50 protein-coding genes and 2 pseudogenes are annotated in these 57,671 nt (G+C 44.8%); 34 read left to right on the forward strand and 18 right to left on the reverse strand.

From position 1 onward, the window contains the following. The first annotated feature begins 17 nt into the window (after positions 1 to 17). The gene (locus L1070_RS10045; protein WP_237125456.1) at positions 18 to 7,262 is read left to right on the forward strand and encodes an Ig-like domain-containing protein; all 7,245 of its coding nucleotides are present in this window, start codon (positions 18 to 20) and stop codon (positions 7,260 to 7,262) included. A gap of 84 nt (positions 7,263 to 7,346) precedes the next feature. On the opposite strand, the gene L1070_RS10050 is transcribed toward L1070_RS10045, so the two are convergent. After that, positions 7,347 to 8,651 (reverse strand): inosine/guanosine kinase, encoded by a 1,305-nt coding sequence (locus L1070_RS10050; protein WP_237125457.1) that lies wholly within the window; start codon positions 8,649 to 8,651, stop codon positions 7,347 to 7,349. 268 nt (positions 8,652 to 8,919) lie between these two features. Here L1070_RS10050 and tadA point away from each other — a divergent pair, with 268 nt between their 5' ends. Next, on the forward strand, positions 8,920 to 9,423 hold the full coding sequence (gene tadA, locus L1070_RS10055) for a tRNA adenosine(34) deaminase TadA (protein WP_237125533.1): 504 nt from the start codon (positions 8,920 to 8,922) through the stop codon (positions 9,421 to 9,423). Here tadA and L1070_RS10060 read toward each other — a convergent pair. Together L1070_RS10060 and mltF are read right to left on the reverse strand one after the other, a co-directional pair. Next, positions 9,414 to 9,572 carry a hypothetical protein gene (locus tag L1070_RS10060; protein ID WP_170829113.1) on the reverse strand — a complete coding sequence of 53 codons (159 nt, stop codon included), beginning with the start codon at positions 9,570 to 9,572 and terminating at the stop codon, positions 9,414 to 9,416. The two genes, tadA and L1070_RS10060, sit on opposite strands and share 10 nt — an antisense overlap. A gap of 92 nt (positions 9,573 to 9,664) precedes the next feature. Next, the gene (gene mltF, locus L1070_RS10065; protein WP_237125458.1) at positions 9,665 to 11,032 is read right to left on the reverse strand and encodes a membrane-bound lytic murein transglycosylase MltF; all 1,368 of its coding nucleotides are present in this window, start codon (positions 11,030 to 11,032) and stop codon (positions 9,665 to 9,667) included. Positions 11,033 to 11,261: 229 nt separating this feature from the next. On the opposite strand from mltF, the gene purL reads away from it, so the two are divergent. From purL to L1070_RS10090, 5 genes and pseudogenes are all read left to right on the forward strand, one after another. Continuing rightward, on the forward strand, positions 11,262 to 15,146 hold the full coding sequence (gene purL / locus L1070_RS10070) for a phosphoribosylformylglycinamidine synthase (protein ID WP_237125459.1): 3,885 nt from the start codon (positions 11,262 to 11,264) through the stop codon (positions 15,144 to 15,146). A gap of 90 nt (positions 15,147 to 15,236) precedes the next feature. Continuing rightward, positions 15,237 to 15,548 carry a cupin gene (locus L1070_RS10075; protein ID WP_237125460.1) on the forward strand — a complete coding sequence of 104 codons (312 nt, stop codon included), beginning with the start codon at positions 15,237 to 15,239 and terminating at the stop codon, positions 15,546 to 15,548. 33 nt (positions 15,549 to 15,581) lie between these two features. Beyond that, a complete protein-coding gene (locus L1070_RS10080; protein ID WP_237125461.1) occupies positions 15,582 to 16,040 on the forward strand; it encodes a hypothetical protein in 459 nt (152 codons plus the stop codon). Between the two features lie 137 nt (positions 16,041 to 16,177). Then, positions 16,178 to 16,425 (forward strand): annotated as a pseudogene (locus L1070_RS10085) (type II toxin-antitoxin system Phd/YefM family antitoxin). Then, a pseudogene (locus L1070_RS10090) lies at positions 16,415 to 16,700 on the forward strand (type II toxin-antitoxin system RelE/ParE family toxin). The pseudogenes L1070_RS10085 and L1070_RS10090 overlap by 11 nt, the downstream one beginning before the upstream one ends. A gap of 132 nt (positions 16,701 to 16,832) precedes the next feature. On the opposite strand, the gene L1070_RS10095 reads toward L1070_RS10090, so the two are convergent. Then, complete coding sequence (locus tag L1070_RS10095; protein WP_237125462.1) at positions 16,833 to 17,357, reverse strand: hypothetical protein; 525 nt, start codon at positions 17,355 to 17,357, stop codon at positions 16,833 to 16,835. 556 nt (positions 17,358 to 17,913) lie between these two features. Continuing rightward, positions 17,914 to 18,414, reverse strand: coding sequence for a lactoylglutathione lyase family protein (locus tag L1070_RS10100; RefSeq protein ID WP_070983936.1), 501 nt, complete (start codon positions 18,412 to 18,414; stop codon positions 17,914 to 17,916). Between the two features lie 94 nt (positions 18,415 to 18,508). On the opposite strand from L1070_RS10100, the gene L1070_RS10105 reads away from it, so the two are divergent. Then, positions 18,509 to 19,273, forward strand: a complete 765-nt coding sequence (locus L1070_RS10105) for a substrate-binding domain-containing protein (RefSeq protein WP_237125463.1) — start codon at positions 18,509 to 18,511, stop codon at positions 19,271 to 19,273. A 6-nt stretch (positions 19,274 to 19,279) separates the two neighbouring features. Here L1070_RS10105 and L1070_RS10110 read toward each other — a convergent pair whose 3' ends face one another. Beyond that, a complete protein-coding gene (locus tag L1070_RS10110; protein ID WP_237125464.1) occupies positions 19,280 to 19,942 on the reverse strand; it encodes a hypothetical protein in 663 nt (220 codons plus the stop codon). A 233-nt stretch (positions 19,943 to 20,175) separates the two neighbouring features. On the opposite strand from L1070_RS10110, the gene L1070_RS10115 reads away from it, so the two are divergent. The 3 genes from L1070_RS10115 to L1070_RS10125 are packed head-to-tail and all read left to right on the forward strand — an operon-like array spanning position 20,176 to position 23,221. After that, positions 20,176 to 22,713 (forward strand): YdbH domain-containing protein, encoded by a 2,538-nt coding sequence (locus tag L1070_RS10115; protein ID WP_237125465.1) that lies wholly within the window; start codon positions 20,176 to 20,178, stop codon positions 22,711 to 22,713. Then, positions 22,710 to 22,889 (forward strand): YnbE family lipoprotein, encoded by a 180-nt coding sequence (locus L1070_RS10120; protein ID WP_070983940.1) that lies wholly within the window; start codon positions 22,710 to 22,712, stop codon positions 22,887 to 22,889. The genes L1070_RS10115 and L1070_RS10120 overlap by 4 nt, the downstream gene beginning before the upstream one ends. An 11-nt stretch (positions 22,890 to 22,900) precedes the next feature. After that, on the forward strand, positions 22,901 to 23,221 hold the full coding sequence (locus L1070_RS10125; RefSeq protein ID WP_070983941.1) for a YdbL family protein: 321 nt from the start codon (positions 22,901 to 22,903) through the stop codon (positions 23,219 to 23,221). 78 nt (positions 23,222 to 23,299) lie between these two features. Here the strand turns inward: L1070_RS10125 and L1070_RS10130 are convergent, their stop codons facing one another. Both L1070_RS10130 and waaA read right to left on the reverse strand, forming a co-directional pair. Beyond that, positions 23,300 to 23,851 (reverse strand): DUF1415 domain-containing protein, encoded by a 552-nt coding sequence (locus tag L1070_RS10130; protein WP_237125466.1) that lies wholly within the window; start codon positions 23,849 to 23,851, stop codon positions 23,300 to 23,302. A 13-nt stretch (positions 23,852 to 23,864) separates the two neighbouring features. Continuing rightward, on the reverse strand, positions 23,865 to 25,127 hold the full coding sequence (waaA, locus tag L1070_RS10135) for a lipid IV(A) 3-deoxy-D-manno-octulosonic acid transferase (RefSeq protein ID WP_237125467.1): 1,263 nt from the start codon (positions 25,125 to 25,127) through the stop codon (positions 23,865 to 23,867). Positions 25,128 to 25,277: 150 nt separating this feature from the next. On the opposite strand from waaA, the gene L1070_RS10140 reads away from it, so the two are divergent. Genes L1070_RS10140 through hldE form a run of 3 tightly spaced genes read left to right on the forward strand, consistent with a single transcriptional unit; the run spans position 25,278 to position 28,830 of the window. Next, the gene (locus tag L1070_RS10140; protein WP_237125468.1) at positions 25,278 to 26,729 is read left to right on the forward strand and encodes a capsule assembly Wzi family protein; all 1,452 of its coding nucleotides are present in this window, start codon (positions 25,278 to 25,280) and stop codon (positions 26,727 to 26,729) included. 53 nt (positions 26,730 to 26,782) lie between these two features. Beyond that, positions 26,783 to 27,373, forward strand: coding sequence for an SIS domain-containing protein (locus L1070_RS10145; protein ID WP_237125469.1), 591 nt, complete (start codon positions 26,783 to 26,785; stop codon positions 27,371 to 27,373). Beyond that, complete coding sequence (gene hldE / locus L1070_RS10150) at positions 27,373 to 28,830, forward strand: bifunctional D-glycero-beta-D-manno-heptose-7-phosphate kinase/D-glycero-beta-D-manno-heptose 1-phosphate adenylyltransferase HldE (protein WP_237125470.1); 1,458 nt, start codon at positions 27,373 to 27,375, stop codon at positions 28,828 to 28,830. The genes L1070_RS10145 and hldE overlap by 1 nt, the downstream gene beginning before the upstream one ends. On the opposite strand, the gene L1070_RS10155 is transcribed toward hldE, so the two are convergent. Continuing rightward, positions 28,827 to 29,603, reverse strand: coding sequence for a 3-deoxy-D-manno-octulosonic acid kinase (locus L1070_RS10155; protein WP_237125471.1), 777 nt, complete (start codon positions 29,601 to 29,603; stop codon positions 28,827 to 28,829). The genes hldE and L1070_RS10155 overlap by 4 nt on opposite strands. Positions 29,604 to 29,668: 65 nt before the next feature. On the opposite strand from L1070_RS10155, the gene L1070_RS10160 reads away from it, so the two are divergent. The 6 genes from L1070_RS10160 to glpG all read left to right on the forward strand — a co-directional run bounded on the left by L1070_RS10160 (position 29,669) and on the right by glpG (position 34,906). Continuing rightward, positions 29,669 to 30,715 carry a glycosyltransferase family 9 protein gene (locus L1070_RS10160; RefSeq protein WP_237125472.1) on the forward strand — a complete coding sequence of 349 codons (1,047 nt, stop codon included), beginning with the start codon at positions 29,669 to 29,671 and terminating at the stop codon, positions 30,713 to 30,715. Then, entirely contained in the window at positions 30,712 to 31,278 is a 567-nt protein-coding gene (gene gmhB / locus L1070_RS10165) for a D-glycero-beta-D-manno-heptose 1,7-bisphosphate 7-phosphatase (protein ID WP_237125473.1), read from the forward strand. The genes L1070_RS10160 and gmhB overlap by 4 nt, the downstream gene beginning before the upstream one ends. A gap of 167 nt (positions 31,279 to 31,445) precedes the next feature. Further along, positions 31,446 to 32,642: a glycine C-acetyltransferase gene (locus L1070_RS10170; RefSeq protein ID WP_070983949.1), complete on the forward strand. Its 1,197-nt coding sequence runs from the start codon at positions 31,446 to 31,448 to the stop codon at positions 32,640 to 32,642. Positions 32,643 to 32,684: 42 nt separating this feature from the next. Further along, entirely contained in the window at positions 32,685 to 33,710 is a 1,026-nt protein-coding gene (gene tdh / locus L1070_RS10175) for an L-threonine 3-dehydrogenase (protein WP_237125474.1), read from the forward strand. Positions 33,711 to 33,776: 66 nt separating this feature from the next. Further along, a complete protein-coding gene (gene glpE, locus L1070_RS10180) occupies positions 33,777 to 34,094 on the forward strand; it encodes a thiosulfate sulfurtransferase GlpE (protein WP_237125475.1) in 318 nt (105 codons plus the stop codon). Beyond that, the gene (glpG, locus tag L1070_RS10185; protein WP_070983952.1) at positions 34,091 to 34,906 is read left to right on the forward strand and encodes a rhomboid family intramembrane serine protease GlpG; all 816 of its coding nucleotides are present in this window, start codon (positions 34,091 to 34,093) and stop codon (positions 34,904 to 34,906) included. Before glpE ends, glpG begins: the two co-directional genes overlap by 4 nt. Here the strand turns inward: glpG and L1070_RS10190 are convergent. Then, entirely contained in the window at positions 34,903 to 35,301 is a 399-nt protein-coding gene (locus L1070_RS10190) for a flagellar basal body-associated protein FliL (protein WP_237125476.1), read from the reverse strand. The two genes, glpG and L1070_RS10190, sit on opposite strands and share 4 nt — an antisense overlap. Before the next feature lie 173 nt (positions 35,302 to 35,474). On the opposite strand from L1070_RS10190, the gene L1070_RS10195 reads away from it, so the two are divergent. Next, on the forward strand, positions 35,475 to 36,026 hold the full coding sequence (locus tag L1070_RS10195) for a chorismate lyase (RefSeq protein WP_237125477.1): 552 nt from the start codon (positions 35,475 to 35,477) through the stop codon (positions 36,024 to 36,026). Further along, positions 36,004 to 36,873 carry a 4-hydroxybenzoate octaprenyltransferase gene (gene ubiA / locus L1070_RS10200; protein WP_237125478.1) on the forward strand — a complete coding sequence of 290 codons (870 nt, stop codon included), beginning with the start codon at positions 36,004 to 36,006 and terminating at the stop codon, positions 36,871 to 36,873. The genes L1070_RS10195 and ubiA overlap by 23 nt, the downstream gene beginning before the upstream one ends. A gap of 58 nt (positions 36,874 to 36,931) precedes the next feature. Here the strand turns inward: ubiA and L1070_RS10205 are convergent, their stop codons facing one another. From L1070_RS10205 to L1070_RS10215, 3 genes are all read right to left on the reverse strand, one after another. Then, positions 36,932 to 37,831 carry a LysR family transcriptional regulator gene (locus tag L1070_RS10205; RefSeq protein ID WP_070983955.1) on the reverse strand — a complete coding sequence of 300 codons (900 nt, stop codon included), beginning with the start codon at positions 37,829 to 37,831 and terminating at the stop codon, positions 36,932 to 36,934. Between the two features lie 112 nt (positions 37,832 to 37,943). Further along, the gene (locus L1070_RS10210) at positions 37,944 to 39,470 is read right to left on the reverse strand and encodes a DUF3369 domain-containing protein (protein WP_070983956.1); all 1,527 of its coding nucleotides are present in this window, start codon (positions 39,468 to 39,470) and stop codon (positions 37,944 to 37,946) included. A 63-nt stretch (positions 39,471 to 39,533) separates the two neighbouring features. After that, on the reverse strand, positions 39,534 to 39,929 hold the full coding sequence (locus L1070_RS10215; protein ID WP_070983957.1) for a DUF2721 domain-containing protein: 396 nt from the start codon (positions 39,927 to 39,929) through the stop codon (positions 39,534 to 39,536). A 36-nt stretch (positions 39,930 to 39,965) separates the two neighbouring features. Here L1070_RS10215 and L1070_RS10220 point away from each other — a divergent pair, with 36 nt between their 5' ends. From L1070_RS10220 to tsaD, 3 genes are all read left to right on the forward strand, one after another. Continuing rightward, a complete protein-coding gene (locus L1070_RS10220) occupies positions 39,966 to 40,298 on the forward strand; it encodes a DUF2007 domain-containing protein (protein WP_070983958.1) in 333 nt (110 codons plus the stop codon). Beyond that, positions 40,282 to 40,872: a YjaG family protein gene (locus L1070_RS10225; protein WP_070983959.1), complete on the forward strand. Its 591-nt coding sequence runs from the start codon at positions 40,282 to 40,284 to the stop codon at positions 40,870 to 40,872. Before L1070_RS10220 ends, L1070_RS10225 begins: the two co-directional genes overlap by 17 nt. 86 nt (positions 40,873 to 40,958) lie before the next feature. Then, the gene (tsaD, locus tag L1070_RS10230; RefSeq protein ID WP_070983960.1) at positions 40,959 to 41,972 is read left to right on the forward strand and encodes a tRNA (adenosine(37)-N6)-threonylcarbamoyltransferase complex transferase subunit TsaD; all 1,014 of its coding nucleotides are present in this window, start codon (positions 40,959 to 40,961) and stop codon (positions 41,970 to 41,972) included. Here tsaD and plsY read toward each other — a convergent pair. Beyond that, positions 41,969 to 42,556 (reverse strand): glycerol-3-phosphate 1-O-acyltransferase PlsY, encoded by a 588-nt coding sequence (gene plsY / locus L1070_RS10235; protein ID WP_139158539.1) that lies wholly within the window; start codon positions 42,554 to 42,556, stop codon positions 41,969 to 41,971. The genes tsaD and plsY overlap by 4 nt on opposite strands. Positions 42,557 to 42,670: 114 nt before the next feature. Between plsY and folB the strand changes: the two genes are divergently transcribed. The 3 genes from folB to L1070_RS10250 are packed head-to-tail and all read left to right on the forward strand — an operon-like array spanning position 42,671 to position 44,315. After that, positions 42,671 to 43,024, forward strand: coding sequence for a dihydroneopterin aldolase (gene folB, locus L1070_RS10240; RefSeq protein ID WP_070983961.1), 354 nt, complete (start codon positions 42,671 to 42,673; stop codon positions 43,022 to 43,024). A 2-nt stretch (positions 43,025 to 43,026) separates the two neighbouring features. Next, positions 43,027 to 43,515 carry a 2-amino-4-hydroxy-6-hydroxymethyldihydropteridine diphosphokinase gene (gene folK / locus L1070_RS10245; RefSeq protein ID WP_237125479.1) on the forward strand — a complete coding sequence of 163 codons (489 nt, stop codon included), beginning with the start codon at positions 43,027 to 43,029 and terminating at the stop codon, positions 43,513 to 43,515. Then, positions 43,512 to 44,315, forward strand: a complete 804-nt coding sequence (locus L1070_RS10250) for an undecaprenyl-diphosphate phosphatase (protein ID WP_070983963.1) — start codon at positions 43,512 to 43,514, stop codon at positions 44,313 to 44,315. Before folK ends, L1070_RS10250 begins: the two co-directional genes overlap by 4 nt. A gap of 44 nt (positions 44,316 to 44,359) precedes the next feature. Here L1070_RS10250 and L1070_RS10255 read toward each other — a convergent pair whose 3' ends face one another. Then, complete coding sequence (locus L1070_RS10255) at positions 44,360 to 45,535, reverse strand: tRNA nucleotidyltransferase (RefSeq protein WP_343221752.1); 1,176 nt, start codon at positions 45,533 to 45,535, stop codon at positions 44,360 to 44,362. A gap of 34 nt (positions 45,536 to 45,569) precedes the next feature. On the opposite strand from L1070_RS10255, the gene L1070_RS10260 reads away from it, so the two are divergent. After that, positions 45,570 to 46,484: an AAA family ATPase gene (locus L1070_RS10260; RefSeq protein WP_070983964.1), complete on the forward strand. Its 915-nt coding sequence runs from the start codon at positions 45,570 to 45,572 to the stop codon at positions 46,482 to 46,484. Between the two features lie 10 nt (positions 46,485 to 46,494). Further along, positions 46,495 to 47,517, forward strand: a complete 1,023-nt coding sequence (locus L1070_RS10265; RefSeq protein WP_237125480.1) for a general secretion pathway protein GspB — start codon at positions 46,495 to 46,497, stop codon at positions 47,515 to 47,517. Positions 47,518 to 47,520: 3 nt separating this feature from the next. On the opposite strand, the gene L1070_RS10270 is transcribed toward L1070_RS10265, so the two are convergent. Continuing rightward, positions 47,521 to 48,753: an HD domain-containing phosphohydrolase gene (locus tag L1070_RS10270; protein WP_237125481.1), complete on the reverse strand. Its 1,233-nt coding sequence runs from the start codon at positions 48,751 to 48,753 to the stop codon at positions 47,521 to 47,523. Between the two features lie 173 nt (positions 48,754 to 48,926). Continuing rightward, positions 48,927 to 52,730 carry a bifunctional proline dehydrogenase/L-glutamate gamma-semialdehyde dehydrogenase PutA gene (gene putA, locus L1070_RS10275; protein ID WP_237125482.1) on the reverse strand — a complete coding sequence of 1,268 codons (3,804 nt, stop codon included), beginning with the start codon at positions 52,728 to 52,730 and terminating at the stop codon, positions 48,927 to 48,929. Between the two features lie 287 nt (positions 52,731 to 53,017). Here putA and L1070_RS10280 point away from each other — a divergent pair, with 287 nt between their 5' ends. Then, positions 53,018 to 53,503 carry a winged helix-turn-helix transcriptional regulator gene (locus L1070_RS10280; RefSeq protein ID WP_070983967.1) on the forward strand — a complete coding sequence of 162 codons (486 nt, stop codon included), beginning with the start codon at positions 53,018 to 53,020 and terminating at the stop codon, positions 53,501 to 53,503. Between the two features lie 39 nt (positions 53,504 to 53,542). Here the strand turns inward: L1070_RS10280 and L1070_RS10285 are convergent, their stop codons facing one another. Then, entirely contained in the window at positions 53,543 to 54,184 is a 642-nt protein-coding gene (locus L1070_RS10285) for a TIGR04211 family SH3 domain-containing protein (protein ID WP_237125483.1), read from the reverse strand. Between the two features lie 165 nt (positions 54,185 to 54,349). Between L1070_RS10285 and L1070_RS10290 the strand changes: the two genes are divergently transcribed. The 3 genes from L1070_RS10290 (at position 54,350) to L1070_RS10300 (ending at position 57,571) form a co-directional block, all read left to right on the forward strand. Further along, entirely contained in the window at positions 54,350 to 55,870 is a 1,521-nt protein-coding gene (locus L1070_RS10290; protein WP_237125484.1) for a CYTH and CHAD domain-containing protein, read from the forward strand. 6 nt (positions 55,871 to 55,876) lie between these two features. After that, entirely contained in the window at positions 55,877 to 56,539 is a 663-nt protein-coding gene (locus tag L1070_RS10295) for an START domain-containing protein (protein ID WP_237125485.1), read from the forward strand. A gap of 105 nt (positions 56,540 to 56,644) precedes the next feature. Continuing rightward, a complete protein-coding gene (locus L1070_RS10300; protein ID WP_237125486.1) occupies positions 56,645 to 57,571 on the forward strand; it encodes a DMT family transporter in 927 nt (308 codons plus the stop codon). The last annotated feature ends 100 nt before the right edge of the window (positions 57,572 to 57,671 follow it).

The following is a 57,671-nucleotide window of genomic DNA, read 5'->3' on the forward strand; positions in this document are numbered from 1 at the left end:
ATGCGAATGACGCGCCGGTGTTTACAAGTCTAAACGGTGGTAACACCTTTACAGAAAATGGCTCAACCATTGTGATAGACAGCGATGTAACGGTCGCTGATACCGAGTTGGATGCACTTAACAGTGGCAACGGTAACTATGATGGTGCCTCACTGACCATTGCTCGTTCAGGTGGTGCAAACACAGAAGATGTATTCAGCAATACAGGGCTACTTGGTACGTTAACCGAGGGCAATACATTTGACTACAATGGCACGTCAATCGGTACTGTTACCACGAATTCATCAGGTACTTTGGTGCTTTCTTTCAATAGCAGTGCAACATCTGCTTTGGTAGATAGTGCACTGCAGACAATCGGTTACACCAATAGCTCAGAAGACCCAAGCTCATCGGTTACGCTTAATTACACCTTTAGTGATGGCACCACAAATAGCACAGGCACCAATCAGGCTACGGTAACTATCAGTGCGGTGAATGATGCACCGACCGATATTGCGCTAACGGCAACCAGCATCGATCAGTCAAGTACAGGGGTATCTGCTACGGTAGCGACGGCCAGTACTACAGATGTAGAAAGTGGCGACAGTCATACGTATAGCCTTGTGAATTCTGGGGCCAGCGACAACGGCACATGTAGTGCCAGCTCGGGCAATGGCAGCTTCCAGTTCTCTGGTAGCACGCTACAAACTCAAGCTTCTACTTCACCAGGTGACTATGTTATTTGTGTGCAAACTAGCGATGGTACAGCAAGTTATCAAGAGTCATTTACTATTATGGTTAATGATGATGTAGCGCCAGATGCGCCTTCAACCCCTGATTTAGACTCTGGATCAGATACAGGTGCGTCGAGCACAGATAATATCACCAGCGACACTACGCCAACCTTTAGCGGTACTGCTGAAAGCGGTGCTACGGTTACTTTATACAGTGACCAAGAAGGAGGCGGAGCTACGTCAATTGGTAGCGCTACGGCTACGGGAGGTAATTGGCAAATTACTACCAGTACCTTAACAGCGGGTGTAACGCACGCCATTTCGGCTAAGGCTACGGACTCTTCGAGTAATGTCAGTAGTAGCTCAAGCTCACTGAGTGTGACGATTGATTCAACAGCGCCATCGGCTCCAAGTACACCTGACTTGGCGGATGCCAGTGACAGCGGCAGTTCTAGCAGTGATAACCTAACCAACGACACAACGGCAACATTTACAGGTACTGGCACAACGGGCGACACCATTACATTGATTTCAGATGTTGATGGTTCGGTAGGAAGTACCGTGGTCAGTGGTGGTACGTGGAGTATTACCAGCTCAACACTTACGTCTGGTGCGCACGCAATTTCAGCGCGCTCGACGGATACTGCTGGCAACAACACAGATAGTGCAAGCTTGAGTGTCACCATAGACGCCACAGCGCCAACGGGAGTCACAGCTAGCATAGATCAAAGCAAAATAGATGCAGATAATGAAGCGGCAATGAGCTTTACATTATCTGGCTTAGAGGGATCTGGTAGCTTCACCTATGAGATTTCTGATGGTACTAACTCCGTTAGCAGCGCAAGTGCTACAACCATTTCTAGCTCATCTGCGCAAGTTACTTCAATTGACGTCACAAACCTTGATGAGGGAACGCTCACACTTTCTGTGACGGTGACTGATACGGCAGGCAACCCAAGCTCAGCGTTTACGGATACCGTAACCAAACAGTATAACGATGTGCCTGTGCTCTCTGGTACGCCCGCAAGTAGTGTGGATGAAGACAGTGCTTACAGCTTTACACCTACATTAACGGATTCAGATTCAGGTGATACGCACACCTTTAGTATTACCAACCAACCTGCTTGGGCAAGTTTTGATACTAGTACGGGGGCGTTGACTGGTACGCCAGATGACAGCCATGTGGGCACGACCTCTAATATCCAAATATCGGTAAGTGACGGCTCAGATTCGGGAAGTCTTAGCGCCTTTAGCGTTGAAGTTGTTAACACCAATGATGCGCCAACAGGGCAAGATACTAGCTATACCATTGATGAGGGAGGCACAGCATCCGCCGATAGTAGTAATGGTTTATTGAGTCTGGCTGATGACGATGATTTAGACTCCAGTGATAGTTTAACCATAGTGAAAGACAGCGACCCTCAATATGGCACGCTTACGCTCAGTAGCGATGGCAGCTTTAGCTACGTGCATGGTGGCAGTGAAAATCACACGGATAGCTTCACTTACCACGTTGAAGACAGCAGCAATGCCAGCTCGCCTGTTTATACTGTGACTATCAATATGAATGCAGTGGAAGATGCGCCTACAGCGGTAAATGACACCCTGACAACGCTTGAAGATACCGCTAATTCGCTCAATGTTCTGTCAAACGACAGCGACCCTGAAGATAATATGGTTGCATCATCGGTGGTTGTGAAAACATCACCGACTCTTGGGCAGGTATCGGTAAGCAATGGCACGATAACGTATACTCCAAATGCGAATGTCAATGGGTCTGACTCATTCACTTACACAGTGAAAGACTCAACCCAAGCTGAATCAAATGAAGCAACAGTGAGCGTTACCATTACGGCGGTAAATGACTCGCCTGTTGCGGCAGACTTTACACCCAATATTGACGAAGATACATCGACGTCAGCTCTTACAATCAGGAGCAGCGCAACGGATGTGGAAGATACCAATCCAACGGGTGATATTACGCTTGAAACACAACCGAGCAAAGGAAGTGCTAGCATTGACCAAACAGCTGGAACACTCACTTACACGCCTGATGCTAATGAAACAGGAACTGATAGCTTCACCTACTCAATCCTTGATAGTGAAGGTGGTCAGTCAAATATCGCGACCATTTCAGTTAACATTGGTGCTGTGAACGATCGCCCCGTTGCGGGAGATGACTCTACGACCACCAACGAAGACACGGCAACAACGTTGGCTATTCTAAACAATGATTCAGATGTTGAAGATAGCGGCTTCGTTGGTGCTGATATTGCGCTGGAAGATCAAGGCAGTGGTGCTGGCGTGTACAGCCTCGCGAATGTTTCGGTTGCTACAGATGGGGTATTAACGATTGCACCGAATCAGGATCAAAATGGGGTGCTTACCTTCACGTACACGGTTGAAGACAGTGACGGTCTACGTTCAGACCCAGCAACCGTTACCGTGAACATTACAGCAGTCAACGATGCACCTGTTGCGGTTGATAACACCGCGCAATTGGCTGAAGATGGCTCTATCGAAATCAACGTGTTGGGTAATGATACTGACGTTGATAGCCAGATTAATAGCTCAAGCGTGACCGTTGTGACTGCTGCGCAAGGAGGAAGTACTCAGGTACAAGCATCAGGCAGTATTCTCTATACGCCGAATGCTAATTTCTTCGGCGGTGACAGCTTTACATACACCGTTCAAGACACCGAGGGGCTGACGTCCAATCAAGCGACAGTGACTATCACCGTGAGTTCTGTGAATGATGCGCCGATTATCTCGGGCACACCAGCTACGACGGTCAATGAGGATGAAGCGTATAGCTTCGTGCCAACGGCCAGCGATGCCGACGGCGATACACTTACCTTTAGCGTCACTAATCTACCTATCTGGGCAAGCTTTGATACCACAACGGGCGAGGTATCTGGCACCCCAGTTGAGGGGCAGCAAGGTACTTACTCTGGTATTGTGGTATCGGTCAGTGATGAGCAAAGCACCACCTCACTTGCCGCGTTCGCAATTGTAGTGAATGCGGTAAATGATGCGCCAGAAATTTCTGGCACGCCTGCCACATCGGTGAATCAAGATGAAGCATATAGCTTTACCCCGCAGGCTACGGATGTCGACTCCCAGACCTTAACGTTTAGCATTGAAAACGTGCCAAGTTGGGCTATTTTTGATACCGCAACGGGGGCATTGACGGGCACTCCTGACATTAATGATGTTGGTGTATACTCTGGCATTATTATTTCTGTCAGCGATGGTGAGCTGCAAGCCAGTCTTGATGCATTTGATATCACAGTCGTCGCTATCAATGCTGCGCCAGTTGCCAACAACATGCAGCGCAGTGTGAATGAAGATGGCACCACCAGCTTTGTTGCGGATGTAAGCGATGCTGATGGCGATGCGCTAACCTTAACACTGCAAGACATACCACAAAATGGTGTCGCCTCAGTGCAAGGTACGGTCTTAACCTATACACCGCTGCCAAACTTCAATGGCACAGATAGCTTTAGCTACCTTGCATCAGATGGCGTGTTGCAATCCGATGTGGCAACAGTGAGCATTAATGTTGTGTCTATTAATGATCTACCGATTGCATTGGATGATGCATTTACCTTCACATCCGTGCCTGCTAATCAATATACACTGCCGGTACTGGATAATGACTCGGACCCAGATGGTGGTGTGCTTAGCATTATCGGTGCAAAAGCATCCTTGGGTAGTGTCAGTATCAATGGCGATACCTTGACTTACCAAGCGGTACCAAATGCACAAGGCCCAATCGTTGTTGATTATGTGATTGAAGACCAAGGCAAAGCGCGTGCCTCAGCCAAAGCCATGGTAACGATTACCAATGCTGGAGGTGGCCAAGCGCCGACTATCACTGCACCAAGTGATGTGACCGTGAACGCAACAGGCTTGTACACCAAAGTAGAATTGGGCACCGCGGTGGCAACTGACTCTCAGGGCAATACGCTTCCAGTATCGTTGTTGAATGGCTTCCCACTATTTGCGCCTGGTCAAAACATTGCGTACTGGCAAGCAGTCGACGGACAAGGGTTGCAAGCTACTGTGAGCCAAAATGTGAATGTGAACCCTCTGGTATCGCTTCAGAAGAATAGTCGCATAGCTGAGGGTAACAAACACAGTGTGGTGGTTTACCTAAATGGTCGTTCTCCAAATTATCCGGTAACAATTCCATACACCGTATCGGGTACATCGGATAGCGCGGATCATGACCTATTATCGGGTGAGGTTGTTATCAACTCTGGTTTCCAAACCAGCATTGAGTTTGAAACATTTGCTGATAGTGACATTGAAGGCAATGAAACCATTGTTATAACCTTAGACAGCAGCCTGAATATCGGCACGCGAGGTTCATCAACGGTGACAATCTCTGAAGCGAATATTGCACCGACACTGAGCACGAAAGTAGTCCAAGAAGCGCAAGAGCGAGAGCTGGTTACTTCAACAGACAATGAAGTGACGATTACGGCAACCGTGGCGGATGCGAACCCTAACGACCAAGTCAGTGTTTCGTGGCAAACCTCTGCTCCGTTATTGAATCTTTCTGTTGTGCCAGAGCTGTTTGTATTTAACCCACTGGATGTCGCGCCGGGTATATACAAAGTGAAAGTTACCGCAACAGACAATGGTACGCCGAATTTATCCACACAGAAAGACGTCTACATTGAGGTCATCGAGTCGCTCGCGCCGCTTGGAGATACGGATTCTGATGGCGATTTAATTCCAGACTCACAAGAAGGGTACACAGACTCTGATGGTGATGGTATTCCTGATTATCAAGATGCGATTTCGGATTGTAATGTGATGCAGGAACGAGCGCTACAAGCCACTCAATATCTGGTTGAAGGTGACCCAGGCGTTTGTTTACGCAAAGGGGCAACAGTTGTACAAAACCAAACAGGTGGTATTGAGCTACTCACTGAAGAGCTACCAAGTGACCCAGATGCGCTAAACATAGGTGGTTTGTTTGATTACATCGCGACTGGTTTGCCGCAAGAGGGCGACACGTATAGTATCGTACTCCCTCAACGTGTGCCCGTACCAGCAGGGTCCGTCTATAGAAAACTAAAAGACGGTCAGTGGCATAACTTTGTAATTGAAGATGGCAACCAAGTATTGAGCGCACAGGGTGAGCCGGGCTTCTGTCCACCACCTGGTGACAACCAGTGGACTGTTGGTTTGATTGAAGGTAGTTGGTGTATTCAGCTTAATATTGTTGACGGTGGACCGAATGACGACGATGGTGTTGCCAACGGCGTAATAGTTGATCCAGGCGGTATCGCAGTGCCTATTACTGACAATACACTACCGATTGCAACCGCAGACTCGGTGGAAATTGTGTCAGGGCAGACCATTATCATTGATGCACTAGGCAACGATAGTGATGCGGATGGAGATATCCTCTCTATCACGGGCGCAACGGTCGACTTTGGTACTGTGGTTGTGCAAGATAATAAATTGCACTATACCCCACCGGCCATGTTTGTTGGTGAAGCCCTGATTCAGTACAGCATTACCGATGGTAATGGCGGAACTTCGCACAGCACCGCGACTGTTTCGATCATCACCAATAAAGCGCCTGTGACGGTGAATGACACCGCGGTATCTAATGGTTCAGCATTGGTTATTGATGTGCTTGCCAATGACAGTGACCCAGAAGGTACAGCGTTACACTTGGTATCGGCAACCGCTGAGCATGGTAGTGTTGTCGTGAATTCGGATAACATGCTGAGTTACACCCCACAATCAGGCTTTAACGGTACAGATACCATCACTTATGTGGTGCGTGATGAGTATGGCGCGACATCGCAAGGTACTGTGACTGTGACCGTTAACAGTCAGCAAACTACAACCATTACGAACAGTTCATCAGGCTCATTTGGAGGGCTACTAGTGTTACTAACTTCAGCAATGTTTATACGCCGCAGAAAGTCTTTATTACCGGCATTTGCAATTGTGAGTACTGCGTGTTTGGTCGGCACGCAGGCACATGCATCGGATTGGAAAATAACCGCTTCGCTCGGTCAGGCAAGTGCAGATGCAAACACGGCACAAGCTGACTTAACGACGTTAAAAGTTGATGACAAAGACACCAGTTGGTCTTTTGGGGCGTTTTATAATGTTGCGCCACATTGGTATGCGGGCGTTAGGTATATCAATCTAGGTGAGGGTAGTGTGAGCTTTACTGGCACGGTCAACGATCCTAGTCAGGTACACAGCGCGCTGGCAGATGTTGCCCCCGTATTGCCAGAGGGGATTGCAATTCAAGCCGATTACGCTAAGAGCTTAGCAAATCACTTTGAAGGTAAAGTCTTTTTCGGTGCTTTCAATTGGGAGTATGAGATTGACAGTATCCGTGACGGCAGTTCATCACAAAGATATGAAGACAGTGGTACAAGTGCCTATCTTGGTGGCGGGCTCTATTACACGGTCTCTAATAACGTTACTGTGGGTTTAGACTATAGCTACTATTTCGTTTCTAAAAACGACATAGATGAAATCGCTTTGAGTCTACAATATCGATTCTAAAATGTGATTGAATAAGAAAGCCCCATTAGGGGCTTTTTTATTTTTGACTCACGCTAACTTAGCGTGGAAGTGGATAAGATTAGCTTACTTATCCCAATAAGATTGTTCTAATGAGTCTTCTCGCTCAGGCAGGCCGCGAGACAGACGAGGAGAGTGCTGAACCAGCACCTCATAGCTTGCTCGGTTAGCATATTTACTGATTTGCGCTAAAGAAGAATAGGTCATAGCCTGTTGTTCATGTTTCGCTGAGTTTGGTACGTTTAATTTATGGTACTCATTGGCCGAGAGGTCATGTAGAACGGCGGCCAAAGCACAGTCGCCAGCGCCATTGGTGTTTTTAATGGTATCTGGGCCACCCATGTACGGAGCAGTGTGGCTATAGGCTCGAATGGGGTTTTTACAATCGGCTTTGCGCATACCACGAGAAAATTCGTAGCGATTAAACTCAGCAATTGCACCCGGTAGCAATGGGTACTCCGTTTCGCGCTTAAAGTCGTCATCGATGTAACCTGCCATAAACAGCCCTCTAGGGCCTGCAGTACAAATTACAAGGTCTACCCAATCCAAAGCTTTGTCTGCGGCAAGTAATGGATCATTAAAGCCTGTGATGGCTTCGCCTTCCTCTTCATTCATCGCGAGAATATCTACATGCTTCTCAACAAACTCGGCCCACCATTGTGGGTCTTGTTCGATCAAAAACTTAGTGCCTAAGGTTAATACCACAGGCACACCAGCTTGGTTTGCATATTTGACCGCCTGCATGGTCGCTTGTGTCATCGTTTCATCTGCGGTGGTACGCATAAGATAAGCACTGATCACAAGCGCAGAAGCATTTTCAATTAAAGATTGAGAGATAGACTCAGGACGTAAATGATTCATCAGTCCTGCGCTAATCGCGAAAGTACGTTCACCACTGTCATCTATGAGCGTAAAACAGCGACCGATAGGGCCATCTACAGGTTGTAGATAATTCAAATCCACTCGGCTTGAGGTGTTACACAAAAACTTATAGGCATAGCTGCCAACTTTGATGTTTTCACTCATTACCCCGAGTAGCACCGAGCGGTCATCAGCTAACACTGAGTAATTGTGCATGGTGTTGCCTATGGTGCCGCCGGCAAACTCGTAATCAATCATATTGTCGCGTTTCAAACGCTCGTAAAGTGCGTTGGTGATGTCACTTTCTATGACTTGCGACATGCCACGTTGCAGACCAAACTCATCTAAAAAGGCTTGGTCAACTTTGGCTTCGATATCAACAACGATCTGGTCGATACCACAGATGTAACTGCGCTTTAAACCGTTATCATTGCCTAACTGGTTGATTAGTGGGTCTTTATCTTCCACTGGAAAATAATGCTTATGCCTACGGCGTCCCGGAAATTTCATGTTTTACCCGTGTGTGTTGAGCTCAGGAAATAAAAAAAGCGGCGAATTATAGCTTAAGTGTAGCCTTCAGGGCCACGTGATTTTGTGATTTTCTAGGATGATTACACTAATATGACGAAAAATAGCCAATTTTTTAGATGGATTTACCTAAAGTGGTTAATTTTTGCGAGTCGCTTGCTCATTCGCTTGATTGAATAAAGCGCGCAGGTTTATCGCATGGGGTGTTCACGATATACTAAGCGCGATATTGTCACTAAATTTAACCTTCATGAACGAGCACGAACAAGATCAATACTGGATGTCACAGGCATTGGCCTATGCGGACAAAGCCGAGCAACAAGATGAAATCCCCGTTGGTGCGGTGGTGGTAAAAGACAACCAGTTAATTGCTGCAGGGTGGAACCAGTCTATTTGTCAGCATGACCCTTCAGCTCATGCAGAAATGCTAGCTATTCGTGAAGCAGGTAAGGTGTTGGAAAACTACCGTTTGGTCGATTGTACGTTGTACGTGACGCTAGAGCCTTGCCCTATGTGCGCTGGATTGTTGGTGCACAGTCGTCTAAAACGAGTAGTGTTCGGTGCCAAAGATGCAAAAACAGGGGCAGCTGGGTCAATCATGAATATCGTCAAAGAACCTAGGCTAAACCATCAGTTAGAGGTTACTGAAGGCATACTTGCAGAACAATGTAGTGAAAAGCTCTCAGCCTTTTTTAAACGTCGCCGTAAAGAAATCAAGGCGGCAAAAAAGCAAAAAAAAGCGGCTCAAGGTTGAGCCGCCATTTCTTCCATTTGCAATAAGGCAAATAATTTTCTTCGTAGTAGCACTTTTTTGTGTGCGTTTTTGAGCATGACACGACGTCTGTTTGGTGAGGTATGTCGTGTATTGCGTTTAAATTGATGAGTTCGACGTCTTTTTAGCATCTGAACCTCCTTATATGTGTGAGAGAAAAGCACGCTGGCAGCATTACAACTATACATTGCAGTTTAATGACACTTCATAATTAGGTTGCAAGCTACTTGCCAGAAGTTACATCGAGCGCATTATTTTCGTCTAACCAGACTAATGCGTCGTAGTAGCGTCGGATGTTGTCAACATACTGTACCGCAACATCTCCGCGTGCATATCCATATTTGGTCTTTCGATAGTAGCGCTTTTTAATTAACAGCGGTAGTCGTTTTTTTACATCGGCCCAACTGTCAGGATCGGCCCCTTGTTGCTGGGTGATGATCCTTGCATCATTCACATGCCCCCATCCAACATTATACGATGCTAATGCAAACCACGTTCTGTCTGGGTAGGCAATTCTTTTCGGAATACGTTTTAATAATTTTGCTAAATAATCGGCACCACCGCGAATGTTTTGCTCAGGTTCGAGTCGATTCGTCACGCCAACTTGCTTTGCTGTAGGTTGCGTCAGCATCATTATGCCACGTACCCCGGTCGGTGATTTGGCTCTAGGGTCCCACATAGATTCTTGATAACTCAATGCTGCAAGCAATCGCCAATCTATATTTCTCGCATATTGTTTAAACCATGCTTGATAGGTGGGTAACACCTCATGTGCAGCCTCAACAAATGCCAGTGCATTAACATAGTTAAATGAAGATATATGGCCGTAATATTTTTCTTCAAGTGTATACAGTACATCAGTTTGCTTTAACTGAGCAAAAAAGGGCAGCAACAGGGCATATAGCGAATCATCGTCGTCATTACGCAGCACCCATGAAATGGGGTCGCCACGGGTAATTGAAAAGCCGATACTCACCGTGGGGTGATAGCGGCGAAACAAGGCGAGTGTATGCGAGTCGGCTATGGTGTAATCTATTTGCTCATCGATAATTGCAAGCAATAGCTCTTCTTCGTCCATGTCGCTGATGGCGAGCCAATCTAAAGATGGATGCTGTTGTTTAAGTGCTTGTAAGGTCAACACGTGGCTAGAACCGGCTAACACCGTAATGGGTTTATCTATGTCTTCGATGCTTCGAGGGCGTGTTCGACCTTGCTTAAATACCAACTTTTGGCTGACCGAACGATAACTTGGACCGAAACGATATAGTTGCGTTCTGTTTGGGTGATAGCTCAAACCAGAGGCGATTAAATCCAAGTCGCCTTTATTTAATCGTGCAAACATCTCTGGCAAGCTGAAAAATGGCACCATTTGTAGTTGTACGCCCAAGTAGTCGGCAAATTCGGCGCTGAGTTCGTATTCGTAGCCTTGCTCACCATTGCGAGCCTGAAAATAATTACCGGGGCCTGCCAAAGTGCCTACGCGGATCACTTGCTTTTGCTTAATCTGTTCAAGCTGGTTTTTTGGCGTCTTTTCGCACCCACACAGGATAGCGAACATAATAATGGCCAGTAGCCACTTAATTGCTTGCATTCGTTCTCCTGATTGGGGGGTAGCCTTGTATTTCACGTTAGCTAACTTTGCTTGCGAACGCAAAATTTATCCGTCGCTGGCGTTTTAATAACGTATAACTATCTGGATTTACATCAAAAAGAGGTATTTTTGCGAGTTTTGGCATTATTAGTGTTAAACCCAGCCAACATTTCTACTATAATAGCGACCCTAAATATCGTTCAATCCCTAACCCCGGATGAAAATACCTATGTTGATCCTACGTGGTGCGCCTGCACTGTCTGATTTTAGAGTTCAAAAAGTCCTTAAAAACTGCGCGGATGCAAACTTACCTGTTTCAGGTGTGTATGCCGAATTTATGCATTTTGTTGATTTAACCGCTGAGCTTAGCGAGGCTGAACTGGTTAAGTTAAACAAGCTATTAAAATATGGTCCAACGATTGCGGAACACGAACCGCAAGGGCAGTTGATTTTAGTCACTCCTCGTCCTGGTACCATTTCTCCTTGGGCATCAAAAGCGACCGATATCGCAAATAACTGTGGTTTGAGTCAGGTTCACCGTGTTGAGCGTGGTATAGCCTATTACGTTGAAGGCGAACTGAATGCTGAGCAACTAGCACAGGTTGCGGCGTTATTACATGATCGCATGACTGAAGCGACGCATAGCCAACTAGAAGACGCAGCTTTACTATTCAAAGTAGATGAACCGCGCCCAATGTCATCGGTTGATATTTTAGGTGGTGGCCGTGAAGCGTTGGTTAACGCAAACATTGAACAAGGTTTTGCGCTTGCAGAAGATGAAATTGACTATCTGGTAGAAAACTTCCAAAAGTTAGGGCGTAACCCGAACGACATCGAATTATTTATGTTTGCCCAAGCAAACTCAGAGCACTGTCGTCACAAAATATTTAATGCAGATTGGACCATTGACGGGCAACAACAGCCAAAGTCACTGTTCAAGATGATTAAAAACACCTATGAAACACACCCTGAAAACGTATTGTCTGCTTATAAAGATAACGCGGCGGTAATGAAAGGCTCTAAAGCGGGTCGTTTCTTCCCAAATCAAGAGGGTGAATATGCCTATCATCAGGAAGACATTGAAATTCTGATGAAGGTTGAAACACACAACCACCCAACGGCGATTGCTCCATTCTCAGGTGCGTCAACGGGCTCTGGTGGTGAAATTCGTGATGAAGGCGCAACGGGCCGTGGTTCTAAGCCTAAAGCGGGCTTGGTTGGCTTTACGGTATCAAACTTACGTATTCCTGGGTTTGAACAGCCGTGGGAAAGCGACTTTGGTAAGCCAGGTCGTATCGTTAATGCGCTGAATATTATGACTGAAGGCCCGCTAGGTGGCGCGGCGTTTAACAACGAGTTTGGTCGTCCAAACCTGCTGGGTTATTTCCGTACCTATGAAGAGAAAGTAAATAGCCACAACGGTGAAGAGGTGCGTGGTTATCACAAGCCAATCATGTTGGCGGGCGGTCTAGGTAATATCCGCAACGAGCATGTGCAAAAAGGTGAGATCCCAGTTGGTGCAAAACTCGTTGTGTTAGGTGGCCCTGCGATGAACATCGGTCTTGGTGGTGGTGCTGCCTCGTCAATGGCATCAGGCCAATCAAACGAAGATTTAGACTTTGCTTCTGTGCAGCGTGAAAACCCTGAAATGGAACGCCGTTGTCAGGAAGTGATCGACAAATGTTGGCAACTAGGTGATGCAAACCCAATCGCGTTCATTCACGATGTGGGCGCCGGTGGTTTATCAAATGCTTTCCCTGAGCTTGTGGATGATGGTGGCCGTGGTGGTAAGTTCCAACTGCGTAACATTCCAAACGATGAGCCGGGCATGGCACCTCATGAGATTTGGTGTAACGAATCTCAAGAGCGTTATGTACTTGCAGTAGCTGCAGAAGATTTTGCACGTTTTGAAGCCATTTGTAAGCGTGAACGTGCGCAATACGCTGTGATTGGTGAAGCAACGCAAGAGCGTCATCTAACGGTTGCTGATAGTCACTTTGATAACAATCCAGTGGATTTACCTTTGGATGTACTTTTGGGTAAAGCACCAAAAATGCACCGTGATGTGACATCACAACGCGCTCAAGGCAGCGCGTTAGATACCCAAAGCATTGATGTGCAAGATGCGGCAAAGCGTTTATTACGCCTACCTGCAATTGCTGAAAAGACGTTCTTGATCACCATCGGCGATAGAACGGTTACAGGTTTAGTTGCACGCGACCAGATGGTTGGCCCTTGGCAGGTGCCAGTTGCAAACTGTGCAGTGACTGCTGCGGCGTTTGACACCTACCACGGTGAAGCAATGTCAATGGGTGAGCGCACCCCTGCGGCGCTGCTCAACTACGGTGCGTCGGCACGTCTTGCGGTGGCTGAGTCTTTGACTAACATTGCGGGCGCAAACATAGGTGGTTTAGAGAACATTAAGCTATCTGCAAACTGGATGGCCGCTGCGGGTCACCCGGGTGAAGACGCGGGTCTTTACGAAGCGGTTAAAGCGGTAGGTGAAGAGCTTTGTCCTGCGCTTGGTTTAACCATCCCAGTGGGTAAAGACTCAATGTCGATGAAAACCACATGGCAAGATAACGGCGAAGAAAAGTCGGTAACGGCACCGTTGTCGCTTATCATCACCGCATTTGGCCGTGTCGAAGACATCCGCAAAACGGTTACCCCACAGCTTCGCACAGATAAAGGCGAAACATCGCTTATCTTGGTTGACTTAGGTGCAGGGCAAAACCGTATGGGCGCATCAAGTCTTGCGCAGGTTTACAAACAATTGGGTGATAAAACGCCAGATGTAGACAGCCCTGAATTGCTAAAAGGCTTCTATGACGCGATGCAAAGCTTAGTCGCTGATGAAAAGCTATTGGCCTACCATGACCGTTCAGACGGTGGTTTATTCACAACCGTTACTGAAATGGCGTTTGCAGGCCACACGGGTGTAACTGTAGAGCTTGATGCCCTTGCAGGCAGCGACATCGAAGTACTTTATAACGAAGAACTTGGTGCGGTTATTCAGGTTCGCAATGAAGATTTAAGCGCAGTCAATGCCGTATTAGCACAACACGGCTTAGCAGCAGTTAGTCACCCAATTGGTACGCTCAACAGCGACGATAGCATCGTATTTAACCGTGCTGGTAACGCAGTATTGAGCAACACACGTACGGAACTACGTACTATCTGGGCTGAAACTACGTACCAGATGCAAGCGCTGCGTGATAACCCTGAGTGTGCAAAACAAGAATTTGATGCCAAGTTCGATGCAAAAGACCCTGGCCTAAATGTAAAACTCAGTTTTGATATCAACGAAGATATCGCTGCGCCTTACATTGCCACAGGCGCTAAGCCTAAGATGGCTATCTTGCGCGAGCAGGGTGTTAACTCTCATCTTGAAATGGCAGCAGCATTTAACCGTGCAGGGTTTGCAGCGGTTGACGTGCATATGAGTGACATTTTGGAAGGGCGTTTAACGCTTGAACAGTTTAAAGGGTTAGTGGCGTGTGGTGGCTTCTCATACGGTGACGTATTGGGTGCTGGTGAGGGCTGGGCGAAGTCTATCCTATTTAACGACATGGCACGTGAGCAGTTTAAAAACTTCTTCGAGCGTCAAGATACCTTCAGTTTAGGTGTATGTAACGGCTGTCAAATGATGTCGACACTCAGAGAGCTTATTCCGGGCACTGAACACTGGCCGCGTTTTGTAACCAACAAATCTGAGCGTTTTGAAGCACGTTTCAGCTTGGTTGAAGTACAAAGCAGCCCGTCGGTATTCTTTGATGGTATGGCAGGCTCTCGTATGCCAATTGCGGTATCACACGGTGAAGGTCATGCCGAATTTGCCAATGCTGGTGCAGTACAAGCGGCGCTTGACTCAGGCACGGTAGCGGTTAAGTTTGTAGACAACTACGGCAACCCGACCACGCAATATCCAAATAACCCGAACGGTTCACCAGAAGGGATCACGGGTATTACCTCAACGGATGGCCGTGCAACGGTGATGATGCCACACCCTGAGCGTGTATTCCGCGCTGTGGCGAACTCTTGGCACCCAGATGAGTGGCAAGAGGACAGCCCATGGATGCGTATGTTCCGTAACGCACGTAAGAACGTGGGTTAATCACTCGATAAGTGTAATAAAAAAGCCGCTGCGTATATCACTACCCAGCGGCTTTTTTGTTTGATACAGCTGATGAAATGAGCCAAAACAATGAAAGTTATTCGCACAAAAGAATTTACAGCGCAACGCGCATGGGGCGCATTGGATATCGCCAATATGAATGGCATCACCACACGCTTACATTGGACCAACGAGCCATACAAGTGGCATATCAATGATGGAGAAGAGGTATTTGTGGTGTTAGATGGCTGTGTTGAGATGCGTTACAAAGAGCAGGGCCAAGAAAAATCCACGTTACTCAACGTTGGTGATATTTTCTACGCAAGTGTAGGGACTGAACACGTGGCCCACCCGCAAGGAGAAGCACGTATTTTAGTGGTTGAGTCTGAGGGGAGTGTATAAATTTAACCATAACGGACACATTCAGGAGGCAAAATGAATTCTACGGGTAATAAGTATCTTGTCACAGCGGCAATCGCCTGTTTTGTTGCTGCGCTGGCACATGTGGGCTGTATTGTATTTGGCGGTGATTGGTATCGATTTTTTGGTGCTGGTGAACAGATGGCGCTAATGGCAGAGCAGGGGCTTTGGTATCCTACTATTGTGACCACAGCCATAGCCTTACTGCTTTCGATTTGGGGGCTTTATGGCTTGTCGGGGGCGGGGGTAATTAAACGCCTACCCTTTACCAAACTAGCGCTGCTGCTGATAGCCTGTGTATTTTTACTTCGTGGCGTTTGTTTTGTGGGACTCATGCCAATGTTCCCAGAAAATAGCCTAACATTCTGGTTAGTAAGCTCAGGTATCTGTGTGTTTATTGGCGGCCTTTTTGCTGTGGGCTATTGGCAGCAATGCTCAGCAGGTCGGTTAGATAAAATAAGCTACAAGGGTTAACAGTACAACCACTTTAAAAGCGTGAGCCACACCTGTTTTAAAGACAAGTTTGTGTGCCTGTCCTTTTCAACTGTAGAAATGCCACGCGTTAGAACCACTCTTAAGCAACTTGTTATACCGCTTAAGAGACCGATTATATGATTACTAGAATTTTAGCCGATGTTGCCGCAAGCATTACTGAGTTGAAAGCTAACCCTATGAAAGTTGCAACGAGTGCCGACGGTGAACCTGTTGCTGTATTGAACCGAAATGAGCCCGCATTTTATGCGTACCTGCTGAAGCGTATGAAATGATGATGGATAGACTCGAAGATCTTGAACTACTAGCTATTGCGAAAGAGCGTGAATCTGAAGAGAGTATTTCGGTAAATATTGATGACCTATAAACTCGACTTTAAAAAGAGCGCACTCAAAGAGTGGAAAACTTGGCTCAGCGCTTCAACAATTTAAGGAAAAGCTAATCGAGCGCTTAGAGAACCCGCATGTTCCGGCTTCAAAACTTTCTGGATCTGACAACATGTATAAAATTAAGCTGCGTCAATCGGGCTACCGTCTCGTCTACAAAGTTGAAGATGATGTCATCATTGTAACCGTATTAGCAGTTGGAAAACGCGAACGTAGTGATGTTTACCGTAAAGCGACGAAAAGGTTAGGTGATTGATTGTGGTATTACGCCGCATTCAGGTGTGATGTGAGCAACGCTATCACCCAACCTAAAGTATTGTGCCATAAACACTAAATTTGAAGTAGAAGCAAAAATACCAAGCGTTGAGAATCCCTCTTAAATTGCTTGTTAGCTTTCATTTTTTGATTGTTCAATTAAGTCACTTCTCCACTCAGACACTAGGTCGGAAAGTGTTTTGTAGCCATACTCTGAGTCAATAACCCCTTGAATTTCATTAATCAGAAACTCACCGTCCATTGAGAATGCTGTTAGAACACGTGTGGTGTAATTATCAGGCCAAGTATCGCTCCACTCATCTCGATGCTTGAAATAATTAGCTGCACAATTAACCAGCTCTATTAACGAATAACCCTGAACTTTTATACGATGACTCTTATATGCTTTCTCTTTGGTTAATTTATTAACCCCCAGACTAGCTCGGATCTCGTTAATATCCCGCAAGCTACCAACACAATAAGCTTGTGCTGAAACCAGCAAAGAGCCATAAAGGACTTCACCGTACTCATTCATCCACAATCCATCGAACCAAGGTTCAGTGCGGTTTCTCTCGAACAGCTTTGCGAGACCAGCTTGGATCGTTTCCTCTACATCGACTAGTGGACCAAAGCCATAGTCAGCCTCTAAAATGTTCATATTACTCCTGAAAGCTAACAGCGTCTTACCGTGAATTTCTGTTAACACTCAATATATCTATTGCCAGAATTATCAAAATACGATGTTTAATACTCTAATTATTAGTCACTTACACATAGCTACAAGGAATTACTATTGTTTAGACTAGTCTATAACCGATAATTTACTTAATTGAAGCTGAATAAAATTACATAACGAGCAAGTAGGTTGGATTAGGTGCGAAGCACCGCCATCCAACGCAAGCGTTACAATGTCGGATGGCGCTACGCTTATCCGACCTACGGGTTACAAACCCACTCACCGTGTCTTTAACATCTGCTGTAAACAAACGCAGCTTAAGCGCTCATAAAAACAAATATAAAAGGCGCTTTAAGCTCGTCCTATTGTTGTTTAGCAAGTAGGTTGGATTAGGTGCGAAGCACCGCCATCCAACGCAAGCGTTACAACGTCGGATGGCGCTACGCTTATCCGACCTACGGGTTACATACCCACTCACCGTGTCTTTAACATCTTTCTATCAATAAACAAACGCAGCTTAAGCTCGCCCTGTTGTTGTTTAGTAAGCCCCTTCGCTATAAATTAGCTCGTAGCTGTGGCTGTATATCTCTAGGATGTTGCCAAAGGGGTCTTCCATATAAATCATGCGGTATGGCTTTTCGCCGGGGTAATAATAACGCGGTTGTGCCATGCGTTTTTTGCCCCCAGCTGCCACGATTCGCTCTGCCAACGCTTCCACATTTGGGTCTTGCACACAAAAGTGAAAGATGCCCGTTTTCCAGTATTCAAAGTTATTTTCGGGGTTGCTTTGGTTGTTAAATTGAAAGAGTTCTACACCAATTCTGTCCCCTGTTGATAGGTGGGCGATACGAAAGTTTTGCCAACCGGCACCAAATACATCGGTACACATTTGCCCAATCGCGCTGTTATCTTCTGTGATTTCTGTGGGCTCCATAATGAGATACCAGCCCAACACTTGCGTGTAAAACTCAACCGCTTTATTTAAATCAGGCACCGAAATACCAATATGAGAAAAGTTCCGTGGATAGGTGTTGTTCATAAATTGCACTCCTAAATAGTGTGAGCGGGCAGGTTACAAACGATAGTTAATTAAGTAAAATTATCATTAACCATAAAAATGAGAATGTTTTGTAATGATTAATCTGACTTGGTTAAATACGGAGCTACTGATAAGAGAGGGTAAGCAGTTTTCTTTGTCGGATGCGGGCCAGCGGCTGTATGAGCAAGGTAAACCCTTGTTAACTGCAATGGTAAACATTGAGCGTGAGGTGACACGGGATGACCCCTACGAAGGGGTTGTGAAGGTGATGTCACCGGGCAGTGTTGGTTTAAAGCTATACCCCAAATTGCTAGCCCTGCAAGCGCGCTACCCACGCTTAAGTATTGATTATCGCTTTGCGCCCAATGCAGATATTCAAAAAGCGGTAGGCGAGTCACAAATAGATTTTGGTTTTATGAGCATCAAGCCAACCTCACCCGATGTACGTGGCGAGTTGCTTGCCAGTGAACCGTTATTGCTGGTGACCCCTGCTGATATGCGCACTGTTTCGTGGCAAGGGCTAACTGAGCTGGGGTTTATCGATCACCCAGATGGGGCGCATCACGCCGATTTGTTGCTCAGTGCCAATTTTCAGCAATTTCAACATAGCGATTTATTACACAGGAAGGGGTTTTCCAATCAAATCAGTCTGATATTGGAGCCTGTCAGTAGAGGTTTAGGCTTTAGTGTATTGCCAGCGTATGCGGTTGAGGCATTTAACGCGGAACATGCCATTAAGGCTCATCACCTCAATGTGGCGGTGAGTGAGCCTATTTATGTTGTGATGCACAGCAAAAAAAGCTTACCAAACCGAGCAAAAACAGCTTTGGATGAAGCGCTTAAGTGGCTCGGTTCGTAAGCGAGGTTATTCCAACCCCTGCGTATCGTAAAACAATGGTTTGAGCGAGCCACAGTTGACGAACTTTAAGGTCAGCTCACTGTGCGGGGGCACGCGCTTTGAAGTGCGAAACTTTTGCATACAGGCGCTGGTCAGATCCACATAAATAAGGTGGTTGAAGCTCGGAGACTGTTGAATTTTATGAATATACATATTGCCATCTTCAGATATCGGGATGGCGTCGTATTCTTGCCATTGCGACGAGGGGGTTAAATCCGTGAGTACGCGGGAGTAAAGCTTTTTACTAAATACAATCGGAAAATTCTCATGCATTTGGCTGCCACCGTCGGCAAAGTGGCCGCTGTAAACATCCGCTTTTACTTCTAACTCCTCACCACGCATTAAGCGTTCAATATTAAACTTTTTAGGTTTAATGGTGACCAGTTCAGCATCTCGCACCAAGCTAAGAAATGCCACCCCTGGGGTTTCAATTTTATATACCACCTGGACATTATTTGGAAATTGATAGCGTGGTAGGTTCAGGGCATAAATTCCCGCGCCCTGATTAATTAAAACCATAGGGTGCTCCCCATAATATGCGGGATTGAGCGGAGGTGGCTCTTGCTCTTCTTTAGCGTGTACACACAAAGTTATCAGAGAAAGTAAGAGGGTCAGTATTGTTTTGTTCATCATCATAGCAAGGATATATGTTGGTGGCGTAGGCCGTTTCGTATTAGAAAATGCACCTGTCGGTGCTTAAGTATTAGGCTAGTATAAAGCATTATTCTTTTATCTGCTTGACTATGTAATACGATATTCCAGACTCATAAGCAGCTACAACTTATTACAATTAGTTTGCCACAGCGGTGGCATTTTCCTTTATTATTAGCACATGAAATTAATGATGTTTGGATTGCAACTATATGATCTTTAGGTGGTTAAAATGGCTGTTCGTGGTGGTGTGTGGCTTACTTTTAAGCCTGTACATTGCACGACAACCATTGAGCACTAAGCTTGCTAACCATTATTTGCAACCATACAACTTGCAATTGAGTTGTTTAGATTGGTCATTCGGCAGTTGGCGTGCAATCCATATTGAATCATTGTGTTTAACCGCAGAGACTTTTGCGGTTAATTTGCGCGATATTAATGCGACACGCTCTGATGTTTATATTTCTCAGCTAGACGCTCGGTTAAAACAGACACAGCAATCACAGCAACCGATGCGTTTTACACCCCTTGCTCTGCCTTTGCCAAACAGACCTTTGCTTCATATCGAGCATATCAGTATTGAAGGCGCTCCGTGGGGTGGACAAATCAACGCTTCTTTAACAGAGCGTAAAGCGAATCACTTTTCGCTGTTGGGGGATGTTATTGCCGATGTACATGTTCAACCCAGTGAAGTTCAGGCCAACGTTGATTTACAAAGCCCTGTGCTGCAAGGACTCTTGCCTGATTTTGTTACCTCGTTTACCGGTGATGCAGATGTGGTATTTCAAGGAGAGCATGCAACGGTAAGTGTCGCGCCAAAACTGGCTGCTAATATTCCCAACCAAGGCTGCCAGTTGCCGCTGCAAAGTACAGGAACAATCCAACTGAATGTGGCGCTCAACAGCCAAAAAGTTATCACCGATGCTTCGGGTTTAACTACTACTTTTACCCCACAGGAGTGCGATACCCTGTTGCCAAAAAATTATAGAGAGCAGTTTGAAGTGCTGGTGGGTGAGCCATGGACGTTGGCTTTGCCTACGCCGATTAATTTTCAGGATGGTCGCATCGAAACACAAGAAGTTCTTTTACGCACTAACGCGCAAAGTAGTGTGTTGGTGTTACAAAAGTTACAAGCACAAATACAGGATAAGCAATTTAAAAGCGAATTAACATTTGCTCACAACACTAAGCTACTCGGGAAGGCGTCACTTGATGGTACATTGCGCTATCAAAATAGCGAATTGTACGTAGATAGCCAGCTAATGTACCAAAGTGAGCATTTACCTTTTGTGGCGTTTGAACACCAAAACAGCCAGCTTGAGGGTAGCGTTAAACTTGTGATGGGGTCTGCTGTTCGCACATTGTCACTGGTGGCTAAGGGCGGTATTGAAAGCGCGTCAGTGAGTGGGGTTGAAATAAGTTCAGGTCAGTTAGATATTGAAGGCGCGCTTGACTTTACTGATACGCTAAGTGGTGAGGCAAGGGCAAAGATAACCGCACCGGAGCTTAAATTTACGGACGGTCATAGCAAGCATAATCGGCTTGAAGTGAATGCAAAACTTAGCGCGGATCAGCAATTGACGTTAGACAGTGAGCTTAACGTAGATAAGGTCACTCACACCGACAAACAGCTGAGCGGGCTTACATCCAAATTTACCGTGAGTAGTGATTTAACACATGGTGAAATCTTCTCTGCGCTCTCGGGGCAAACAAGGTTGGCACAGTTACAGTTACCTAAACTCGCAATAAACGATATTCACATTGATAGCAAGGTACAGCAAAGTCGTGGCGGCGCGTTTGAGCATTATATCCAAGCTGCGGGTATGGAGGGAGTTTTAAAACACCAGTATTCGCCACAAGCGCACCCTTATCAGTTAGTGGTAAGTGCTAAGCCTGTGACTAAGCTACAACCGATATTAGCGCAACTTATCCCTCAGCTTCAGCTGAGTGAAGGGAATGTAAGCATTGTGGCGAATGGGGATTTAAACCTACAAACCGGTGACTTTAAAGCACAGTTCGACGCGGTATCAGCTCTGTATGACACTCATTATATTGATGATATTAATACACAAATTAGTGGTCAGTTTAGTTCAGGTAAGATTAATATAGCGGACTCTAAGGTGACCGTAGGGCAGGTACGCTCAGGTGTGGTGCTCACGAATGTGTCTGCACAGTTGCAAGTAGAGGACAACTTAGCGCAATTACATGACCTAACTGCGCAGGTGTTTGATGGTCAAGTTCACTTAGCGTTGCTTAAGCTATCGAGTGCACCGCAGCAGTTACAGCTCAAGGCTCAGGCGCTTGATTTAGCATTACTCGCGCAAGCAGGAAGAGATGCAGGTGTTGAACTCAGTGGTAGAGTATCAGGGATATTTCCGGTAAGTATTGAAAATGGAACCGTGAGCATTGAGCAGGGCAAACTGTTCAATGCTGGGGTTGGCAATCTCAAGGTTGCACAAAATGCTTCAATTGAAGCACTTAAAACGCAGCAACCAAGCCTTGAGTCGGTCATTGGGGTTTTGGATGACCTCACAATAGATACGCTGAGTAGCGATGTGGTGCTAACCTCCGATGGTTGGTTGACCTTGGGGGTACAGATTGTCGGTGAGAACAAAGCCCAGGCACAGCCTGTGAACTTTAACTACACACACCAAGAGAACATATTTACGCTTTTTAGGGCGTTGCGGCTGAGCGACGAGATAACCCAAAAAGTGGAAGACGCTTTAACTAAACAGGAGCAAAGCCCATGAAATGGACCCTAATACTGGTGAGCTTTTTGTGTCTAAGCGCCTGTACTCACAAGGTACAGGTTGAGACCAAAGAGCCAATCACAATCAATTTGAACGTCAAAGTGGATCATGAGATCCGCGTTAAAGTTGACAAAGAACTTGATGATTTATTCAGCGATGACAGCGAACTATTCTAAGGGAGAGAAACATGAAAGCGAGCAAATTATTAGTGACATTCACAGCCCTTAGTATGGCGTTTTCGGCTTGGGCACTGAGCTTAGACAGCGCGAAAAACCAAGGTCTGGTTGGTGAAACGGCAAGTGGCTACTTAGCTGCGGTTAGCAGCAATGCTCAGGTACAGGCCCTGATAGATGATGTAAACGCCAAGCGTAAAGCCAAGTATCAACAATTGGCGAAGAAAAACGGCATCAGTTTGTCTCAGGTGGAGGCACTGGCGGGTAAAAAAGCCATCGAGAAAACGGCTAAAGGGCACTATGTTAAAGTGAATGGCAGCTGGGTGAAAAAGTAAAGGCTCACTAACGGGGCAAAGCAATGCCCCGTTATCTTCTTTTAAATCATTTGTGTCGTGTTAGCATAACGTCCATTGTTATTTTTTATAGCAATTTCTCAGTAATTGCTGCCAAAAAGCTTCACCTTTTCGTCTTGCCAGACGAATATTGTGCTCGGGAATACTCTCAGGTTCATCGTAACTGTCTAATGCCTCGGCCATGCTTTGTTCACGAATGATATGCAATGTTGGATAGGGCGCTCTATTGGTATAGTTTGCCGCGTCGTCTTCGTCACTGTCGGCAAATACGTAGTCTGGGTGGAAGTTTGCGATTTGATAAGTGCCTTCATAACCTTGTACTGCAATCATGGCATTGGCCAAATCGACTAAATCCAAAAAGTCGTCAAACTCTCCAAAACCTTCAGTAAAAATCAGTAAAGCGGTTTCTTTGCCTGTGTCGTCATTCATGGCTGCACATTCGTCTAACATGTCCATCACAGCATCGTCATGGCTGACAGCCGTTGAAACGCGATAATGAATCGCGTTTTGCTCCACTTCTTGGCGTGCAAACGGGCAAAAGTTAAATTTCACAATGACTGAGCTGACCCAATTTTGCATGATTTGCTGCGGGCTTAAAGAAGATGTTGTCATGGTCGATATCGCTCTAGTTTAGTTGCCTGTTTAATAAGTCTAATGTTTTCTCAACCGCGCCTTGGTTTTGCTTGAGGCACTGTAGCGCCAGTTGGCCTTGCTTTTGACGTTGAGACTCGTCTGTTAATAGCGCACACACGCGCTGTGCTAGTTGTTCTTGACTCGCCACTGTGGTAGCACCTTTTAACGTTAGTAGCTCTGGGTAAATATGTGCAAAGTTATAGGTATGTGGACCACTTAGCACTGGCACTGCGAATGCAGCGGCTTCAAGTGGGTTATGGCCACCGCGTGCTATTAAACTGCCGCCAATATAAGCAATGTCAGCACAGCCAAATAACATCTTAAGCTCACCTAGCGTATCAGCGAGCAGCACCTGACTTTGGCGGTCAAATGTTTGGCTGCGACGACAGTAAGTTAGACCGGAACTGGCGAGTAGGGCTGCAACCTTATCAAATTGCTCGGGGTGACGTGGCGCTATGATCAGTAAGGCGTCGGGATGAGATTGCAATACCTGTTTGTGGGCAGCCAAAACGTGCTCATGTTCATTGGGGTGTGTGGAGCCTGCCACCCAAATTGGGCGGCCAGAAAATTCAGCCTTGAGCTGCTTTGCTGCTTTAATATCTGCGTCATTGGGCTGAATATCAAACTTGATAGAGCCCGTTACTGTAACTTTTTCTTCAGTCAGTCCCAATGCGATAAAGCGCTGTGCATCTTGCTCATTGTGGCTGGCAAGCGCGTCAATCGATGCCATTATCCAGCGGCTTATGTTTGGGAACTTTTGATAGCCGCGAAAAGACTTTTCGGAGAGTCGTGCATTGATAACGCACACGGAACAATTTGCTTGCTTGGCATGGGTGAACACATTTGGCCACAGCTCCGTTTCTAATACAACCAACAACTTGGGCTGAAAACGTTTTATAAATCGCTTGCTGGCAAAGTAAAAGTCGATGGGCAAGTAACATATAGCTATGTCGTGGCCAATACTTTGTGAAATTTGTGCTCGGCCGGTGGGCGTGTTACACGTGACCATCACTGACTCGCTTGGATGGGTCTGGATAAACCTTTTTATCAGCGGCGTAGCGGCGAGGACTTCGCCCACAGAGGCGCAATGAAACACCACAGGTTGCTTTACTACTCGCTGGGTATCATATATGCCCAAACGTTCTGCAAAGTGTTGCTTATAGCCAGTATTTTTCTTACCACGAACAACATATAGATACAGTAAAATAAGCGGGCTCAATAACGCGAGCGTAAGAGAGTAAAGTAAACGGGTCATAGCACCTTGGTAGCGATTTAAAACGCCATTTTAGCCTGTTCAGCGCATATAGTGAAATACTATAACAAAATTACACATTTGAGACCGTGCGAGTAGCACAGTTATTTGCTAACATGCTTTCACTTTTATCCACTTAACAGCTGTTATTTTATGTCGTTAAAACTCTCGTCCTGTGTCGCAGCGTTCGCGCTGGTGTTTTCGTGTTTTAGTTATAGTGCACCAACTGCCTATTTACCTATCTCAAAAGACACGTTATTAGAATATCAGATAGACCGTATGTTTGCGCTGACCAATGGCGTGCCAATGGCAAAGCCCTATCGGATCAGCGAGGTAAATATTGCGCTTCAAAAGCTGCGCAGAATTGACGAACCGCTTTATCGCCATATTCGCGAACGGTTAAAAAAATTCCAAGGACAAGACGAGATCGTCAGACAGGGCGTTAAACTTAGATACGACTCTGGCACACAAGTGAAATTGGCGAACGATAGAGGTAACATTTCGGGTGAATACGCGGAACTGTCACTTGATGGCGTATGGCGTGGTAGCAGCAACTCCTTGTTACAAGTTGGTATGGATTATCGAGTACGCCAAGGGGATTTAGTACCATACAACACATTTTATGCTTTGGCGGGAGACACTTTTCAGCTAAACCTAGGCTACAAGGAGCATTGGTTTTCACCATTTAAGAGCTTTGCACAAGTATACTCGAACAATGCAAAGCCTTCGGCGTCGGTATCGCTGGGTTTGATTGCACCACTTAAAAATTGGTGGAACTTTGACTTTGAGTTGTTTTATTCAGAGCTAGACCGCCAAGAGCAGGGCATCGTCTACCAAGGTCAATTGCACGATGGTTCGCCTAAACTTGCGGGAACCCATTTTAGCATTGAGCCCATTGAAGGCTGGACAATCGGTTTGAACCGTATGATGCAATTTGGTGGTGGCCCACGTGAAGTTGGCACAAGTGATGTACTTAAAGCCTATTTTGACCCCTCTGGGAATGACAACAAAGGGAATGGCTTGAGCCAAGATGATGAGTTGGGAGACCAGTGGGCAACGCTCACCAGCACATTACAAACCAATTTTTATACCCCCATTGAGTGGTATTTTGAATACGGTGGCGAAGATACTAAAAACCACAGCAACGTTCAGTTTGGTAATACTGCAGCAAGCTTTGGGGTGTACCTACCTCAGTTAACTCAGGCTACAACGTTACGCTACGAATATACCAATATGCACAGCTTATGGTACGTGAATGAGATATATCCCACAGCGGGCAACACTAACAAAGGCTTTGTGGTGGGTCATTTTGCAGCGGATCAACGGGTATTTGGTGATGCAGCTCCAAGCAAAGTACATACACTCGAGGCGACGTACAGTAGCGATCACAGCAGTATGTGGCGCCTGAAATATACGCAGATAGATAACCAGAGCGGCTATGTGAATGAGTTTGACCAAGTTGGGGCAGACTACGAACAAGCGCGTGCGCTTGAGCTCAGTAACAGCCAAATTATTGAAGGTCGCCACGTTGAAACCACATTAAGTGTTGGTAAAGATGTATTCGGTGAAAGTTATACTTGGCTGTCGCTCAATGTATACTGGTAAAATACGATTAAGTTTAAGAAGTTATACCCAAAAGCGGTAATATAGGAATGAATATGTCGCAAAATGAACACATTCAACAGAGTTATTTAGCGAGTCTTGAGCGCCATCAGACATTATTTGAAACCATGGCAAATTACCATGAAGAATGCCTAAGACTGTTAGAAGCTTGTCACAGTACTTTGGCCAAAGGCGGCAAGGTGATCTGGTTTGGTAATGGTGGCAGCGCAGCTGACGCTCAGCATTTGGCTGCTGAGTTTGTGGTGCGATATAAACTGGAACGTGGGCCGCTTGCGTCCATTGCGTTGACAACGGATACCTCTATTTTGACCGCACATAGTAATGACTATCACTTTGATACGGTATTTGAGCGACAAGTGCAGGCATTATGTAAACCTGAAGATTTAGTCATTGGTCTGACTACCTCAGGCACCAGCGCCAACATTAATCTTGCTTTGACAGCTGCAAACGAAATTGGCGCGAATACTGTCGCATTGACCGGCCGTGATGGCGGTGAAGTTAAAAATATCGCTAAATTACCCATCATCATTAAAAACGATGAAACAGCGCGTATCCAAGAAGCACACATGTTTATTGGACACTGGCTGTGTGAAGCGGTAGATATGTTGGTAGCGGAGCAACAGTAATGGAGTTTTCTCGTTTACAAAAGCTAAACCAAGCACGGATTTTGGTGGTTGGCGACGTGATGCTGGACCGCTACTGGCATGGTGATACTGGGCGGATTTCACCCGAAGCGCCTGTGCCTGTGGTTAAGGTAAGTAGCTTGGAAGACAAAGCGGGTGGTGCAGCAAACGTTGCGAAGAACATTGCTCATTTGGATGGTCAGGTGGGCTTGTTAGGACTGATTGGTGAAGACGACAATGGCGTATCGCTGACTAGGATCTTAGAAAGCGAGAAGATTGCTTCACAGTTAGTAACGGTCGAAGAATTACCGACCATTGCCAAAATGCGTGTCATCAGCCGCCATCAGCAGGTTGTGCGTTTAGATTTAGAAGAAACGTTCAGTGAACAACACAGCCGTCTATTGCTAGCGCGCTTAGAGCAAGTGCTTGATGATTATGATTTTGTTTTGTTTTCAGATTATAACAAAGGTGCTTTGAGTGCGATTAAAGACATGATCGCATTAGCAAAGGCTGCGGGTAAAACGGTTTTAATTGACCCTAAGTCTAGTGATTTATCGTTGTATCGTGGAGCGGATTATATAACGCCAAACCTCAACGAATTTAAATTAGCCGGTGGCAAGGTTGGTAGCGAGCAAGAATTAACAGACAGCGCGCGACAACTCATTGCCGAGCATGGTATTGGTGCTATGCTCTTAACTCGATCTGAGCAGGGCATGTCACTTATTTGTGCAACGCAGAAGCACGACTTTCCAGCGCAGGTACTCGAAGTGAGCGATGTGACAGGTGCGGGAGATACCGTTATTGCAACGCTGACGACTATGCTAGGCGCGGGAATGGCCCCTAAAGATGCTGTTGAAGTGGCTAATATCGCAGCGGGCATTGCGGTAAGTAAGCTAGGTGCTGCAACCGTATCACCCGAAGAGCTAAGCCGTAAAATGGGGCAGTATCTACGTCAAACCGGTGAGCATTATCAAACCCCGTTTGATGATGTATTCAAACACATTGCATTTGCCAAGCAAAACGGTGAGAAGATAGTATTTACCAATGGTTGCTTCGATATTTTACATGCAGGTCATGTTCGTTATTTAGCTCAAGCCAAAAGCATGGGCGACAGACTTGTGGTTGGCCTGAATAATGATGAGTCAATCACGCGCTTAAAGGGTCCACAAAGACCCATCAACGCGTTAAAAGAGCGCGCTATGGTGTTGAGCGCTTTGGCGTCAGTGGATTGGGTGATCCCATTTGGAAGCGAGGCTGAAAACGACACCCCTGCGAAGCTGATTGAGCAGATAAGCCCAGATATCCTAGTTAAGGGCGGTGACTATAAAGTATCAGAAATTGCAGGAGCCGATCATGTGTTGGCTCAGGGCGGGCAGGTTGAAGTGTTAGCCTTTTTAGATGGCTGTTCAACCTCTGGTATTATAGAAAAAGCCAAGCTTGGTAAAACCGCTAAGTCTTAGCTTTGTAGCGCTTGCCAATAAGATTGCTGTAATAGCAGCCAATCGTCTTGTGTAAAATAAAAGGTCGGCCATTTGCCGGCCTCTTTATTGAATGAGCGCTCCAAACGGCTAAGGTTAGCCTGCTGCCATGTTCTGCTTGGTGTTTTTAACTCGCCTCGGTCAAAGTCAATGAGATAGACTTCATCACACTCATCAAACAAAATATTATTAATATTTAAATCAGCATGATAGACACCAGCTTGATGAAAGCGCGCAACCGTTTGGGCAACTTTTTTCAGCGCTAGATGGTTGGCAGGTTCGGCTCGTAAGCGCTCACAAAGACTCTGCGCGCCCTTTACTGCTTCGGTAATGAGGCTGCCACGATAGACCAGCCCTGTTCGAGATATTTTGGCCGCCACTGGCTTTGAGATAGGTAAGCCGAGCTTTTCAAGCTGACAAAGCAGTGCAAACTCTTGATACACACGGGTGTTTTTTAAACCGGTATATAGGTATTGATCAGATAATAATTTACCGACTAAACCACCACGCCAGTAGTGTTTTAGTACATTAACTTTTTGATGATGCTCAAAAAACCATGCAGTGGAACGACCTTCTTTGGTGGCAACAATGGCATTTTTTGCTTGCCAAAATTGTGCATCAAACCAGTTTAGATCGATTGTATCTTTGTTTATATCTGGCGTTAATAAGTAGTGATTGTTGGTCGTGGTGATCTTCATCGACAGGTTAATTCGGCTAAAAGTTGCTGCAAGTGTAACGTGTTTTTTGTTGACCATAAACTTGCAAAGCAAATTGATTAATTTAAGATCTGGCGCAAATATTTTTGATAAGTAGGAAATTTGTGTCTCAGCCTCCTCGTTCTATTTGTATTCTCAGGCTCTCCGCGATAGGTGATGTATGTCATGCTGTTGCAGCGGTACAAGCCATTCAAGCGCGTTATCCTGATGCTGCGATCACTTGGGTGATAGGCAAAGTAGAAGCAATGTTATTGGCAGACTTACCAGGGGTTGAGTTTGTTGTTTTTGACAAAAAACAGGGTAAAGCGGCTTATCAAAATTTGAAAAGCACCTTTAAGGGGCGCAAATTTGATGTGTTGCTACACATGCAAGTAGCGCTGCGTGCTAACCTTGCCGCTCGATGCATTCCTGCCAAGCTTAAAATTGGTTTTGATAAGGGCCGTAGCAAAGAGCTGCATTCCTTATTTATCAATAAGCGTATTGCGCCACAAAACGAGCCGCATGTGCTGGAAGGCTTTCAGCAGTTTGCTCGCACCATTGGTGTTCAATGCGACACGCCAAGTTGGCATATGCCTGTATCTGCAGATGACGAACGCCAAGCATCGGCTTTGTTGGCACAGTGTAATGATAGAGTCTTGGTGATATCACCTGCGGCTAGTAAAGCGGCGCGCAATTGGTTAAGTGAGCGCTATGCAGCCGTTGCTGAGCATGCGGCTGCACAAGGGTTTTCAGTGGTGATCACCGGTGGACCTACATCCTTAGAGCAAGAGCTGGCCAACGCGATTTGCCAACAGGCACAATGTGATATCACCAACTTAGTGGGCAAAACCCAGTTAAAGGTATTACTGTGTGTTTTAAAACAGGCAAGTTTAGTATTAGCGCCTGATACAGGGCCTGCACATATGGCTGTAACGGTTGGTACGCCAGTCATTGGCTTGTATGCTCATTCAAACCCGAAACGCACTGGGCCTTATCTGTATCAGGACTATGTGGTTGAGGTGTATCATCAAAACTTGCTCAAGCAAAAAGGCAAAACGGCGCAGCAATTACCATGGGGCGTACGCGTGAAAGGGGATGACTTGATGCAGCAAATTCAAACCGAGCAAGTTATTGAAATGTTTGACCATGTAGTAGAGACAGAAAAGCTATGAGCAAGCAGCAAAACAAAGCGATTTTTTTAGACCGAGATGGCGTGATTAATGTTGATCATGCCTATGTTCACAAGGTCGAAGATTTTGAGTTTATTGATGGTGTATTCGAAGCCTGTCAGCAGTTTATTGCCCAAGGTTATATTATCGTTGTGGTGACCAACCAATCAGGCATTGGCCGTGGGTATTATGACCAGCAGCAGTTTGCCACATTGAGTGAGTGGATGTGTGGTGAGTTTGCAAAACATCAAGTCACAATCAGTAAGGTCTATTACTGTCCGCATCACCCTGAAAAAGCACTCCCTGAATTTCAAAAAGAATGTGACTGTCGAAAACCTAGCCCAGGTATGCTCAATGAGGCAATCGCTGAGTTTGATATTGATGTCAGTGAAAGTGTGATGGTCGGTGATAAGCTGTCGGATATTGAAGCTGCCAGAGCCGCGGGAGTTAATCTTGCGATTTTGGTAGAGTCTGGCCAATCCTTCAGTGATGAAGCAAAGCGTCAAGCTGATCATGTGTGTACCTCTTTAAGCCAAGTCCCGGCGTTATTACCGCTTGTCTCATAAGTATTTACTTTAAGACTTAGCACACCATAATCACAACCCGTGCATTTACGGGTTGAACCTTTTACAATAGCAACCCAGTTTGATTGACCCAGTACACGCTTAGGCACTCTCACGTGATGGTAAAATGGCGTGTACATTGGGACCCGTGCAAATAATGGAGACTCCAAATGAGAGCATCGGCCTTTTATAGCCAGCTACAGCAACAGCTTGAAGAAGTAAAAGCTGAAGGTTTGTATAAAAATGAACGCGTGATCACTTCTTCTCAACAAGCGCAAATCGCAGTTGAAAGCGGCGAATCAGTAATTAACTTCTGCGCAAACAACTATTTGGGATTAGCAAATCATCCAAGCCTTATTGCTGCTGCCAAGCAAGGCTTGGACGCGCACGGTTTTGGTGTTGCATCGGTTCGTTTTATTTGTGGTACGCAAAACATTCACAAAACTTTAGAAGCAAAAATCAGTGAGTTTTTGCAAACAGAAGACACTATCTTGTACTCGTCATGTTTTGATGCCAATACGGGTTTGTTTGAAACGATTTTAGGCCCTGATGATGCAATCATCTCAGATGCGCTAAACCATGCCTCTATCATTGATGGTGTTCGCCTATGTAAAGCTAAACGTTTCCGCTATGCTAATAACGATATGGCTGATTTGGAGCAACAGTTGATTGCTGCAACACAAGCAGGTGCTAAAACTAAACTGATTGCTACAGATGGCGTGTTCTCAATGGATGGGGTTATCTGTAATTTGGAAGCGGTATGTGACTTGGCTGACAAATATGATGCATTGGTGATGGTTGATGACTCTCACGCGGTTGGCTTTGTAGGTGAAAATGGACGCGGTACACCTGAATACTGTGGTGTTATGGACCGCGTTGATATCATCACGGGTACCTTAGGCAAAGCGCTTGGTGGCGCTTCAGGTGGTTATACATCAGGTAAAAAAGAAGTGATTGATTGGTTGCGCCAGCGCTCACGTCCGTACTTGTTCTCAAACTCATTGGCACCATCAATTGTCACAGCCTCAATCGCCGTATTAGATATGCTAAAAGAAGGTAAAGAGTTACGTGATACCTTGTGGCGTAATGCCGCGTACTTCCGTGAAAATATGGAAGCGGCTGGTTTCACATGTGCGGGTAAAGATCACGCTATTATTCCTGTGATGTTGGGTGATGCTAAGGTTGCTGCGCAAATGGCTGATAAATTACTGGCAGAGGGCATTTACGTGACTGGCTTCTCATTCCCTGTCGTACCAAAGGGGCAAGCGAGAATTCGTACTCAAATTTCAGCTGCACACACACAAGAGCAGCTTGATAAAGCGATTGCTGCCTTCACTCGTATTGGCAAAGAGTTGGGTATTATTTAATTTTAAAGCGAAGCGGTGGCTTCCTTGTTTTGAGTAACGATTATGAAAGCTTTATCTAAGTTAAAAGCCGAACCAGGGATTTGGATGACGGATGCGCCTAAACCGGAAGTAGGGCACAACGATCTGTTGATTAAAATCCGCAAAACTGCAATTTGTGGCACCGATGTACATATCTACAAGTGGGATGAATGGGCACAAAACACCATTCCAACGCCTATGGTTGTAGGTCATGAATATGTGGGTGAAGTGGTTGATATGGGCCAAGAAGTACGTGGCTTTAACATTGGTGATAGGGTCTCTGGTGAAGGGCATATCACGTGTGGTCACTGTCGTAACTGTCGAGCAGGTCGCGTACATTTATGTCGTAATACGACGGGTGTTGGTGTTAACCGAGAAGGGTCGTTTGCAGAATACTTAGTGATCCCAGCCTTTAACGCGTTCAAGATCCCAGATAACATTTCTGATGAACTGGCTTCAATCTTTGACCCATTTGGTAATGCTGTTCACACTGCTTTGTCGTTTGACTTAGTGGGTGAGGATGTATTAATCACAGGTGCCGGTCCAATCGGTATCATGGCCGCTGCTGTTGCACAGCATGTGGGTGCACGTCATGTGGTGATCACCGATGTGAATGAGTACCGCCTTGAGTTGGCGCGCAAAATGGGCGCAACGCGTGCCGTTAATGTCGCTAACGAAAAGCTTGAAGATGTAATGAAAGAGCTGGGAATGACCGAAGGGTTTGATATCGGCCTAGAAATGTCAGGTGTCCCTGTGGCGTTCAATAGCATGCTCAATAACATGAATCACGGCGGTAAGGTTGCCATGTTAGGTATTCCACCTTCTGATATGGCGGTTGATTGGAACCAAGTTATTTTCAAAGGGTTAGTGATCAAGGGGATTTATGGTCGCGAAATGTTTGAGACTTGGTATAAGATGGCAAGCTTAATTCAATCAGGGTTAAACCTTGAGCCAATTATTACCCATCAATTCCATATCGATGATTTCCAGACTGGTTTTGATACCATGATCTCTGGTCAATCAGGCAAAGTGATCTTAAACTGGGATTAGTAGCCGTATTTTACATATCAAAGGCGACATCGGTCGCCTTTTTGCATTTTATGAGTAGTAAACTTTATGTCAATGAAACACATTTCTGTCGCACAGACCAAACAATTCTTAGAGCGTGATGATGTTGTGATTGCGGATATCCGTGATGAGAACAGTTTTTCGCAAGGGCATATTCCCGGCGCGGAGCACCTATCTAATGCGAATATCGCGCATTTTATGCAAGAAAAAGAGTTTGATCAGCCTATCATCGTGGTCTGTTATCACGGGATCAGCTCTCAAGGTGCCGCGAACTATTTGATTGAGCAAGGCTTTGAAGATGTTTATAGCATGGATGGTGGCTTTACTCAGTGGGCTTCAGAGTTACCGGACTTTATAAGCAAATGATTTTACTAGGGACGCATAATAATCCTCGTGCAGTCCAAGGGGCTGTTGATTATTTCAAAACACAGGGCATATCTGTGAGTTTGCGCTCCAGCGATGGTGTTAATGTTGAAGTGTGGGTCCCAGAAGCCTATCAGGAAAAAGCCGAAACTCTTTGGCAGGATTTTGTTACTAACCCACATGATCGCAAGTATGCAGACGCTTCGTGGCAAAGCGGACAAACCAACTCAGCATTGATCTACAGCGGTAGTGAGCTCAATATTTGGCAGCGCTTTAGTGCTTTGCATTGGTTTTTGAAACTGATTTTTGTATTGTGCTTAATCGTATTCAGCAGCTTTTATTTATTTGATGCGAACGCTATTTTCGCCAATCTACAGTTTAAACCCGACGCGCCATTGAGCTGGATAACGCCCGCGCTGTTACACTTTGGTGCTTTACATCTGGTATTCAACCTCAGTTGGTGGTTGCATCTCGGCCATCAAATAGTTCAGCGTACTGGTGCGCGCTACCTTTTTGTGCTCTTTATAGTCAGTAGTCTCGTTAGCAATTGGGCTCAATTTTTGATGGTCGATAGTCGCTTTGGCGGGTTAAGTGGGGTGGTCTATGCGCTGCTTGGCTTCGCTTGGATTTACAGCGTAAAACACCCAACACAAGAGCCCATTGTTGGTAAACCAATTGTTGGGTTTATGCTGTTATGGATGATTTTTGGCTTTACCGAGCTATTTTTTATCAGCATGGCAAATTGGGCGCATTTGTTTGGCTTGCTCAGTGGTATGTTAATCGCATTCATACAACCTAGGCGAAAAACAGCCTAGTGATATAAATACTTGGTGAATAGTACGTCACGGATAATTTCTTCACCTGTTTCTTCTTTTAATAGGTTTTTAAGTCTATCTGCACAGCGTCGACGAATTTCTTCACGGCCTGTAAGTGACTTGATGGTTTCTTCAGGCTCTTTGCTTAGAATTTGTACTATTGCATCTCTAAGCAAGGGAGTGTGATGCTCAACAACACCTATATTGCCAACATCATCTAGCATCAAATCTACTGTTACGCGCACATAACCAAGTTTTTTATTTGATTGACCAATGTAATTGGTAATGATATCTGGCTCAAAACCAAAGTAGCCTACATTGGAATTCGCTCGTGCTCCAAAGCTGCTCACAGCTAGCATAAGAATTGCGACAAGTAGATAGTAAGGCTTATTCATAACAATTAGAATTCCCATTGGTTCAACGGTATAGTTTGCAAGGCTAAGTGTATACGTAAATGTAATTAATTTACATATTTGAAGTGTATATCCTATTAAAATATCAGTGAACTTTTGCCAAGAGCGGGGGAGTGCTATGATATACGCGAGTTTATTTGATAGCAGATATTGTTTTGTTAATAACCCCATTTACCATTGATTTTGAATGGCATTCCGCACGCGAATGCTCGTACCTGCCTAATCCTGATGCTTCGATGATCTTGAATGAAGGCTCGTTAACTGCATTACTGAAAAGCCAAAGTGACCAATTTAGAGTCGATGTGTTGCGTGAGCAGTGGTTGGCAAGTAATGTTTTACATAAAGACTTACTTGGTGAGCAATGTAGACAGATACAATGTCGTGAGGTGCTACTCGTTTGCGACGATGTAGCTCGGGTTTATGCGCAAAGCTGGATTAGTACACAGGCCTCTGATTTAGGTGTGCGTCAACTCGGATCTCGACCCTTGGGAGAGGTTTTGTTTCAAGATGAATCATGGCAGCGCTCAGAATTAGAAGTTGCGTGCGTTAACAATCTTTCAGGATACGACGCTTTATTGAATGACTTGCAATTACCTCTACAAAGCATGTACGCGAGGCGTCGTGTGTTTACCAACCGAGAGGCCAAGATCATGGTCTGTGAAGTATTTTTACCTAAGGTGAATTATGCAGCTCAACTTGCTAAGTAGGTCGCATTTACCCGCTTATTTTCGGCTGATGAGAACAGATAGGCCGATAGGCACTTTGTTATTACTATGGCCAACTTATTGGGCGTTATGGATAGCAAATGCAGGTGTACCACCGATGCATTTATTGTTGGTATTTAGTTGCGGTGTTTTCATCATGCGCAGCGCTGGTTGTGTGATCAACGATTTTGCTGACCGAAAGGTAGACGGTGCAGTCAAAAGAACCTCAAATCGACCATTAGCCTTGGGGGAAGTACAACCGGGTGAAGCGCTAAGTTTGTTCATCGTACTAATTTTGTGTGCATTTGTGCTGGTACTGACGCTTAACTGGCAGACTATTTTACTGTCTATCGCTGCACTTGTGCTTGCGGCCTGTTATCCGTTTATGAAACGCTACACCCATTTACCTCAAGTTGTTTTGGGAATGGCGTATAGCTTTTCAATTCCAATGGCGTTTATGGCCAGTAACAATACTGTACCTGTGCACGCGTGGTGGTTGTTTTTAGCAAACGTTTTATGGACTGTGGCCTATGACACTATGTATGCCATGGTGGATAGGGATGACGATTTAAAAATAGGCGTTAAATCAACGGCTATTTTATTTGGTTGTTATGATAGGCATTGGATAGCTTTGCTTAATATTGCGTTTGTGTCATTACTTGCTTATGTGGGTATGCAGCTGTCGTTAGCTGGGTACTATTTTGCTGGATTAGTTGTGGCCGTAGCATTATTGGTGAAACTTCAAATAGCCATACACACTCGTGACAGAGACCACTGCTTTAACTCATTTTTGCGCAACAATCGGGTTGGTTTGGTAATATTTGTTGGTATCGCGCTGAGTTATATATAAACCAGAATTTTTAAAAAAAGGATGCCTTAAGCATCCTTTTTCAAAAATATGAAAATATTTATATATTTGATGCGCAAGCTTTGGCTTTCGCTGAGTTTTCTATCAAACCAAGTAAATGTTTGATGTGACCATCTCTGTTAACGTGATGGTTAGTTTGCACAACTAACTGCTCGTGGTTGATATCCTTATTTGTTTTCAAAATCACTAAACTTGGATCCTGTGCGATAGTATTAGCATGCTCAATGCTGGCTATAGCGAAGTGATTCGATTGTTTTAGGCCATCCATGACTTGATCAATGTTACCAATCTTCATACTGCTACTTTTATTAAGCCCATCAACAGCTTCATTGAGCATTGTTTGTACTTGCTTGGATTGTGAAAAACAGCCGAACATAGGGTAATCGTACAGCTCTTCTTTACGTAGTGAGTCTTTACTAGCAAGCGGGTGGTGTTTTGCAACAAACAGAATAAGTTGGTCAGGAAGGTAAATATCACTGACAACATTGCTAGCACTTTGCAAATAGACACTAATATCAATTTCCCCAAGCTGCAACTTACGGGTTAACTCATGCTCGTCTTGCAACTGCATCTCAATTTTAATGTTTGGGTAATCAGCAAGGAACTGACCACATGACATAGGTACAATAGAGCTAGCGTCGTTGGTGTAACCAATGACCAACTTCTGTTGATCTCTACCAAACAGGCTTTGTTTGATAGTTTTCTTGGTCATTTCTAACTCTGACAGCGTTGTTTTACAGTAACTTAAAAACATTTCGCCCTGTTCTGTAAGCCTCACAGAGCGTGTTGAACGCTTAACAAGTTCGCATCCAATTTCATCTTCAAGCGTTTGAATGCTTCTAGTCAAAGCTGATGTACTAATCTTTGTTTGTTCAGCAGCTTGTCTAAAGTGGCGCAAGTTACCTAAAGCGACAAACTGTTCTAGTTGTTCAAATCTCATTCGAAATTCCTTTTAATTTCTACAAGTGACACAACGGTATTGTGTATTTTCCTAATACTAATACAAGTAATGGAAGATTGAAAGTGAAAATTTTACATTCTGCTTACAAAAGTCAATCGGGGTAGCTATCTCTAATTGCAATAAACTGATCTAAGTTGTTTATAAACAGATCAACAAGCTTTGGTTCAAACTGCTTCCCTTTCTCAGATTGTATCAGCGCTAACACTTTTTCTAAAGGCCATGAAGGTTTATAACATCGATCGCTACCTAATGCGTCAAACACATCAGCCAAAGCTGTGATACGGCCAACAATATCGATTTGTTCACCTTTGAGACCTCTGGGGTAGCCAGAACCATCCCACTTTTCATGATGCTGATGCGCTATTGTAGCGCCACATTGTAAAATTTCGTTAGAAGAATGTTGTAAAATTTCGTAACCAGTCTGAGCGTGGGTCTTCATAATTTCCCATTCAGCATCGTTCAGTTTGTCTGGTTTATTTAAAATTTCATCTGGTATGCTGATTTTTCCAATATCGTGTAGTGGCGAAGCGAGCTTGATGATCTCGGCGTAATAATCAGACAAGCCGTACAGTTGCGCCATTAGCATACTGTAGTGAGCGACCCTTTTGACGTGTGAACCAGTCTCTTTAGAGCGACGCTCAACGGCCTCACCAAGAATATAGGAGAGTTCTTTTTGTGAATCTTTTACCGTTTCTCTTAATTTAATATTGTCGTAGGCCAACGCGATGTTGTTGGCAAAAAACTCCAGCAGCTGTCTGTCAGTGCTTTTCATTTGCGAGTCTTTGCCAACATACAGCATGGTTTCACCGCCACCAGCGGAAGGAAAGTAGCCGACGTATTCCGTCTCTGTAGATCGAGATGCCTTGAGGTTATGAGATTCGATGAATAGCTCTTTAACATGGTCGGGTATTACGGATGAATTTGGTTCTACGCCTTCACCTGATGCAGCTAATAGCTTGAAGTGTGAACCTGACTCTTTACGGTTATTAATGGCGGCAGCACAATAAATATCGTTATCACTGAGCCCCATCACGTTAGACACATGTGCCAAAATAGTGGAAGCGAACTCCCTGACACTGTTGCATTTCAAAAAAGAGGATGAAGCATTAATTATTTGTTCTAATCCTCGTTTGTGTTTTTCAATGGTTTGAATGTCTCGATGAGCACGTAATGCTGAGTAGAGTAACGTTTTCAATTTAACTGCGGTTAACTCAGTTTTATTCTTGTAGTCGTTAATATCGTAGTCTCTGATCACAGATTCTTCAGGTGCTTCCCCAGGTTGACCTGTGCGTAGAATAAGCCTCACATCATGATTGGCTAAATCGTTACGAATATATTTTATCAGATCGAGCCCAGCATGGCTGGTCTCCATGACTACATCTACCAAACCTACCGAAATGAGCTGCTCTTTTTCGAGTATTGTTTTGGCTTCTTTTGCAGAATAAGCATGGTGAAAACGTAATGGTTTTTTTTCAAATTCAAAACCAGACAGAACTAGTTTTGTAACTTGGTGAATATCCTCCTCGTCATCAACAATCAGAATGTCCCAGTATTCAGACTTTAATTGTGGGGTCGTTGGTTCTTCAATAGAATCATCAGAGAAAAGAAAACTGCTCACTCGCTGGCCCTTTAATGACTGTTTACTTTGTCAGTATAGTCATTAAAGTCAGCATCTGCTTAATCAAGAAGTTGGCTTTTTCTCGATATTTTGCAATTCTATTTCTATGGCATCACACGAAATATGTATCTCATACAAAGAGATAATCAGTGACACGATGAGGCAGCATAAACTGGTGCCAAACAGAATGATGCCGGTCATCGCGACATCGATGAACAGTGCAAACATTGATAGAGTACACAGTAAAAATGCGACCACGCCCCATACTTGCATGAAGCGAATTAACTTAATGCGTCTTCTCAAGTTATCAATCTGTGCTCGAACTAATGGGCGGATACTGTCACCTTCACGGGCATTTAGCTCCCTGATGAGTTGTGCCAAAACTAAAAATCGATTTGTGTAAGCCAATAAAAGTAGTGATATCGCAGGAAATAAAAGTCCAGGAGTGGTTAGCGTCATTTGAGCCTCTTCAATAATCAAGATTGAGTAATAATTATGACAGATAATAGCTTTAAATGGCGATGCGTATTTACAACAGATAGCCTGCTTGAAGCGCATATCGTAAAAGGTTTGTTAAGCCAAGCTAGAATTGACTCTCGTGTGGATGGTGAACCTTTACTGGGAGGGATTGGTGAAATACCCGCTGATCAGGCAAAATTGAGTTTAATGGTTTATGAGATAAAAGTACGCGCAGCACAAAAAATATTGGTAGACTACGCGCAAAAGCAACTTACCTCAGACTGGCGTTGCAACCATTGTACAGAATTGAACGGACCAGCATTTCAATATTGCTGGCAATGTGGAAAACAAAATGACCAAAGCGAATAATTTCCAGCGCATCAGAGAACTTAACTATTTACAACAGGCTGTGTTAGCAGCGGCTATTATCGAAAGAATGTTGCCTAATTATGGACTATTTAGTGAAGCAACGGGGTTTGGTGATGAATCAGCCCTGAGAAATGCACTGAATGTCTGTTGGGAGAAACTATTGTTACCGAAAAGTAAGATTAGTCTCGAAAAGCAGATAGAAAAAGTTGAACCTAATGTACCTGAACTTGCTGAATTCGATATGTTTGGTACTTATCCCGCAATTGATGCGGCAACCGCATTGTTGGGGTTAATGCATGGTCTGATGGCTAAGGATGAGCAGGAGTTTATCAGTATCGCTAAGATATCTCAGGCGACGGTTGCTCGTTATGTTGAGTTTATATTGCTTAACGAAGACATTGAACCGGACAATAAATTAGTTCGAGATCATCCTGTGATGCAGTACGAGATAGAAGTTTTATCTGAGCTTATTGATTTTGTTGAGAATATGGGACGTATCGGCTCAGATAACGTCAAAGAGCTTAAACAACTCGCTATTGCTGATGGCCAAACGAACATAGGTTTGGCCATTTAAGCGCAAATTCGAGGGGATTCGCTTGCCCTACGAAAGTAGCAGCAGGTAAAATACTCGCCTTTTAATCAAGTCTTGGGAGAATCTGTGTGCGAATTTTAGGCATAGAATCATCGTGTGATGAAACCGGTATTGCGATTTATGATGATGAGCAAGGCCTACTTGCGCACCAACTGTACAGTCAGGTAAAAGTCCATGCAGATTACGGTGGCGTGGTGCCTGAATTGGCATCTCGCGATCATGTGCGTAAAACCATTCCCTTGATTGAAGCCGCTTTTGCACAGGCTGGATGTGGTCCAGAGTCTCTTGACGGTGTAGCGTATACAGCGGGACCAGGCTTAGTTGGTGCATTATTGGTGGGCACGTCAATTGGTCGCTCTTTGGCTTTTGGCTGGAATATTCCAGCTGTCGCTGTTCACCATATGGAAGGTCACTTGTTGGCACCTATGCTTGAAGACGACCGCCCAGAGTTTCCCTTTATTGCGCTGTTGGTATCTGGTGGCCACACTATGATGGTGAAGGTTGAAGGTATTGGTGAATACGAAGTGCTAGGTGAGTCAGTGGATGATGCCGCAGGTGAAGCGTTTGATAAAACGGCAAAACTACTCGGTTTAGATTATCCAGGTGGACCATTACTGGCTAAAATGGCTCAGCAAGGTGTTGCAAAACGCTTTGTGTTTCCAAGACCGATGACCGACAGACCGGGTCTTGATTTTAGTTTCAGTGGCTTGAAAACGGCAGCGGCAAATACCATTCGTTCAGCGGGGGATGATGAGCAAACTAAAGCGGATATCGCCCATGCTTTTCAAACAGCAGTCATCGATACACTGGCCATAAAGTGTAAAAGAGCCTTAAAAGAGACAAACATTAAACGTCTTGTTATCGCCGGCGGCGTGAGTGCTAATATTGAGCTAAGAAACAAACTTGAGCGTGTAATGCAAGGAATGCAGGGGAAGGTGTATTACCCACGTACCGAGTTTTGTACTGACAATGGTGCGATGATTGCGTTTGCTGGGATGCAGCGTTTAAAGGCCAAGCAATATGCACCGCTTGATATGAAAACGCAACCGCGTTGGCCATTGGATAGTTTAAAACCGCTTTAGGTCTTTTTTTGTCCTACTTTGGGCTCCTTACCTTGCAGGAGCCTTTTGATATTCTCTCTATGTCTGAAGATAATCACTATGGTTAGGAAACTCACTGGTAACGTGTAAATTGGTTTAATCCACCAAGTATACAGTGGTGCCAGCGTCACGGCTGTGATGGCAGCCAAGGATGAGTAGCGAGTGATCCATAAAACTACTAGCCAAGTACCGATAAGTAACCCGCCGAGCGATAAGCCTATTGGTAGCAGCGCACCAAATGCAGTTGCAACTGCCTTACCACCATTGAAGTGAAAAAATATTGGATAAATGTGGCCTAAACATGCAGCCACGGCAACAGCGCCAAGCCAAATAGGTTCAATCTGTAAGAAATATGCCCCCCACACTGGGATTGTGCCTTTGAGTATGTCGAATACTAATACCAGCACAGCAGGCAACTTACCACCCAACCGCAGTACATTGGTTGCGCCAGGATTATGTGACCCTGCAAAGCGAGGATCAGGCAAGCCGAACATACGGCAAACCAACACGGCTGACGAAATAGAACCAATTAAATAGGCACACAGACAGATTAAACTAACTAACACGTTTTTCCTTATTTTGTCTTGTGACGTTTTCGGCTATGATCGGCGTTTCTATGCCGACTGTGGATAACTTAATAAGTAGTCACAGAACCCAGTTATGCAATCAGTGGAGTATCAATGGATAAGGTCTATATCTCACAACTACACGTCGAAACTATAATAGGAGTTTACGACTTTGAGAAGGAAAGTAAACAAAGCTTGTACTTTGATATTGAGATGTTGACCGACATTTCGGCTGCAGCCCAAAGTGATGACATAAATTTTGCGCTTGATTATGCCAAAGTCAGTGAGCGGGTGATTGAGCACGCGACAGCTAAACCTGTAGAGCTACTAGAAACTTTGTTAGAGCAACTGGCCGCCATAATCTTGGCCGAATTTAATACTCAACAAGTAACAATAAAAGTGAGTAAACCTGCAGCGGTGCCTGCGGCAAAAACAGTTGGTGTTGAAATCACCAGAGTGAAAAGTTAGTTATGGCACAGATTTATATAAGCCTCGGTTCAAACGTAAATCGTGAACATAATTTAAAGGCGGGCCTTATAGCACTGATAGAGCACTTTCCTCACTATACACATTCTAGCGTTTACGAAAGTGAAGCGGTTGGTTTTAACGGCAGTAACTTTTATAACTCGGTGCTTGGTGCCTCAACAGACCTTTCTTTAGAGCAAGTATACGTGTTGCTCAAACAAATTGAGCTGGATAATGGTCGTACGCGTCAGGATAAAAAGTTTAGCCCACGAACTTTAGACCTAGATTTACTATTTTATGATGATGTGATTTGTGAGCAGCCAGCCCAATTGCCTAGAGATGAAATAACCAAAAATGCCTTTGTGTTGTTGCCGCTCTTTGAAATTGCGCCGGAACATATTCATCCCGTGTGTCAAAGAAGTATTGCCGATATTTGGCAAGCTTATAACAACCCTAATCAAAAATTGTGGAAAGTGGAGTTTTCGTTGCCGTGAGTATTATTGAAATTATCGTTTTGGCGTTAGTTCAAGGATTAACCGAGTTTTTACCTATATCGAGTTCTGCGCATCTTATTTTGCCATCGCAGATCTTAGGCTGGGCTGACCAAGGAACCGCTTTTGATGTGGCGGTACACGTGGGAACGTTACTGGCAGTCGTGATTTATTTTCGTAAAGAAGTTACAGACATTCTGGGTGCATGGTTTAGCTCCTTTGGTACGCAGGGGAAAAGTGATGATAGTCAACTAGGGTGGTGGATTTTGCTTGCGACCATTCCATCGTTAGTTATTGGCTACTTAGTGAAAGACTTTGTTGAGATATACTCACGCAATGCCTGGATCATTGCCACTACTACGGTGGTGTTTGGTTTACTGCTATGGTATGCGGATAAAAGCGCAAAGCAAATTAAGACCATCTATCAACTTAATTGGCTCAGCGCGTTACTGATTGGACTATCTCAGGTGGTTGCGATGATATTTCCTGGCACTTCACGTTCTGGGATCACCATGACTGTCGGCTTGTTGCTTGGACTAAATAAACAAAGCGCAGCACGCTTTTCATTTTTAATGTCTATCCCTGTGATAGCAGCTGCGGGGTCATATTACGTATATAAGCTTTCAAGCGGTGAAGAAATTATTAACTGGAATGCGATTGTGCTCGGGTCAGTATTGTCATTTATTACTGCCTACGCATGTATTCACTTTTTCTTAAAAGTCATTGAACGCATGGGAATGATGCCATTTGTGATCTACCGGTTATTGCTCGGTGGCGCATTGTTTGCTTTCTTGCTCTGGTAATACCTATCGTTTAACCGGGCCCGCATCAAACGATGCGGGCTTTTTTATTTTAATGCCAATGCAATAGCCTCTTCTCTAGCTAATGCTAATTGATGCTTTATTTCTGCTCCCTTAAATCCTTGTTCGATGATACTTTGCGGCGCAACGGCCAGTGCAGCTTGAGCCGCTTGTTTTAGTGTATCGATCACTTGGTTGTTTATCTGCTTGTCTGCTTTGGCAACTTGGCATAACAGCTCAAAACGTTCGGGGCGACGCCAAATGTCTAACCGATTAAACATAGCCAGTGCAGTTTGTGTTGTAACTTGATTGTGTGACAACAGTGATTGATGTTGACAGTAATCTCGTGCACTTTGCGCGTATTTATTAGGGATCTTTAGTTGTTGTTCAATTCCCTGCAACGCATCTAGTGAACTTGGCGCAAGCCACAGGCTAAATTGAATAAGCTTGTAGTTTAGCAAAGTGTCGTCAAGAGATTGGATGGCGCTTGCTAATTGCCTAGCATGTTTTTGGTTCCAGTAAGTGAGCATTGGCATGATTAAGGTCAGCGCACCTAGCTCGTGTAAGATATTACTAAACACATCAATTTGGCCATCACTTAGACTTTTTTCAATCTCCATCCAAACACGCTCTTTGGTAAGTGTTGCCAGCTCTTGGTTTGCCACCATTTTTGCCATTAGCTGTTGGGTTTCAGGTGCGATACTAAACCTAAGGTAGTGGTATCGAGCCCCAAAACGGGCGACCCGTAGCACGCGAAGGGGGTCTTCACTAAATGCCTCGCTGACATGGCGCAAGACACGGTTGGCTATATCTTGCTGCCCACCGTAAGGGTCAATTAAATTGCCTTGCTCATCTTTGGCGATTGCATTGACGGTTAAATCTCGACGGTATAAGTCTTGCTCAAGTGTGATGGAAGGCGAAAAATCACAAATAAACCCACCATAGCCTTGACCTTGTTTACGTTCCGTTCTGGCTAGTGCATATTCTTCTTTGGTTTTTGGATGTAAAAAAACGGGGAAGTCTTTTCCGACTTGGCTATAGCCAAGCGCCAGCATTTGCTCAGGCGTGGCGCCAACCACCACATAATCTCTTTCTGTAATAGGACGTTGTAGTAATTCATCACGTACAGCGCCGCCAACTAAATACACTTGCATCTTAGCCTCAAATAAACAAATTACGCAAAATAAGAAACAGGGTTTTAACTTACCGTGTTTTTTTGCCATTATAGGCACCATCATAACAATAAAGAGACGCATCGTGTATTTACGCTATTTTGGACTAAGCGAAAAACCGTTTTCCATTGCACCTAATCCTGAATATTTATTTCTAAGTGATAGACACAAAGAGGCACTCGCACATTTAACATACGGCTTGGGGGATGCAGGGGGCTTTGTATTGTTAACGGGTGAAGTGGGCACAGGAAAAACCACCGTAACTCGTAGTATGCTAGCACAGTTACCAGAAACAACTCAGGTAGCATTTATTTTAAACCCGGCGCTGTCGGAGATAGAGCTGCTCGCCAGTATTTGTGACGAGTTGAAAATCGACTATCCGGCTGAGCAAGCAAGCTTGAAAGTGTTGACTGATTTAATTAAGGCCAGACTACTTGAGAACCATGCTCTTGGTGGTCACACCATGTTGATCATTGATGAGGCACAGCACCTTGCTGCTGAGGTTTTAGAGCAACTACGTTTGTTGACTAACTTAGAAACTGACCATAAAAAGTTGCTGCAAATTGTGTTGGTAGGCCAGCCCGAGCTGCAACACCTGTTGCAGCGTAATGAGTTGCGCCAGTTGGCACAAAGGATCACCGCTCGCTATCACTTACTGCCGTTAACTCAGTCACAAGTGTATGCGTATATCCAACACCGACTACAAAAGGCTGGCAGTCAAACCATGATTTTTGATCATGATGCGATTGCGTATATGCATAAAGTGACCGCTGGGATCCCTAGACTTTTGAACTTGCTTGCTGATAGGTGTTTGTTGGGCGCTTACTCGGCGCAGCAGCAAGTGGTGGATAAAAAGATTGCGATGCAGGCGGCCAAAGAAGCGTTGCCTCTTAATTTAGTACCTGAAAAGTCCAGACCAGTCCAGCCTAAAGTTTGGTGGTTGTCATCAGCTGCGTTCGCGAGCTTTGCGCTTGGTTTTGTCCTTTCATTCATTTTTTAATTGGTGAGTTATGTCGTATTTAGTTAATGCATTAAAGCAATCACAGCAAGCAGGGCATAGTGAGCAGGATCATTTAGCTTACCAGCACCAAAAACAACTTAAACTCTATCGCACCATGATACTAGGCTTATCAGCGGTGGTGCTTGTCGGTGGCTTTGCTTTTGTAGGCTACCTAAGTGGACACTACCTGCAATCCTCGCTGGCACAACCAGCTGAGCCGGAACTCGCCAAGGTTGAGCAAAGCGCTGAGAAACCAAGTGAAGGTAAAAGTGAGGCTGCTCAAAGGGATGTTGCCAATGCTCCCGTGACGGCTGCAACCCCCCAAATACCCTCATCACAACCGGTAACGGTTAATACCGCTTTACCTGTGCAAGCACAACCTGTGACTCCTGCGATGGTAAATAACGCGGTTATGAACCCACAGGTGCAATATCAATGGATGTCGGTGCAAATAGGAGTGGATGCCAGCGGTCAACCTGTATATAGGCAGCAATTAGTGCCCGTGATGAACCAACAGGTAGTCAATGCGCCACCACAGCAAGCAGCGCCACAGGCTTGGCCACAGTCGCAGGCTTCAGTGCAAGCGCCGTCAACAGTACAAGGTGCGACGGAGGATCTCAGTCAATATAGAGTGTTGGGTAAACCACTGAACCAACCACTAGAGCAAGCCACTCAAGACCCTGAGTTGGCTGGCGTATCAAAAGAGTTGCAAGAGGCGTTCGCGCAAGCGGTAGCTGACACAGAAAATGCCCAGCCACATAACGTTACCGCCAGCAGTAAAGACTCTGCACGGGCAACACCTGTTGAATTGTTACCAGACGCATTGCAGCAGTCACTGCCAACATTGCGTTATCAGGCTCATATTTACGCAACGGACCCAGAAAAGCGCTGGATTAAGCTAAACAATCGGGAGTTATATGAAGGAGATAACATCGGGGCTCTCAAGTTGCTAGAGATCACGCCAGAGCAGGCCTTGTTTAACTTTGATGGTTATGAATTCAGCATGAAAGCAATGCAAGATTGGCTGCCATAGGTGTTATGGCAGCATTGAATGTTTAAAGAACTTCATTAGATTGAGGCTGAACTCCTCAGGTTTAATAGCAGCTTCAATCTCATCTTCAACCCGTTTACTGGATAGGTCTATATCTCGCACCTCAGTATAGTGCATGTTCTTGGCGTGATAAAAAACCTTCACCACAGGTTGTAGCGGTGTCTCCGGGTTACTTTGGCTAATGATTCCAACGCGTTGACTCTTTAACTTAACCAACGTGCCCACAGGAAATACGCCAATACACTGAATAAAAGCATTGAAAAGCGATTCATCATAGTGGTGGGGAACATGCTCGCGCAAGATTTTAAATGCGGCGACGGGAGTTTTACCCGTTTTATAAACGCGATCCGCGGTGATGGCATCATAGCTGTCGACGATTGCGACCATACGTGCATACTGAGAAAGCTCGTCGGCTGCTTTTGCAAATGGGTAGCCGCTGCCATCTAAACGCTCGTGATGAAATCCTGCAATTTCAGTTGCGATTTTACCCAACTTGGCACCGGAAACAATCTCATAACTATAGTGGGCATGTAGTTTCATCTGTTCATATTCATCAGGGCTCAGTGCACCTGGTTTATGTAGAATCTCATCTGGCACCTGAATTTTCCCGATGTCATGTAGCAATGCCCCCGTAGTGACTTGTTCAATAATGTCTCTCTCAAATGAAAGGTGTTTGGCTAAGATACTGACTAAAATCGCCACATTGATTGAGTGCTCTAACAGATACGCGTCTTTTTCTTTGATTTGTGCAATACATGCCAACGCGTCTTGGTTTCTAAATACCGAATCAATCAAACCACTTGCGGTATCCTGAAACGGTGATAAATCTAGCTGCTTGCCTTCTTTTAAATCAGAGAAAGTTTTTTGCTGTAGGGCTTTAGCCTGTTGGTAGAGTTCATTTGCTTTGTCCAGCTCACTCTCTATTGAGGTAGATTTATGCCAAGGGTCACGGGCCTTTTGAGCTGCTTTTTGAGGAGCTAAAACTTGTTCAGGCTCACCACTTACTGACTCTTCAGCTTGAGAGCTTGCTTCTTGGCTTGCGCTGAGTGTCTTATCGGGGTCTATTTCTACTGCCATCACACCCGACTTGAGTAGGTGTTGGATACCATCTTGTGTTTTCACCCAGCCTTGGTTCTTAACTTTTACATGACCAGTCTGCTTGGTCACGCCAACTACGAACATCCCTGGTTTTAACTCACTGATATCTATGGTTTTCACGGTTTTATCTTACAAGTGACAGGTAATTTAAGGTTAGCAAAGAATCCTTCAAATAAAAGCCAAGTAAGAACAAATTATGATGAGATTTTAGGAAAGAGATCTATTAAGTCACAGTATCGCGAAGGAAAAAAAAGCCAGCATACGTGCTGGCTTTTTCATTGTTGATAAGAGATTTATTCTTCGTCTTCAACCAAGGTCATCAGTGAGGTATTACCACCAGAAGCAGTGGTATCAATACTGATTGTCTTTTCAGTAACAAGGCGATTGATTAGCGTGTCATAGTACTCAGCACTGATCACAGGCAGAATTGCACCTGAGCGTGCAGCGAGTTGCTGACTGAAGTAACCTAAACGCGAAGAGCGAGCTGCAACGACCGCACCTGAAAGATGTGGGTGTGCCAAAATAGCCTGTAACTGGTTTGGCTTAGCAACTTGGAATACCCCTTCGGCAATACCTGTCGAGATAAACTTGTCTCTAAATGCTTGTGCTTCTTCGTAGAACAGCTCTGATGCCACGGTAATTACTGTGTTACCCGCAGCAAGTGCTGTGATAATAGAAATCGCCCAGAAGTTAAACGAGGTACTCTTATCCGCATAACATACCACACAACCGCGTGGCTCAAGGTGTAGGGTATTTGATTCACCCGTTGGACCCGGCAATGTTGTAAATGTACGCATACGTTTTTCGAGTCTATTCAACTGCGCACGAGCATCAGCGAGCGTTTTTGCTAAGTCGTCAGCCAACTCATCGATGATCTCAACAGTTGCTATCTTAGCAAGCAACTGACGAACAGCGGATACACGGTCATTTAGTGCGGTGTTGCGCCAAATCTTCTCATCACGCAGCGAGTTACTCATCAGTAAGTCAACCTGCTCTGCAGCGCCAGGGAAATCATGGGTCTCAAGTTCATCAGATGTTAAGTTAGTCATTTGCACGTTCTCTGGTGAGGCTTTCTCTTTCACCAAACGATACAAGTAATTAGGACCACCTGCTTTTGGACCTGTACCAGATAAACCACGGCCACCGAACGGTTGCACACCGACAATGGCACCGATCATGTTGCGGTTAACATACACGTTGCCCGCGCGAGACATTTTAGCTAAATACTGGCAACGCTCTTCAATACGAGAGTGAACGCCCATGGTTAAGCCGTAACCTGTGTTGTTGATCTGGTCAATGACCTTGTCTAAATCGTTTGCTTTGTAGCGTACGATATGAACGATTGGACCAAATACTTCACGCTTAAGCACGGATAAATCAGCAATTTCGTATAAACGTGGTGCAAAGAAGTAAGCACCATTTTCACTGTTATCTGGGATCTTAGATTCAAACAACAATTTACCGTTGCTCTTTAAGTATTCAACGTGTGCTGTTAGGGTATTCAGCGCTTTTTCATCGATTACCGGACCTACGTCAGTCGACAGTAAAGACGGGTCGCCAACATGTAGTTCTTGCAGTGCACCTTTTAACATCGTAATAATGCCATCGGCCACATCATCTTGTATGAACAATACGCGCAGTGCAGAACAACGTTGGCCCGCACTTTGGAAACCTGATGAAATCACATCATCAACTACTTGCTCAGGCAGTGCCGTTGAGTCCACTATCATACAGTTCTGACCGCCCGTTTCAGCAATCAAAGGCACTTGAATATCATTACGTTCAGCAAGAATTTGCGAAATTAACGTACCCGTCTCAGTGGAACCGGTGAACATCACCGCCTGAATACGCTCATCGGGTAGGATATGCTTACCAACTTCGCTACCACGCGCAACAACAGGTTGCACTACATGCTCAGGTAAACCTACCGTGTGCATTAGCTCGATACAACGTAGTGCGACATAGCTAGTTTGCTCAGCTGGCTTGGCAATTACGGTGTTACCAGTGACGATTGCAGCTGCAACCTGACCTAAGAAGATAGCCAGTGGGAAGTTCCAAGGGCTGATACACAAGATCACACCACGTGCTTCAAAACGTTCATCTTGCGCCAGCTCTTCCGCGCGAGCTGCGTAGTAGCGACAGAAATCAACGGCTTCACGTACTTCATCGATACTATCTTGTGCTACTTTACCTGCTTCTTTGATACAGATAGCAACCAGCTCATCATGGTGACGCTCCAGAATGTCAGCGACACGACGTAATAAATCTGCACGCTCTTTTACTGGTGTTTGTGACCAATCTGCAAATGCTTTGTCGGCATTTTCCACCATAGCTCTCATGTCATCACTTTGGTGTACGCGTACCTGACCGACCACTTCTTTGTGGTTGGCTGGGTTGCGAACTGCTAAGTAACCTTCTTTTACTGTGCTTTCGTCGATAAGGTGCTCGTTGAGCCAAGTATCAAGGTTTTCTTTGAATGGCGTAAGCACATTGATATCAGTCAAGTCCAAGCCTTTTGAGTTAGGTCGCTCGTCACCATATAACTCGATTGGTAGCTTGATCTGCTTGTTGAACTTATTACGAAGACCTTGCAGCGTTTCAACAGGATCTGGCAGTAGTGATTCAACTGGTTTAGAGGTATCAACAATGGCATTGACGAATGACGAGTTCGCGCCATTTTCTAGTAATCGACGTACGAGGTAGGCTAGCAAGTCTTCGTGTTGACCAACTGGCGCATAGACACGACACTGAATTTTATCATTTTCAACGATCTGATCGAATAAAGACTCACCCATACCGTGCAGACGCTGGAATTCAAAGCCTTGATTATCGCCCTTAGCAACCTCTAATATCGTTGCTGCGGTGTAGGCGTTATGTGTTGCAAACTGCGGGAAGAGCACATCACGTGCTTCAAGTAATTTAATGGCACATGCTTTGTACGATACATCCGTAGTTGCTTTACGAGTAAACACAGGGAAATGGTTTAAACCATCTTGTTGCGTGGTTTTGATTTCGGTATCCCAGTATGCGCCTTTAACTAGACGTACCATTAAACGACGGCCTACTCGACGAGCAAGATCCGCTAACCATTCAACAACGAAAATAGCGCGCTTTTGATATGCTTGAACTGCCAGACCAAACCCTTGCCAATCGCCTAGTTCATCGTCAGAAAATACGGCTTCAATGATATCCAGAGAAATATCTAGACGGTCTGCTTCTTCAGCATCAACGGTAAAACCAATATCATACTGTTTTGCAGCCAATGCCAGTTCTTTGAGTTTTGGCACGATTTCGCTCATCACACGCTCACGGTGACTAAACTCGTAACGAGGATGAATCGCAGATAGCTTAACTGAGATACCAGGGCTTTTAATTGGGCCTCGGCCATTTGCTGCTTTACCAATTGCATGGATGGCGTTCATGTAGCTTTTGAAGTAACGATCGGCATCAGCCATTGTACGCGCGCCTTCACCTAGCATATCGTATGAATATACGTAGCCTTTTTGCTCTTTTTCAGCAGCACGTTCGATAGCTTCATCAATATCTTGACCCATTACGAACTGCTTACCCATGATCTTCATCGCAAAGTTTACAGACTTGCGGATCACAGGCTCGCCTAAGCGGCCAATGGTTTTTTTCAATACGCCGAACTGTTGTTCTTTGTTCTTATCTGTGTAGTTAACCATTTTACCAGTAACTAACAGGCCCCAGCTTGAGGCATTTACGAATAAAGAATCACTGCTACCTAAATGAGAACTCCAGTCACCTTTGGCTAACTTATCGCGGATCAGGTTATCTTGAGTTTCCTTGTCTGGCACTCGTAATAACGCTTCCGCCAAGCACATCAGTACCACACCTTCTTCGGTAGAAAGTGAGAACTCGTTCAATAGCGCATCAACGCCATTTTGGCCGTCTTGGTCTTTACGAATGTTTAAAACCAGTTGACGTGCACGCTCCCATGCTCGGCTTCGAGCTGTAACGCCTACCTCAGCAAGTGGCAAAATATGATCGATAACTTCATTTTCATCAATACGGTAGAAGTCACGGATTTTTTGTCGGATAGGACAGCTAGTTGTCAAATCGCCGTTATAAAGCATAAGCAACCCTCAATAGTGTAGAGTCAAAAATACATGTAATTAGCGCCTGCACCCTTGGTGTAGTGCAGCAGGCCCATGGCCTTTTTAATTACGACAAATTTAATGCAGTGTGTTGAGTGCACCATATCATAATGATTTCAGTGTTTAAAATATCGCCATCACGCATTGTGTTGTATATCAGTTTTCGCGGCCATTCTATCCAAAATACAGCAGTATATGCTGTCTTATTTTTTCCGATTACGGTAAATTAGCGGGAGATTATTAACTCTCACAGAATAAAATGCTGAATGACTACTTCAATCAAAACTCGCGTACTTGATCGCATTGATTTAGCTATTTTAGATGTCTTACAGAAAAATGGCCGAATATCGAACGTAAATTTAGCCAAAGCGGTTAATTTAAGCCCCAGTCCATGTCTGGACAGAGTGAAAAAACTTGAGTCAGAGGGATATATAGAGGGTTATACCGCAAGATTGAACCCGATGAAGCTGGGGCAACATCTGGTGGCTCACGTTGAGATCACGTTAAAAAGTTCCACAGAATCTGTGTTTGATACGTTTAAACAGCACATTGCAGATCTACCTAATGTGGTCTCTTGCGATATGGTGGCGGGCGGGTTTGATTATTTGTTGAAAATTCGTGTACAGGATATGCGTCAGTATCGTGAAGTACTAGGTCAAATTGTCGAAATTCCAGGTGTTGGCACCAATCACACTTATATGGTGATAGAACATATCAAATCTGATATGGGTGTAGAGGTGCTGAACTTGTAATAAAAAAGGTCGCAATCAGCGACCTTTTTTATGCGGCTATTACCAGCCATCGTAACGTTTGCGACGTGACAGCAATAACGTGAGTATAACGCCAAACAGTAAACCCACCAGTGCGATGGCGGCTCCGTATGACAGCAGTAAATGCTGCGCTTTTTGCTTTTTGTTGATATTGGCTTGCTTCTCTTGCGTCAACGCTGTTTGTAACTCGGTAATGCTTTGTTGAAGACGTTGGTTTTCAGCTCTTAAATCGTTATTGGCCTGCTGTAGGGTCGGTAATTCATCGCGTAAAGAATTAATTTCGCTTTGGCTATTTTCCAAAGCTTCTTTAGCTTGGGTTAGCTGTTGGCTTAATCCCGGCTCTCTAGATACAAACTTTGATTCAACCCAAGCTTCACGGCCTTTGTCATCGACAATTTGCACAAAGTCGTTCTGTTCATTAGAAATAACTGAAATAGCCGTACCCGCGTCTACTGAACCTAGAATTCGGTAGTTTTTCCCTGGGCCTGAATGTATATAAATAAACAAGTTATCGACAATGTAGGCGGCATCACCGGCTTGGATAGGTGCAGTTGTCGTTGTCTCTTCGACCGTTGAGCGTGTTTCATCTGTCTCTGCGACTTCTGCGATAGCCAAATGTGAGCATAATACCAGCAGCGTTGGTAAAACAATTCTGTTTAACATAGGTAGACCCAAGTTTTTGATAGTTTGTAGAAATAGTATGGATTTAACTCGTTAATAGCAAGTCGGCGATGAAACTTCACTGAACTTGCGGTAAAAAGTTTGCAAACAAGCCTATCATTGTATATTTTGAGCGTTCAATAACTATATAGGTATTAACTTGCCCAAATGGACACTGAAATAGAACTGAAGTTTTTACTTTCAGACAATGAAGTTCCTCTGATCCCAGGACTCATCACGCAGTTTGCGAAAACTGTTGTTAATAAACCCGCAAAGAACCTTCAAAATGCATATTTCGACACACCTAGCCGAGAGCTACGCGCCTTAGATATTGGCTTACGTACACGCTGTTGTGATGAAGAATGTGAGCAAACCATCAAGTTGGCGGGAGAAGTTGTGGGAGGGTTGCACCAGCGCCCAGAATATAATCTACCGTTAGACTCTGGCCGTCCTAACTTGCTTGCATTCGATGTGGGTATTTGGCCACATGGTATGCAAGTAGATGTTATTAATGAAAATTTATTCCCGATCTTCAGTACTAATTTCATCCGTCGCACTTGGCTCATAGAGACAGAGCAAGGTAGCAAGATAGAAGTCGTTTTGGACAAAGGTGAAATCGTTGCTCAAGGTCAAGTAGAAGCGATTTCAGAACTCGAAATTGAGTTGGTAGAAGGGCAGCGCAATGATCTGTTTTTATTGGCAGATCATTTGATTAATTTATCTGGGATGCGCTTGGGGTTGTATTCAAAAGCGGCTCGGGGCTATCGTTTGGCAGATAATAATCCACTTAAGCCCAACAAGTTCATTGGTTTTGTGCCTTTAGAACATGGTACGACGCAAGAGCAGGCATTTATTGCCACCATTAATTATTGCATTCAGTTTGTGCAAAAACATGAACAGTGCTACTTCGATAAGCCGAGCCTAAAAACGCTTAAGCGCGTGATTGATGGCATTACCTTAATTCGTCACAGCTTTAGATTGTTCAGTGCTATCGTCGATAAGTCGTCGACAGAGCACTTGCGCAGTGAACTCAAATGGCTTCTCAGTGAGCTTGAGTGGGTTGAAAATGCCATTCACCTGAAAACCTATACCTCCAAGCGCCATGCTTATTACAAGAAAATCAGTAATGCCCCTGAGTTGGCTCAGGTCATAGATGACCTGAAAGAAGTTCAGCCGACTGCCACAGACATCGAAGATTTATTCCATTGTGCCCGCTATAACCGTTTGATTTTATCTTTAACGCGTTGGTTGTTGGACAAAGGGTGGCGTCAAAACTGGGATCAAACAGCGCTCAATGGGGCTCAAATGCCACTAAGCGATGTAGCTAGAGAATTATTTGACCGAGATTGGCAGGAATTGCATGACTTGCTTCCTGAAGGAAAGGTACTGACCAAAGCCGATTACTTGCACCTTCGAGCCCGATTAGAGAATACATTACTCAATGGTAACTGTTTGGGTGAATTGTACGACAAAGAGGCGAGACAAGAGTTTAGAACGCCGTGGATTGACATCGTATATGGTATTTACGAGTTGGACACCTTGTCGTATTTGATGCAATTATGCCAAGGGCAGGAGTCAGAAAGTCTGGAAGATATTCAAGTTTGGCTTGAGAAAAAGGCTGACTTCTTGGTGGATGCGATGGAGCAAAGTCGCAGCGTGTCTTTTAAAAGCTTTCCATACTGGCGCTAATTTGAAATGTTAAAGCTCATTGTAATCGTGACAATTGCAATGAGCACTTTCTCTTGCTCAGCCACACAATGGCGAATTTGGCATAAAAGTGATGACTTAAAAATAGCCTTTATGCCCCATGAAAGCGGCATTAACTATGTAAAAGTGAATGCCTTTTATGCGGGGGGCAGTGTTGATTCATTACTCAATATCATGAATGACACAAAATCGACACCACAATGGCTAAGCAGTGTATCTTACGTTGAGGTGTTAGCCCGACCAAATTTAGCACAAGCTGTAGTGTACACTTATTTTGATTCTCCATGGCCCGTTAGTAACCGAGATATGGTCACGCATTCGTGTTTATCGCAACTGAGCGATACCCAGTTCCGATTAGATATTGTTAATAGCTCGCTTGAAGGTCCAAAAAGCAAAGCGATACGGGTTGAGCCCGTGCGTGGCTATTGGTTGCTGACGCAAACCGAGCTGGGACTTAATATCGAGCACCATATTTATGCTGACCCAAATGGTGCAATACCGCATTGGTTGGCGAACAAAACCGCGTTAAAAAATATTCGTAGTAGCTTTATTGCGTTAAAAGAGTTGATATCAGATGCAAAGTACCAGTCATCACCCAGCGCTTTTGTTGCGGGCAATTGTGAGGCATTTAATGAGCTCAAGGTGCAATAACGATAATCTTTAATGGAATAGGTAATAAAAAACGTTTTCTTAACGCAGATTAGTCTGTACAACACATTGTTAAAAAGCGTGCGCTTTTCACCTTTAAGGAGCAGTATGAACACATCAATTCAGGCGGAACGTCCCTCAGATTCTCCCATCATTTTGATGCTAGTAACGGCAATGTTGATATGGGGTGCCAGCTGGATCTCTGGTAAATATATTGCTGACCTTGCACCTGCCCCCGTAACAGTCTTTTATCGGCTAGGCATGGCGACGTTGGGTATGATCCCCATCCTTTGGCTGGTTAATCATTTTAAGTTAGTGCGCTTAAGGTTCTCACGTAAAGCATTACTGTGGTCAGTACCAGCAGGCATTATCTTAGCGCTGTACAACCAATTGTTCTTTTTAGGGTTACATGATGGTTTGCCGGGCAAAGGAGGCATGCTGGTTACCACTACCAATCCGGTATTGACCTTTTTGTTGACCATTTTAGTGTTTAAGCAAACCATCAAAAAGCGACAGGCGCTCGGCTTAGCGCTCGGTCTTGCTGGTGGGTTGTGTATGATTGAAATTTGGCAGTTCAACTACCAGCAGCTTATCGCCACAGGCAACGCCTATTTTATTATGGCCTCGTTTACTTGGGCTATTTTAACCTTGGTGAGCCAGCAAGGTACTCGTTTTGCAGATTTTTTACTGTTTAGTACGTTGATGTATGCCAGTGCCACGCTTGTGAGCTATGGTTTTGCATTTGACTATTCTCCGCTTCGTAGTGTGACTCAGTATTCGACTTTTTATTGGCAGCATATGTTGTTTTTGTCTGTGATTGTTGTGAGTGTCGCAACCAGTGTGTTCTTTTTAGCAAATCAGCAATTAGGTTCTAACCGCTCTAGCTCATTTATCTTTGTGGTTCCCGCATCGGCAATGGGGCTATCGGCATGGTACTTTTCTGAGCCACTCTCGCCACCGGTGTTAGTCGGCGCAATACTCGCTCTCATGGCCGTTTACCTCATCAACAGTAAGCGTGGTAACAAGTTAACCTGAACTCGGGATAAGCTACATGATACAGCACTGTGCTTTTTGCATATTTCTGCGTTGAATTCGCTATTACATACACGAACTCGCCTTGAACTACACAAAAAAT

This window comes from Pseudoalteromonas sp. MMG022 (assembly GCF_021654245.1).
GTDB classification, from domain to species: Bacteria; Pseudomonadota; Gammaproteobacteria; order Enterobacterales; family Alteromonadaceae; genus Pseudoalteromonas; species Pseudoalteromonas amylolytica.

Coding starts and splice junctions, on each gene's coding strand:
- L1070_RS10050 (WP_237125457.1), bottom strand. CDS start 8,651: ATGAAATTTCCGGGACGCCGTAGGCATAAGCATTATTTTCCAGTGGAA.
- tadA (WP_237125533.1), top strand. CDS start 8,920: ATGAACGAGCACGAACAAGATCAATACTGGATGTCACAGGCATTGGCC.
- L1070_RS10060 (WP_170829113.1), bottom strand. CDS start 9,572: ATGCTAAAAAGACGTCGAACTCATCAATTTAAACGCAATACACGACAT.
- mltF (WP_237125458.1), bottom strand. CDS start 11,032: ATGCAAGCAATTAAGTGGCTACTGGCCATTATTATGTTCGCTATCCTG.
- purL (WP_237125459.1), top strand. CDS start 11,262: ATGTTGATCCTACGTGGTGCGCCTGCACTGTCTGATTTTAGAGTTCAA.
- L1070_RS10075 (WP_237125460.1), top strand. CDS start 15,237: ATGAAAGTTATTCGCACAAAAGAATTTACAGCGCAACGCGCATGGGGC.
- L1070_RS10080 (WP_237125461.1), top strand. CDS start 15,582: ATGAATTCTACGGGTAATAAGTATCTTGTCACAGCGGCAATCGCCTGT.
- L1070_RS10095 (WP_237125462.1), bottom strand. CDS start 17,357: ATGAACATTTTAGAGGCTGACTATGGCTTTGGTCCACTAGTCGATGTA.
- L1070_RS10100 (WP_070983936.1), bottom strand. CDS start 18,414: ATGAACAACACCTATCCACGGAACTTTTCTCATATTGGTATTTCGGTG.
- L1070_RS10105 (WP_237125463.1), top strand. CDS start 18,509: ATGATTAATCTGACTTGGTTAAATACGGAGCTACTGATAAGAGAGGGT.
- L1070_RS10110 (WP_237125464.1), bottom strand. CDS start 19,942: ATGAACAAAACAATACTGACCCTCTTACTTTCTCTGATAACTTTGTGT.
- L1070_RS10115 (WP_237125465.1), top strand. CDS start 20,176: ATGATCTTTAGGTGGTTAAAATGGCTGTTCGTGGTGGTGTGTGGCTTA.
- L1070_RS10120 (WP_070983940.1), top strand. CDS start 22,710: ATGAAATGGACCCTAATACTGGTGAGCTTTTTGTGTCTAAGCGCCTGT.
- L1070_RS10125 (WP_070983941.1), top strand. CDS start 22,901: ATGAAAGCGAGCAAATTATTAGTGACATTCACAGCCCTTAGTATGGCG.
- L1070_RS10130 (WP_237125466.1), bottom strand. CDS start 23,851: ATGACAACATCTTCTTTAAGCCCGCAGCAAATCATGCAAAATTGGGTC.
- waaA (WP_237125467.1), bottom strand. CDS start 25,127: ATGACCCGTTTACTTTACTCTCTTACGCTCGCGTTATTGAGCCCGCTT.
- L1070_RS10140 (WP_237125468.1), top strand. CDS start 25,278: ATGTCGTTAAAACTCTCGTCCTGTGTCGCAGCGTTCGCGCTGGTGTTT.
- L1070_RS10145 (WP_237125469.1), top strand. CDS start 26,783: ATGTCGCAAAATGAACACATTCAACAGAGTTATTTAGCGAGTCTTGAG.
- hldE (WP_237125470.1), top strand. CDS start 27,373: ATGGAGTTTTCTCGTTTACAAAAGCTAAACCAAGCACGGATTTTGGTG.
- L1070_RS10155 (WP_237125471.1), bottom strand. CDS start 29,603: ATGGTCAACAAAAAACACGTTACACTTGCAGCAACTTTTAGCCGAATT.
- gmhB (WP_237125473.1), top strand. CDS start 30,712: ATGAGCAAGCAGCAAAACAAAGCGATTTTTTTAGACCGAGATGGCGTG.
- L1070_RS10170 (WP_070983949.1), top strand. CDS start 31,446: ATGAGAGCATCGGCCTTTTATAGCCAGCTACAGCAACAGCTTGAAGAA.
- tdh (WP_237125474.1), top strand. CDS start 32,685: ATGAAAGCTTTATCTAAGTTAAAAGCCGAACCAGGGATTTGGATGACG.
- glpE (WP_237125475.1), top strand. CDS start 33,777: ATGTCAATGAAACACATTTCTGTCGCACAGACCAAACAATTCTTAGAG.
- glpG (WP_070983952.1), top strand. CDS start 34,091: ATGATTTTACTAGGGACGCATAATAATCCTCGTGCAGTCCAAGGGGCT.
- L1070_RS10190 (WP_237125476.1), bottom strand. CDS start 35,301: ATGAATAAGCCTTACTATCTACTTGTCGCAATTCTTATGCTAGCTGTG.
- ubiA (WP_237125478.1), top strand. CDS start 36,004: ATGCAGCTCAACTTGCTAAGTAGGTCGCATTTACCCGCTTATTTTCGG.
- L1070_RS10205 (WP_070983955.1), bottom strand. CDS start 37,831: ATGAGATTTGAACAACTAGAACAGTTTGTCGCTTTAGGTAACTTGCGC.
- L1070_RS10215 (WP_070983957.1), bottom strand. CDS start 39,929: ATGACGCTAACCACTCCTGGACTTTTATTTCCTGCGATATCACTACTT.
- L1070_RS10220 (WP_070983958.1), top strand. CDS start 39,966: ATGACAGATAATAGCTTTAAATGGCGATGCGTATTTACAACAGATAGC.
- L1070_RS10225 (WP_070983959.1), top strand. CDS start 40,282: ATGACCAAAGCGAATAATTTCCAGCGCATCAGAGAACTTAACTATTTA.
- folB (WP_070983961.1), top strand. CDS start 42,671: ATGGATAAGGTCTATATCTCACAACTACACGTCGAAACTATAATAGGA.
- folK (WP_237125479.1), top strand. CDS start 43,027: ATGGCACAGATTTATATAAGCCTCGGTTCAAACGTAAATCGTGAACAT.
- L1070_RS10255 (WP_343221752.1), bottom strand. CDS start 45,535: ATGGCAAAAAAACACGGTAAGTTAAAACCCTGTTTCTTATTTTGCGTA.
- L1070_RS10265 (WP_237125480.1), top strand. CDS start 46,495: ATGTCGTATTTAGTTAATGCATTAAAGCAATCACAGCAAGCAGGGCAT.
- putA (WP_237125482.1), bottom strand. CDS start 52,730: ATGCTTTATAACGGCGATTTGACAACTAGCTGTCCTATCCGACAAAAA.
- L1070_RS10280 (WP_070983967.1), top strand. CDS start 53,018: ATGACTACTTCAATCAAAACTCGCGTACTTGATCGCATTGATTTAGCT.
- L1070_RS10285 (WP_237125483.1), bottom strand. CDS start 54,184: ATGTTAAACAGAATTGTTTTACCAACGCTGCTGGTATTATGCTCACAT.
- L1070_RS10290 (WP_237125484.1), top strand. CDS start 54,350: ATGGACACTGAAATAGAACTGAAGTTTTTACTTTCAGACAATGAAGTT.
- L1070_RS10295 (WP_237125485.1), top strand. CDS start 55,877: ATGTTAAAGCTCATTGTAATCGTGACAATTGCAATGAGCACTTTCTCT.
- L1070_RS10300 (WP_237125486.1), top strand. CDS start 56,645: ATGAACACATCAATTCAGGCGGAACGTCCCTCAGATTCTCCCATCATT.